This is a genomic window from Anabaena sp. UHCC 0451 (genome assembly GCF_034931405.1).
Taxonomy (GTDB): Bacteria; Cyanobacteriota; Cyanobacteriia; order Cyanobacteriales; family Nostocaceae; genus RDYJ01.
This window is the reverse complement of the sequence record NZ_JAYGHA010000014.1, coordinates 87855-144784: the sequence shown is the minus strand read 5'-3', so window position 1 is coordinate 144784 and position 56930 is coordinate 87855. Positions and strand designations below refer to the sequence as shown.

Annotated in this window: 63 protein-coding genes, 1 pseudogene and 2 riboswitches (1 of these 66 only partly in view); of the genes and pseudogenes, 19 read left to right on the top strand and 45 right to left on the bottom strand. The window is 38.2% G+C overall.

From position 1 onward, the window contains the following. Positions 1 to 619: the 5' portion of a hypothetical protein gene (locus VB694_RS11980; RefSeq protein ID WP_323360540.1), read on the bottom strand. The gene continues 155 nt to the left of window position 1, outside the view; 619 of the gene's 774 nt are visible here — the first part of the coding sequence; its start codon is at positions 617 to 619; the stop codon falls past the left edge of the window. Positions 620 to 1070: 451 nt separating this feature from the next. Here VB694_RS11980 and VB694_RS11975 point away from each other — a divergent pair, with 451 nt between their 5' ends. Both VB694_RS11975 and VB694_RS11970 read left to right on the top strand, forming a co-directional pair. Then, the gene (locus VB694_RS11975; RefSeq protein WP_323360539.1) at positions 1071 to 4094 is read left to right on the top strand and encodes an SMC family ATPase; all 3024 of its coding nucleotides are present in this window, start codon (positions 1071 to 1073) and stop codon (positions 4092 to 4094) included. Between the two features lie 288 nt (positions 4095 to 4382). Further along, positions 4383 to 6323, top strand: coding sequence for a putative bifunctional diguanylate cyclase/phosphodiesterase (locus VB694_RS11970; protein ID WP_323360538.1), 1941 nt, complete (start codon positions 4383 to 4385; stop codon positions 6321 to 6323). Positions 6324 to 6517: 194 nt separating this feature from the next. Here the strand turns inward: VB694_RS11970 and VB694_RS11965 are convergent, their stop codons facing one another. After that, entirely contained in the window at positions 6518 to 6985 is a 468-nt protein-coding gene (locus VB694_RS11965; protein WP_323360537.1) for an SH3 domain-containing protein, read from the bottom strand. Positions 6986 to 7220: 235 nt separating this feature from the next. Continuing rightward, positions 7221 to 8732 carry an AAA family ATPase gene (locus tag VB694_RS11960; protein WP_323360536.1) on the bottom strand — a complete coding sequence of 504 codons (1512 nt, stop codon included), beginning with the start codon at positions 8730 to 8732 and terminating at the stop codon, positions 7221 to 7223. 171 nt (positions 8733 to 8903) lie between these two features. On the opposite strand from VB694_RS11960, the gene VB694_RS11955 reads away from it, so the two are divergent. Next, positions 8904 to 9821: a hypothetical protein gene (locus VB694_RS11955; RefSeq protein ID WP_323360535.1), complete on the top strand. Its 918-nt coding sequence runs from the start codon at positions 8904 to 8906 to the stop codon at positions 9819 to 9821. On the opposite strand, the gene VB694_RS11950 is transcribed toward VB694_RS11955, so the two are convergent. Next, entirely contained in the window at positions 9796 to 11109 is a 1314-nt protein-coding gene (locus VB694_RS11950; protein ID WP_323360534.1) for a site-specific DNA-methyltransferase, read from the bottom strand. The genes VB694_RS11955 and VB694_RS11950 overlap by 26 nt on opposite strands. Before the next feature lie 136 nt (positions 11110 to 11245). On the opposite strand from VB694_RS11950, the gene VB694_RS11945 reads away from it, so the two are divergent. Then, positions 11246 to 11455 (top strand): glycosyl hydrolase family 31, encoded by a 210-nt coding sequence (locus VB694_RS11945; RefSeq protein WP_323360533.1) that lies wholly within the window; start codon positions 11246 to 11248, stop codon positions 11453 to 11455. A 119-nt stretch (positions 11456 to 11574) separates the two neighbouring features. Here the strand turns inward: VB694_RS11945 and VB694_RS11940 are convergent, their stop codons facing one another. From VB694_RS11940 to VB694_RS11910, 7 genes are all read right to left on the bottom strand, one after another. Continuing rightward, entirely contained in the window at positions 11575 to 12081 is a 507-nt protein-coding gene (locus VB694_RS11940; protein ID WP_323360532.1) for a YceD family protein, read from the bottom strand. Between the two features lie 80 nt (positions 12082 to 12161). Next, positions 12162 to 12695 (bottom strand): protein jag, encoded by a 534-nt coding sequence (locus VB694_RS11935; RefSeq protein WP_323360531.1) that lies wholly within the window; start codon positions 12693 to 12695, stop codon positions 12162 to 12164. A gap of 2 nt (positions 12696 to 12697) precedes the next feature. Continuing rightward, a complete protein-coding gene (gene yidC / locus VB694_RS11930) occupies positions 12698 to 13849 on the bottom strand; it encodes a membrane protein insertase YidC (protein ID WP_323360530.1) in 1152 nt (383 codons plus the stop codon). Between the two features lie 393 nt (positions 13850 to 14242). After that, positions 14243 to 14632 carry a PH domain-containing protein gene (locus tag VB694_RS11925; protein ID WP_323360529.1) on the bottom strand — a complete coding sequence of 130 codons (390 nt, stop codon included), beginning with the start codon at positions 14630 to 14632 and terminating at the stop codon, positions 14243 to 14245. Next, positions 14619 to 15038, bottom strand: coding sequence for a ribonuclease P protein component (gene rnpA / locus VB694_RS11920; RefSeq protein WP_323360528.1), 420 nt, complete (start codon positions 15036 to 15038; stop codon positions 14619 to 14621). The genes VB694_RS11925 and rnpA overlap by 14 nt, the downstream gene beginning before the upstream one ends. Before the next feature lie 25 nt (positions 15039 to 15063). Then, positions 15064 to 15198 (bottom strand): 50S ribosomal protein L34, encoded by a 135-nt coding sequence (gene rpmH, locus VB694_RS11915; protein ID WP_088242947.1) that lies wholly within the window; start codon positions 15196 to 15198, stop codon positions 15064 to 15066. A 215-nt stretch (positions 15199 to 15413) separates the two neighbouring features. Next, a complete protein-coding gene (locus VB694_RS11910; RefSeq protein WP_323360527.1) occupies positions 15414 to 15923 on the bottom strand; it encodes a DUF2808 domain-containing protein in 510 nt (169 codons plus the stop codon). A 955-nt stretch (positions 15924 to 16878) separates the two neighbouring features. Between VB694_RS11910 and VB694_RS11905 the strand changes: the two genes are divergently transcribed. The 3 genes from VB694_RS11905 to VB694_RS11895 all read left to right on the top strand — a co-directional run bounded on the left by VB694_RS11905 (position 16879) and on the right by VB694_RS11895 (position 19870). After that, positions 16879 to 18033 carry a Re/Si-specific NAD(P)(+) transhydrogenase subunit alpha gene (locus VB694_RS11905; protein ID WP_323360526.1) on the top strand — a complete coding sequence of 385 codons (1155 nt, stop codon included), beginning with the start codon at positions 16879 to 16881 and terminating at the stop codon, positions 18031 to 18033. A gap of 143 nt (positions 18034 to 18176) precedes the next feature. Then, positions 18177 to 18470 (top strand): NAD(P) transhydrogenase subunit alpha, encoded by a 294-nt coding sequence (locus VB694_RS11900; RefSeq protein WP_027401330.1) that lies wholly within the window; start codon positions 18177 to 18179, stop codon positions 18468 to 18470. Then, on the top strand, positions 18467 to 19870 hold the full coding sequence (locus VB694_RS11895) for an NAD(P)(+) transhydrogenase (Re/Si-specific) subunit beta (protein ID WP_323360525.1): 1404 nt from the start codon (positions 18467 to 18469) through the stop codon (positions 19868 to 19870). The genes VB694_RS11900 and VB694_RS11895 overlap by 4 nt, the downstream gene beginning before the upstream one ends. Positions 19871 to 19942: 72 nt before the next feature. Here VB694_RS11895 and VB694_RS11890 read toward each other — a convergent pair whose 3' ends face one another. The 9 genes from VB694_RS11890 to VB694_RS11850 all read right to left on the bottom strand — a co-directional run bounded on the left by VB694_RS11890 (position 19943) and on the right by VB694_RS11850 (position 24348). Next, complete coding sequence (locus VB694_RS11890; protein WP_323360524.1) at positions 19943 to 20746, bottom strand: hypothetical protein; 804 nt, start codon at positions 20744 to 20746, stop codon at positions 19943 to 19945. Between the two features lie 22 nt (positions 20747 to 20768). After that, a complete protein-coding gene (locus VB694_RS11885; protein WP_323360523.1) occupies positions 20769 to 21647 on the bottom strand; it encodes a GIY-YIG nuclease family protein in 879 nt (292 codons plus the stop codon). A gap of 145 nt (positions 21648 to 21792) precedes the next feature. Next, entirely contained in the window at positions 21793 to 22194 is a 402-nt protein-coding gene (locus VB694_RS11880; protein WP_323360522.1) for a hypothetical protein, read from the bottom strand. 153 nt (positions 22195 to 22347) lie between these two features. Then, positions 22348 to 22641 (bottom strand): hypothetical protein, encoded by a 294-nt coding sequence (locus VB694_RS11875; protein ID WP_323360521.1) that lies wholly within the window; start codon positions 22639 to 22641, stop codon positions 22348 to 22350. Further along, complete coding sequence (locus VB694_RS11870; RefSeq protein WP_323360520.1) at positions 22638 to 22988, bottom strand: type II toxin-antitoxin system PemK/MazF family toxin; 351 nt, start codon at positions 22986 to 22988, stop codon at positions 22638 to 22640. The genes VB694_RS11875 and VB694_RS11870 overlap by 4 nt, the downstream gene beginning before the upstream one ends. A gap of 17 nt (positions 22989 to 23005) precedes the next feature. Then, positions 23006 to 23248 (bottom strand): hypothetical protein, encoded by a 243-nt coding sequence (locus tag VB694_RS11865; RefSeq protein ID WP_323360519.1) that lies wholly within the window; start codon positions 23246 to 23248, stop codon positions 23006 to 23008. 64 nt (positions 23249 to 23312) lie between these two features. Further along, positions 23313 to 23696: a hypothetical protein gene (locus VB694_RS11860; protein ID WP_323360518.1), complete on the bottom strand. Its 384-nt coding sequence runs from the start codon at positions 23694 to 23696 to the stop codon at positions 23313 to 23315. Beyond that, positions 23674 to 24129 (bottom strand): DUF29 domain-containing protein, encoded by a 456-nt coding sequence (locus tag VB694_RS11855; RefSeq protein ID WP_323360517.1) that lies wholly within the window; start codon positions 24127 to 24129, stop codon positions 23674 to 23676. Before VB694_RS11855 ends, VB694_RS11860 begins: the two co-directional genes overlap by 23 nt. Positions 24130 to 24180: 51 nt before the next feature. Then, complete coding sequence (locus VB694_RS11850) at positions 24181 to 24348, bottom strand: type II toxin-antitoxin system HicB family antitoxin (RefSeq protein WP_323360516.1); 168 nt, start codon at positions 24346 to 24348, stop codon at positions 24181 to 24183. A gap of 64 nt (positions 24349 to 24412) precedes the next feature. On the opposite strand from VB694_RS11850, the gene VB694_RS11845 reads away from it, so the two are divergent. Then, a complete protein-coding gene (locus tag VB694_RS11845) occupies positions 24413 to 24553 on the top strand; it encodes a hypothetical protein (RefSeq protein ID WP_323360515.1) in 141 nt (46 codons plus the stop codon). Between the two features lie 141 nt (positions 24554 to 24694). On the opposite strand, the gene VB694_RS11840 is transcribed toward VB694_RS11845, so the two are convergent. The 12 genes from VB694_RS11840 to VB694_RS11785 form a co-directional block, all read right to left on the bottom strand. Continuing rightward, positions 24695 to 25144, bottom strand: a complete 450-nt coding sequence (locus tag VB694_RS11840; RefSeq protein ID WP_323360514.1) for a nucleic acid-binding protein — start codon at positions 25142 to 25144, stop codon at positions 24695 to 24697. A gap of 6 nt (positions 25145 to 25150) precedes the next feature. After that, positions 25151 to 25480 carry a hypothetical protein gene (locus VB694_RS11835; RefSeq protein ID WP_323360513.1) on the bottom strand — a complete coding sequence of 110 codons (330 nt, stop codon included), beginning with the start codon at positions 25478 to 25480 and terminating at the stop codon, positions 25151 to 25153. Positions 25481 to 25900: 420 nt separating this feature from the next. Beyond that, on the bottom strand, positions 25901 to 26251 hold the full coding sequence (locus VB694_RS11830; protein WP_323360512.1) for a type II toxin-antitoxin system PemK/MazF family toxin: 351 nt from the start codon (positions 26249 to 26251) through the stop codon (positions 25901 to 25903). A 17-nt stretch (positions 26252 to 26268) separates the two neighbouring features. Further along, positions 26269 to 26511 (bottom strand): hypothetical protein, encoded by a 243-nt coding sequence (locus VB694_RS11825; protein ID WP_323360511.1) that lies wholly within the window; start codon positions 26509 to 26511, stop codon positions 26269 to 26271. Positions 26512 to 26707: 196 nt separating this feature from the next. Beyond that, positions 26708 to 27109, bottom strand: a complete 402-nt coding sequence (gene vapC, locus VB694_RS11820) for a type II toxin-antitoxin system tRNA(fMet)-specific endonuclease VapC (protein WP_323360510.1) — start codon at positions 27107 to 27109, stop codon at positions 26708 to 26710. 12 nt (positions 27110 to 27121) lie between these two features. Next, positions 27122 to 27424: a hypothetical protein gene (locus VB694_RS11815; protein ID WP_323360509.1), complete on the bottom strand. Its 303-nt coding sequence runs from the start codon at positions 27422 to 27424 to the stop codon at positions 27122 to 27124. A 40-nt stretch (positions 27425 to 27464) separates the two neighbouring features. Continuing rightward, complete coding sequence (locus VB694_RS11810; protein ID WP_323360508.1) at positions 27465 to 27767, bottom strand: DUF5615 family PIN-like protein; 303 nt, start codon at positions 27765 to 27767, stop codon at positions 27465 to 27467. Beyond that, positions 27764 to 28096 (bottom strand): DUF433 domain-containing protein, encoded by a 333-nt coding sequence (locus VB694_RS11805; protein ID WP_323360507.1) that lies wholly within the window; start codon positions 28094 to 28096, stop codon positions 27764 to 27766. Before VB694_RS11805 ends, VB694_RS11810 begins: the two co-directional genes overlap by 4 nt. Positions 28097 to 28310: 214 nt before the next feature. Beyond that, entirely contained in the window at positions 28311 to 28751 is a 441-nt protein-coding gene (locus tag VB694_RS11800; protein ID WP_323360506.1) for a type II toxin-antitoxin system VapC family toxin, read from the bottom strand. Then, a complete protein-coding gene (locus VB694_RS11795; RefSeq protein WP_323360505.1) occupies positions 28748 to 29038 on the bottom strand; it encodes a hypothetical protein in 291 nt (96 codons plus the stop codon). The genes VB694_RS11800 and VB694_RS11795 overlap by 4 nt, the downstream gene beginning before the upstream one ends. Positions 29039 to 29235: 197 nt before the next feature. Further along, positions 29236 to 29598 carry a DUF5615 family PIN-like protein gene (locus VB694_RS11790; protein WP_323360504.1) on the bottom strand — a complete coding sequence of 121 codons (363 nt, stop codon included), beginning with the start codon at positions 29596 to 29598 and terminating at the stop codon, positions 29236 to 29238. A 39-nt stretch (positions 29599 to 29637) separates the two neighbouring features. Beyond that, positions 29638 to 29868 carry a DUF433 domain-containing protein gene (locus VB694_RS11785; RefSeq protein ID WP_323360503.1) on the bottom strand — a complete coding sequence of 77 codons (231 nt, stop codon included), beginning with the start codon at positions 29866 to 29868 and terminating at the stop codon, positions 29638 to 29640. 417 nt (positions 29869 to 30285) lie between these two features. On the opposite strand from VB694_RS11785, the gene VB694_RS11780 reads away from it, so the two are divergent. Beyond that, positions 30286 to 32127 (top strand): tetratricopeptide repeat protein, encoded by a 1842-nt coding sequence (locus VB694_RS11780; protein ID WP_323360502.1) that lies wholly within the window; start codon positions 30286 to 30288, stop codon positions 32125 to 32127. Positions 32128 to 32352: 225 nt separating this feature from the next. Here the strand turns inward: VB694_RS11780 and VB694_RS11775 are convergent. Continuing rightward, positions 32353 to 32448, bottom strand: a pseudogene (locus VB694_RS11775) (element excision factor XisH family protein); the annotation flags it as partial. Between the two features lie 550 nt (positions 32449 to 32998). Here VB694_RS11775 and VB694_RS11770 point away from each other — a divergent pair. The 7 genes from VB694_RS11770 (at position 32999) to VB694_RS11740 (ending at position 40667) form a co-directional block, all read left to right on the top strand. Beyond that, a complete protein-coding gene (locus VB694_RS11770) occupies positions 32999 to 33235 on the top strand; it encodes an HNH endonuclease (RefSeq protein WP_137668799.1) in 237 nt (78 codons plus the stop codon). A gap of 82 nt (positions 33236 to 33317) precedes the next feature. Then, positions 33318 to 34001: a ribonuclease III gene (gene rnc / locus VB694_RS11765; protein ID WP_323360501.1), complete on the top strand. Its 684-nt coding sequence runs from the start codon at positions 33318 to 33320 to the stop codon at positions 33999 to 34001. A 283-nt stretch (positions 34002 to 34284) separates the two neighbouring features. Next, a riboswitch (cyclic di-AMP (ydaO/yuaA leader) is annotated at positions 34285 to 34481 on the top strand. Between the two features lie 99 nt (positions 34482 to 34580). Continuing rightward, entirely contained in the window at positions 34581 to 35432 is an 852-nt protein-coding gene (gene ntrB / locus VB694_RS11760; RefSeq protein ID WP_323360500.1) for a nitrate ABC transporter permease, read from the top strand. 222 nt (positions 35433 to 35654) lie between these two features. Next, complete coding sequence (locus VB694_RS11755) at positions 35655 to 37097, top strand: ABC transporter substrate-binding protein (protein ID WP_323360499.1); 1443 nt, start codon at positions 35655 to 35657, stop codon at positions 37095 to 37097. A 78-nt stretch (positions 37098 to 37175) separates the two neighbouring features. Beyond that, on the top strand, positions 37176 to 38012 hold the full coding sequence (locus VB694_RS11750) for a nitrate ABC transporter ATP-binding protein (protein ID WP_323360498.1): 837 nt from the start codon (positions 37176 to 37178) through the stop codon (positions 38010 to 38012). 247 nt (positions 38013 to 38259) lie between these two features. Then, positions 38260 to 38395: riboswitch (cyclic di-AMP (ydaO/yuaA leader) on the top strand. A gap of 171 nt (positions 38396 to 38566) precedes the next feature. Next, positions 38567 to 39202 carry a universal stress protein gene (locus tag VB694_RS11745; RefSeq protein ID WP_323360497.1) on the top strand — a complete coding sequence of 212 codons (636 nt, stop codon included), beginning with the start codon at positions 38567 to 38569 and terminating at the stop codon, positions 39200 to 39202. Positions 39203 to 39329: 127 nt separating this feature from the next. After that, positions 39330 to 40667: an SLC13 family permease gene (locus VB694_RS11740; RefSeq protein ID WP_323360496.1), complete on the top strand. Its 1338-nt coding sequence runs from the start codon at positions 39330 to 39332 to the stop codon at positions 40665 to 40667. A 275-nt stretch (positions 40668 to 40942) separates the two neighbouring features. On the opposite strand, the gene VB694_RS11735 is transcribed toward VB694_RS11740, so the two are convergent. The 3 genes from VB694_RS11735 to map form a co-directional block, all read right to left on the bottom strand. Next, entirely contained in the window at positions 40943 to 42343 is a 1401-nt protein-coding gene (locus VB694_RS11735) for an amidase (RefSeq protein ID WP_323360495.1), read from the bottom strand. Positions 42344 to 42611: 268 nt separating this feature from the next. Next, positions 42612 to 43496, bottom strand: a complete 885-nt coding sequence (locus tag VB694_RS11730) for a PEP-CTERM sorting domain-containing protein (protein WP_323360494.1) — start codon at positions 43494 to 43496, stop codon at positions 42612 to 42614. Between the two features lie 188 nt (positions 43497 to 43684). Then, positions 43685 to 44512, bottom strand: coding sequence for a type I methionyl aminopeptidase (map, locus tag VB694_RS11725; RefSeq protein WP_323360546.1), 828 nt, complete (start codon positions 44510 to 44512; stop codon positions 43685 to 43687). 230 nt (positions 44513 to 44742) lie between these two features. Between map and VB694_RS11720 the strand changes: the two genes are divergently transcribed. Together VB694_RS11720 and VB694_RS11715 are read left to right on the top strand one after the other, a co-directional pair. After that, a complete protein-coding gene (locus VB694_RS11720) occupies positions 44743 to 45315 on the top strand; it encodes an L-threonylcarbamoyladenylate synthase (protein WP_323360493.1) in 573 nt (190 codons plus the stop codon). A gap of 12 nt (positions 45316 to 45327) precedes the next feature. Then, positions 45328 to 46263 (top strand): HAMP domain-containing sensor histidine kinase, encoded by a 936-nt coding sequence (locus VB694_RS11715; protein WP_323360492.1) that lies wholly within the window; start codon positions 45328 to 45330, stop codon positions 46261 to 46263. On the opposite strand, the gene VB694_RS11710 is transcribed toward VB694_RS11715, so the two are convergent. The 6 genes from VB694_RS11710 to VB694_RS11685 all read right to left on the bottom strand — a co-directional run bounded on the left by VB694_RS11710 (position 46205) and on the right by VB694_RS11685 (position 52450). Next, positions 46205 to 46672, bottom strand: a complete 468-nt coding sequence (locus tag VB694_RS11710; protein WP_323360491.1) for a GNAT family N-acetyltransferase — start codon at positions 46670 to 46672, stop codon at positions 46205 to 46207. The genes VB694_RS11715 and VB694_RS11710 overlap by 59 nt on opposite strands. A 557-nt stretch (positions 46673 to 47229) precedes the next feature. Beyond that, positions 47230 to 48075, bottom strand: a complete 846-nt coding sequence (locus VB694_RS11705; RefSeq protein WP_323360490.1) for a formylglycine-generating enzyme family protein — start codon at positions 48073 to 48075, stop codon at positions 47230 to 47232. Between the two features lie 364 nt (positions 48076 to 48439). Beyond that, positions 48440 to 48856 (bottom strand): hypothetical protein, encoded by a 417-nt coding sequence (locus tag VB694_RS11700; protein WP_323360489.1) that lies wholly within the window; start codon positions 48854 to 48856, stop codon positions 48440 to 48442. 55 nt (positions 48857 to 48911) lie between these two features. Beyond that, positions 48912 to 49889, bottom strand: coding sequence for a protein translocase subunit SecF (secF, locus tag VB694_RS11695; protein WP_323360488.1), 978 nt, complete (start codon positions 49887 to 49889; stop codon positions 48912 to 48914). After that, entirely contained in the window at positions 49886 to 51298 is a 1413-nt protein-coding gene (secD, locus tag VB694_RS11690; protein WP_323360545.1) for a protein translocase subunit SecD, read from the bottom strand. The genes secF and secD overlap by 4 nt, the downstream gene beginning before the upstream one ends. A gap of 168 nt (positions 51299 to 51466) precedes the next feature. After that, positions 51467 to 52450: an alpha-ketoacid dehydrogenase subunit beta gene (locus tag VB694_RS11685; RefSeq protein ID WP_323360487.1), complete on the bottom strand. Its 984-nt coding sequence runs from the start codon at positions 52448 to 52450 to the stop codon at positions 51467 to 51469. 406 nt (positions 52451 to 52856) lie between these two features. Here VB694_RS11685 and trxA point away from each other — a divergent pair, with 406 nt between their 5' ends. Beyond that, entirely contained in the window at positions 52857 to 53174 is a 318-nt protein-coding gene (gene trxA, locus VB694_RS11680) for a thioredoxin (protein WP_323360486.1), read from the top strand. Between the two features lie 105 nt (positions 53175 to 53279). Here trxA and prmA read toward each other — a convergent pair whose 3' ends face one another. From prmA to panB, 3 genes are all read right to left on the bottom strand, one after another. Further along, positions 53280 to 54200 (bottom strand): 50S ribosomal protein L11 methyltransferase, encoded by a 921-nt coding sequence (gene prmA / locus VB694_RS11675; RefSeq protein ID WP_323360485.1) that lies wholly within the window; start codon positions 54198 to 54200, stop codon positions 53280 to 53282. A gap of 145 nt (positions 54201 to 54345) precedes the next feature. Next, positions 54346 to 55926, bottom strand: a complete 1581-nt coding sequence (serA, locus tag VB694_RS11670) for a phosphoglycerate dehydrogenase (protein WP_323360484.1) — start codon at positions 55924 to 55926, stop codon at positions 54346 to 54348. A 79-nt stretch (positions 55927 to 56005) separates the two neighbouring features. Next, positions 56006 to 56785, bottom strand: coding sequence for a 3-methyl-2-oxobutanoate hydroxymethyltransferase (gene panB, locus VB694_RS11665; RefSeq protein ID WP_323360483.1), 780 nt, complete (start codon positions 56783 to 56785; stop codon positions 56006 to 56008). Between the last annotated feature and the right edge of the window lie 145 nt (positions 56786 to 56930).

The window sequence follows — 56930 nt, the reverse complement described above, 5'->3', positions numbered from 1 at the left end:
CTGTTTGAATAGCTGCACCGACTCCCACATAGGGAGCAATGGGTAAGCGTTCAGTAAATGGATCTCCTACCTGCTGAAAAGAGAAATCATAGGTAAGGGGAATGAGAAATGTCGTATTATCCCCTAATATTATTGATGGTCTGACAGATAAGGACCTGGTGAAACCAATTTTGCTGATGACTGTGAAGTTACCATCAGCTAAAGATGAATCTCCACCACTTAAACCGATGTTTCCACCAGCACCAATATAGCTGCTACCGCCACGGGTAGGTCTACCAAGATCAATATCGGATTGTGCTATTTGATTGGGCTGTGATATTTGAGCCGCAGATGGTTGGGAAGGAGATTTTGTATTTTCATCAGAAGTTAGGCTTGTTGATGAGGTAGCCACTGTCCCTGGAAAGGGTGTGATTGTCCGATTACGGGTTGTTTGGGTGGCGATGTTAGGAAACTGTGGGACTTCAGCTACAGTTGTGGTGCTGATTTCTGTGCTTTCCTGGTTTTCAGGCGTAACAGCGGTATCAGACTGGGTTGTCTGAGCAGTTGCAGACAGGCTGCTACCTAAAATTGTCAGGGCTGCTAGACTTGGTAAACAAAAAAGATTTTTACTTAGAGACATAATATTCACGTTCACTCCTACATTAATCTATTAATGACAGCGGATAATTTTTGCTGTGGCTATAATTTAACAAATTTCAGCAATACTCAACATTTAACACCAAAAAATCGTTTTTACATCTTTAATTTGACGTATACATTTAGGATTTAGCGATTAAGTATTCAGTGGTAGATGCTGAATGTAATATGTAACTCAGCTTTTTCCCTATTCCCTGTTCTCTTTTCCATAGGATCATCCCAATTGGGTCAAAAAAGCCCAAGACTTAGACAGCAAGCGATATAGAGCGGGTAATAGGGATGCCAAGGGGCTGTTATTTCCATGACTTAATTGTAAATTTTTGTAAAATTGATGTCTTCAAGACTAGAAAGCTGATATCTAGATAGCTAAACTAACAATAAAGTGCATCTGTACTGTTAATTATAAAAATTCTAGATATGGCGCTATAGCCTGAATGATCCCATTTCAACTTATCCTCAAAAATTTTCTTAGTTACCGTGATGCAACTTTAGATTTTGGCGGTTTGCATACGGCGTGTATTTGTGGTTCTAATGGTGCTGGTAAATCTTCTCTTTTGGAAGCTATCACTTGGGCTATTTGGGGTGAAAGCCGGGCGACAATTGAAGATGATGTCATTTATTCTGGCGCGAAGGAAGTCAGGGTTGATTTTACTTTCTACAATAATCAACAAAAATATCGGGTGATTCGTACTCGTGTCCGGGGTGCAACTAGTGTCCTGGAATTTCAAATTGAAACTCCTGCTGGCTTTCGTCCTCTGACTGGTAAAGGGATACGCGCAACTCAGGATGTGATTTTACAACATATCAAACTGGATTATGAGACTTTTATTAATTCTGCTTACCTGCGTCAAGGTCGAGCGGATGAATTTATGCTTAAGCGTCCCACGGAACGCAAGGAAATTTTAGCGGAGTTGTTAAAACTCAATCAATATGATCAATTAGAAGAACGAGCTAAGGACAATTCTAAACAGTATAAAGGACGGGCAGAAGAGTTAGAACGTTCTTTGGATAATATCAAATCTCAACTCCAACAACGGGAAGCAACTAAAGCTGAACGCGCAGGTTTAGAAGTGCAATTAAATCAACTCCAACAGCAGCAAGCTGTTGATAATGTTCAATTACAAAGTTTGCAAGTTGTTCGGCATCAACGCCAAAATTTAGAAGAAAAATTGCATTTTGTCAAACAACAATATCAAAATCTGGGTCAAGATTGCGATCGCCTACATCAAGAACAGTTAGCTGTCAAATCCCAATTAACTGATTTAGAAGCTATTTTAAATCAAGAAACACAAATTACAGATGGATACGCTCAATATCAAAGTCTGCAATCTCAAGAAGAAGCTTTTGCTGTTAAATTTGAACAACATACCCGCGCGATTAGCTTACGCCAACAACAGCAACAACAGCTAACTAAACAAATTCAATCACTTGAACGTCAACTCCAACAAGCAGAAGCTCAATTAGAAGCTTTAGAACAACAAGAACGGGAACTCCAGCAAATTCTCGCTAAATCTGCGGAGGTAGAACCCGCTTTAGCTCAATTAGCTACGGCTCGCAATCATCTCAATCATTTGGATCAGTTGCAAATGCAAGTGAATCCTTTATTACAACAACGGGCAAATTTACAAAGTCAATTAGATCGCACTCATGCCAGTTTAGTAGCAAGGCTGGAACAGTTACAAGCTACAGAAAATCAACTCCAAAGCCAAAATCGTCGCCAACCTCAATTACAACAAGCTGTGATCGATGTGGGTATTCAGATTGAAGAATTGGATAAAAAACGTGTTTATTTGCAACGGGTACAGGAAAAAGGACAGGAAAGAAGGCACTTTATAGAACGTTTACAAACGCAGCAAAAAGAATATGAGAAATTGCTGGGAGAACTAGAGCAAAAAATCCAAATGCTCCAAAATCCCGATGCTTTGTGTCCCTTGTGTGAACGTCCTCTAGATGAGCATCATTGGAGTCGAGTTATCCAAAAAACCCAGCTTGAATATGAAGATACTCAAGGACAATTTTGGGTAGTGCGGGAACAAATGGCGGTTTCAGATCGAGAAATTCAGGTACTTAGGCAAGAATACCGAGAAATAAACCAACAATTATCTGGTTATGATACTTTACGGGAAAAAAGGGGAGAATTAGCTGCTCAGTTACAAGCAACTACAGATACTCAAACCCAACTCCAACAAATTGCAGCAGAAAAACATAATTTAGAGCTTTCTTTGCAAGGTGAATATGCACCTAAACAACAAGCTGAACTCCAGCAGTTAGACCAATATTTAAAAGAACTCAATTATAATGAAGAAGATCATGCTTTAACTAGAAGTGAAGTAGAACGTTGGCGTTGGGCAGAAATTAAACAAGCACAGATTAAAGATGCTCATAAAAAACAAGCTCAACTAGCAGTGAGAAAACCAGAATTACAAGCTAGTATTACCGAATTTAAAGCCAAAATTCAATCAGAACAAGTAGATTCAGACATAGCTCAACAAATAATCTCTCTGGAACAGCAAATCAAGGAAATTGCTTACAGTTCTGAACAACACAATAATATTCGCCAGGGTGTCAGAGAGTTTCAATCTTGGCATTTACGTTATCAACAATTGTTATCTGCTCAACAGCAATATCCCCAACTTCAGAAAAGATTAGAAGATTTAACAATCTCTTATAATGGCAGATTAGCAGATCAGCAAAAACTGACTAGTCAAATTGATAGCATTGTAGAGCAGTTAAAATCTGCTGCTAATCCAATTGAGCAAATTAATACTTTAGAGCAGCAAATAGCAAATCGTAGACGAGAACTTGATGAAAAAATAGCTCATTTGGGGCGTTTGGAACAACGAGTACATCAGTTAGAAATGCTGCAAAAACAGTATGAACAAGAACAAGAACAATTAAAATATTGTCACCAGCAACAGCGTGTTTATCAGGAATTAACGCAAGCTTTTGGTAAAAATGGTATCCAAGCTTTGATGATTGAAAATGTGTTACCCCAACTAGAAGCTGAGACAAATTTACTACTTTCACGGTTGAGTGCAAATCAATTACACGTACAATTCGTTACTCAAAAAGCAGGAAGGAGTGGGAGGTCAGCTAGGAAAAATACTAAATTAATTGATACTTTAGAGATTTTAATTGCTGACGCACGGGGGACGCGAGCTTATGAAACTTATTCTGGGGGAGAAGCTTTTAGGATTAACTTTGCGATTCGGTTAGCGTTGGCGAAATTGTTAGCGCAACGTGCTGGTGCTGCATTGCAGTTGTTAATTATTGATGAAGGCTTTGGTACACAAGATACAGAAGGATGCGATCGCTTGATTGCAGCCATTAATGCGATCGCGGCTGATTTTGCTTGTATCCTCACTGTCACCCATATCCCCCACCTAAAAGAAGCATTTCAAGCGCGGATAGAAGTGAATAAAAGTCAACACGGTTCGCAGATATCTTTGTCAATTTAATACTGGCTTTGACTTTTGAAAATTCATTGTTTGTGATCTATGTCATTAGTTGCCGTCACGCCATGTAGTATGATTAATTGCTAAATTTACTTAGCCAGTCAGTATATAGTCTGCTTGGCAATTTAATTATGAAATTTTTGTGAAGTATATAGTCTTATTGATCAAAAATTACGCTAATATGCAAATTTAGGTCTCGATCTACTGTAATAAAATTTACCAATTTTTTTAATCACAATATATGAATAATCAAAAAAATAACAAAAGCACTCTACTAAAACAAAAACTAATATGAAAATTTTAATATTCGGGATATTCATCGGCTTAGAAATTCAATTAATTGCCTGGTTGATTTTTAATTTCCTAGTACCGAATTTAAGTAATAAAATTTCAAAAAATCATTTCAAAAATCGTAACTTGGGCAATGAATATGAAGATTGTTTAGAAAATCAATTACAAATAGAAAGGTCTAACCGCCAACAGATAGAAACAGAATTAGAGAAATTATTATTTTTACAAAAAGCAACTCTAGAATCTACTAAAGACGCTATTTTAATATTGGATAGTCTAGATGAGATTGTCGATTTTAATCAAAACTTTCTCCAGATGTGGGGGATTAATGAATTATTATTGACATCAGAAAATTACAGAAAAGTTCTGATAAGTGCCATCAAAAAACTAGAAAATCCTCGCTATTATTTATCAATATTTAGGACATTAAATCAGAATAGAGATATTCCAATTAATGAAATCAATGAAACCATATTTTTTAAAGATGGCAGGGTGTTTAATGCTTATTTTCAACGCCAACAAATTGGCGAAAAATTTTTCGGTATAGTTTGGAGTTTTCGGGATATTACTACTGAAAATTTAGCATTAACTAAAATTAAGTATCAAGCCTTACATGACATTTTGACTAATTTACCCAATAGGGTATTGTTCAATAATTTACTGATTGCATCTTTAGAAAAATCCCGTCCTAGTCTAGCAGTATGTTTTTTAGATTTAGACCGATTCAGAAAAATTAATGACAGTCTAGGCCATAGTATTGGTGATCAATTATTAAAAATGGTTGCTCAAAGGATTAGGCAATGTCTACGTCCTGGTGATATAATTGCGCGTTGGGGAGGAGATGAGTTCACAATTATCTTAACGGAAATTAGTGATAGCGAGGATGTGAATCTGATCCAGGAAAGTCTATTTGCCGCCTTTAAAAAAGGGTTTATAATAGATAATAACCACTTAAATATTAGCCCTAGTATTGGTATTGCTTTGTATCCTCAACATGGAAAAGATGCTGTAACTTTGATTAGAAATGCTGAGGCCGCATTATCGCAGGTAAAATTACAGGGACGTAATAACTACCAAATATATCACCCAGCTATTAATTCCCAAACTACAGAATTGTTTACTTTAGAAAATAGCTTACATAATGCTTTAGAACGACAAGAATTTAAAGTTTATTATCAACCACAAGTAAATAGTTTTACTGGTGAAATCACTAAAATGGAAGCTCTGCTGCGCTGGCAACATCCAGAACTAGGTATAATTCCACCAGCAACTTTTATTCCTATTGCTGAAGAAACTGGATTAATTTTACCAATTTCTGAATGGGTTTTAAAAACTGCCTGTTTACAAAACAAACTTTGGCAAGAAACTTTAAATTTACCATCTTTATCAGTAGCAGTAAATCTATCAAGTAGACAGTTCCAGCACCTCGACGTAGTGAGTATGGTAAAACAGGTACTATCAGAAACTAAATTAGAACCCAAATATTTAGAATTAGAAATTACTGAAACTGTCGCTATGCAAGATGTGGAATTGACTAGCAGGATTTTAAAAGACTTAGGTAAGATAGGAGTCACTATATCAATAGACGACTTTGGAACAGGATATTCTTCTCTAAGTTATTTAAAAGACTTTCCCATTCATTCCTTAAAAATTGATCAGTCTTTTGTGCGTGATATTGCTAATGATGATAATCATACAGCTATTACAACAGCAATAATTGCCTTAGCACATGGATTGAATTTAACAGTAGTTGCAGAAGGAGTAGAAACTGAAGAACAATTTAATTTATTGCGAATTCTCAAATGTGAAGTTATGCAAGGGTATCTTTTTAGTCATCCACTTTCAACAGAAGAAGCTACGAGGATGCTGATGGTATATCAACCTTATAACTCTTATTTAGTTGCTTATAATAATTATGGTGACACCATTTCTTTATCATAGCTTGAGGATATTTGTCCAGTAAGAATTCAGGTGAGGCGATAAGAGCCCCGACTTCTTTTGTTTATTGTGTCCATAAATGATAAATTGATCTTAGAAGTCGGGGATCTAGGAATGAACGATTGCTGTATAAAGGTTATCCATAACGTCAAGTTCAGCTAATTGCTGACAATCCTCAACTTCTTAAAAAAGTCTATTTATTGTTCAACTTTTTTAGTATTACCTGCTTTTACCCAACCCTCTTGATCGCTACCTTCAACACGGATCTTTTGCCAGTTTTTATCTTGGCTTTCTTCTAAAATAATTACTTTTTGATTAGCAGCAACCCCACTAACACTTTTAGCATCCAAACTTGGTCGATCTCGCACACTTAAGCCTTGAGGCCAAGTTACTGTAGCTTGGTAAGCACCTGGTGGTAATGACTGAGGTGATTCAGTGGGAGTAGGTTTTGGTGTGGATGAAGCTTTAGGGTTTGATGTGGCTTTAGCTTGAGTGACTTTTGGTTTGTCAGGTTTGGGTTTGGGATTATCATTAGCATAAGTGGGTTTTGCTGGAGGTACAGCAGTACGATTGACAAAATAAAGAGCTATTGTCACTCCGCTACCTAATAAAACTGCGATCGCTAATAAAAAACCAAGTATAAGTTTAAGCAAGCCAGAAAGCATATTTATATCCTTTAGTTAGTGGTAATTGGTGATTGGTGATTGGTAATTGGTGATTGGTAATTGGTGATTGGTAATTGGTGATTGGTGATTGGTAAAAGTAAATTGATTACCCAGTCCCCAGTCCCCAGTCCCCAGTCCCCAATCCCCAATCCCTAGTCCCTGTTTTATCAATAGTCCATAGTAATTGATCATTCAACTATGAACTATTGATTAAATAATTTTGACTAAATTATTATTACATTTGGCGTTGAATGCGTTCACTCAAAGAACTATGCTTAGAAGCCAAACGCGCCCTACCCGCAGCAGCCCATTCTTGCAGTTTTTGAATCTGTTCTACCGCAGTTCGCGCCAAAGGTATGATTTGACTAGCGGCTTCTAAAATATCATCAGTGGTAAAATCACGGTTTTGGCTAAAACCAATGTGCATCGCTTCAATTAAGGTTTGTTCAATCTCTGCGCCAGAAAAATCAGGGGTTTCATAAGCTAATCTCTCGATTTCATAGCTTTTCAAATTGTGGGGACGCAATCTGGATAAATGGACGTTAAAAATGGCTTTTCTCTCTTCTTGGCTAGGTAAACCGACAAAGAAAATTTCATCAAATCGACCTTTACGCAACATTTCCGGCGGTAAGGCTTGGATATCGTTAGCGGTAGAAACAACAAACACAGGGGAAGTTTTTTCCGCTAACCAGGTGATAAATGTCCCAAATACCCGGCTAGTTGTTCCCGCATCACCTTTACTACCCAACCCAGAAAAAGCTTTATCAATTTCATCAATCCACAATATACACGGTGCAAGGGCTTCAGCAACTTGAATCATTTGCCGGGTGCGGGATTCCGATTCGCCGACTAAACCCCCAAATAACCGCCCTACATCTAAGCGTAATAGGGGTAAATGCCAATGATGGGCGATCGCTTTTGCTGTTAAAGATTTACCAGTTCCCTGAATACCCACCAACATTAAACCACGAGGGTGCGGTAATCCGTACTGTCGCGCTCGTTCTGTGAATGAACCACCCCGACGGATTAACCAATCTTTGAGGTTATCAAGTCCTCCTATATCAGAAATTTGCTCAGTGGCGGGATAAAAGTCCAGGATTTGCGTTTGGCGGATAGTTTGGCGTTTTTCCTCCAAAACTAAATCCACATCCTCTGGTTGCAATTCTCCGTGGGATGCGATCGCCCTGGCCAAAACTCGGCGTATCCTTTCCATAGATAAACCTTGACAAGAACGCACCAAGTCATCGAGAAATTTACCAGATGGAGAATTACCTGTGGCTTGTAATAACCGTTCTACCTCGGTTTTAATTTCTGGTGCTGCGGGTAAAGGAAATTCCACCACCGTCAACACTTCCATTAAGTCGTCGGGAATAGCGATGCGTGGTGATAATAAAACAATATTTTTGGGTTGGGATTTGAGGAGTCGGGCTAAGTTGCGGAGTTTGCGAGAAATTGCCACATCATCTAAAAAGCGGTGATAATCCCGGAGAATTAAGACTGCTGGGGCTGAAGCGGGTAATTTTTCGATAAATTCCAATGCTTGTAAGGGGTTGCGTTTTCCAAACCCGACATCATTGGGGTTTCCTTGATAACCATCGACAAAATCCCAGGTATAAACGGGGCGGTTTCCTTGGTTTGTGGCTTCTTCGCGGATAGCGGCTTCTACCCGTTCTTCTTCGTAGGTGGGGATATAAATCAGCGGGTAGCGGGCGCGGAGGAGGAGTTTAAATTCGTCTCGGAAGTTCATAAGGTAGTTGTTTGGTGGTTTTTGTTATTTTCCTATTTTTAAGGTAATGAACCACGAAGGGACGAAGGAAGCGAAGAAAGAGGGGCTTTCTCTCACGCAAAGACGCAAAGACGCAAAGGAGGAGGAGAGCGATCGCTGGATATCTGGCTTTTAATCAACATCTAGACAAGAATGGGAGAACTGGTTATATTAATCACTTGTGTCATTCATCAAAACAAGGAAATTATTTTGACTACCTTTGCTAGTTACAAAGCAACAGCATCTCAGTGGATTACTATATTTGATTCTCCTTTCTATCCAGATTCTTTGGATGAAGCAAAAATTCTCTATGAGAATGTGTTATTGCGTTTTATAGAAGTTGTGGAACAAGCTCAAAGTTCTGAAAATTTACTGGAGATTATTACAAAAGAGCCTGATCCTTTGCGAATTCAACTACTTAGAGTTTTTCGCAGATACGTTTCTCCAGATACATCTGTAGAAATGACCAAGAGGAAAAGCAAAATACCTGATATTATTAGAGATTTTGGTTATAGATTTCGTCCCCTAGAACAAGTTAAACAAAATTTAAATAGTCGTCCTATACCTGATGAAACTCTCATGGCAATACTTTTGGAACAAAGTACACGAGGACAAAAAGGTTATGATTTAACAGAGAGTTTTTTCTTATGGTTTAACAAAACATTTAGTCAGGATTATTTAATTCGTGGTCCTGTTCGCGCTGGTAGAGATGTGATGCTAAATGAAGTATTAGATAACTGGCAAAATAAAACACCTGCGGATATTTTGATATCTCGCTTAGATGGTACTCCTTTAGTAGTTGGATTTGCTCGTTATGACTCCGATAGGGGAGGTTCTCAGGAAGATGATAGAACTGGTGGAAATCGAGATAAAATTATCCAAATCCTTAATTATGCTCAAACTTACAATTTACCATTAAAAGTCTTGATGCTCAATGATGGACCTGGTTTACTTCTCGGTTCTATGTGGGATGATTACGCTAACCTGGAACAATATGGACAAGGTAAAGTCATGGTTTGTACTTTGAAAATGTTAGATGATAGATTTACAAAAGATTGGTTAGAGAGTTAAGTTTTCTATTCCAATCTTTGATGGTTTGTTCAGAAATTAATTCTAAATTTGGTGCTTCTTCAATATATAAATCTAAGCCTGTTTTCAAAATTCTATTGACTTCAATTAAGCTAATTTGTTTATATTGATTATTACCATTTTTACCATTAACAAAGTCACCCATTGCTTCACTACCATTAACTAAACGTTTAATGATTGTATCAATAGATAATGGAGAATTATCAATACCTATCCATTTTCTCCCTAATTCTTCAGCTACAGCTAAAGTAGTTCCGCTTCCTGCAAAAGCATCTAAAACTACATCTTCAGGATTTGACGAAGCCATAATTATTCGTTTCATCAAAGCTGCATTTTTTTCTGTTGGATAACCAGTAATTTTAATATTTTGATTGTGTGCATCTTTAAAATCCAGCCAAATATCTTGAATAGAAATACCTTGACTATTATCTAAATATACTTTTCTTCTAGGATTACCATTTGCAGACCAATATATATCACCTCTTGCATCCATTTCATCTAAGGTTTCTGGTGTATATTGCCAATGTTTACCAGGCGGTGGTAACATACCCTTCCAAGGTTGACCTGTCGCTCCTTTTCTCACTCCTGGAGCATGAATAGGAACTTTTTTATATAGTCTTCCTGTCTCTTCTTCTACATATTGATATTCTTTTTTAATAGCTTCTTCTGTCCAATTTTCAAAAGGTTGATTCCAAACACAATTATCTGTTTTCGTATAGAAAAGAATATAATCGGAAATATTGCCATATTGTTTGCGGGTGTAGTTTTTAGGGTTGCATTTTTTTCTAGTAATCCAATTACGAAAGTTTTTCACGCCAAAAATTTCATCCATGATAATTTTCACAGCAAAAGCCATGTTTTCATCTAGATGTACATAAATAGAACCTGTTTCTGATAAAAGTTCTCTGATTAAAATTAGACGTTGCCGCAAAAATTCTAAATATTCTGCACCTCCCATGTGATCGTGATAAGCATGATTTCTACTACGAGATTCAAAACTACTACCTGTTGCATAAGGTGGATCAATATAAGCTAGGTTAACTTTTCTGTTAACATTCTCATCATTTAATAATGTGATTAGGACGTTTAAGTTATCACCATATATTAATTTATTTCTAGGTTCTCTATCAACACTAATTACATGATTTAATTTGGCTGGCTGAATTTTAAATATATCTTCTATAGGTGTTTTACCTTCATACTCAATGCGGAATGATGTTATATTTTGTTTCTGATTACGTCCGTTTTTGGTAGGTATTCCTGTTGCCATTTTGTTTGATTGATAAGTTTATTCTGTTATAATTATACTACTATAGTATAGTGAAAGTAATAGTACAATTACAATATTTGCGTATGTTACAGACAAGTAATAATGCTAAAATACAGAAAAACAAGGAGCTAACATAATGACATCAGGACATTTAGCAATTGTTAAAGACGGGAAAATAGAATTAGTAAATCCCGTATCTATCCCAGAAGGAACAAAAGTATTTATTATTCCTATTGTTTTAGAATCTGATATAGAAGAAAGAGAAGATTGGGAAAATTTTTATTTAAATAACTTAAATCAATGTTATGCAGAAAATGAACCAGAATATACTCTAGAATCAATATAAGAATATAATCCTAATTATGAAATCAGATAATATTTTAATCAAGAGAATAATCTATAAAAAAACTGAATACATAGGTTAGAAATGAGGAATAATCCAGCATTTCAAACCCTTTAAAAATACTATTCAGGAAGTTGCTTTTTCAAACTTTGCAAAGCAGACCAACGACTATCAACAATCTCCTCAGAACTACCAGCAACAGCATCCAAAATACCAGGACAATTGCGATCGCACAATTGCCGCTGAGGAATAGCTAAACACATCTGCTCATACAGCCATTCACTAGGATAAAAATAACCATCAGGAGGCACAGTTTCTACCAAATCTTCTACAGCCACTTCCCTTTCCAAAGGCAAGTCATCAGCCTGATTAGCCTTTGCATCTAACCAAATAACTTCTTTAGTATTAACAGCCAAACGTTGATTATATTGTTGCAAACAGCGGTTACAGGTACAAGTAATAATTGTTTCTGCCTGACCGTAAACTTCTAAATAATTACCCTGATGCTGGACACGGATAGTTCCACGCACTGGGGTTAAAGTTTCCAGACCAGGCAGAGACTCATTAACTTGAATTTCCTCTATTCGCTCCGGGGCTTTAGTTAGCTGCGGAATAAAAATAGCGTCCATTATGATTTGTGAGACATCCTCACGCAAAATTATGGTTGATGACCAGCAAAAATGCTGATACTACGTTTTTGTTTTTATCTCTAATAACCAGGATCTGTTGGTGGTTCAGTAGCAGGACGAACCACCAAATTACGATGGGGTTCTTTCCCACGGCTAAAGGTTTCTAAATCAGGAAAATCCTGCAAAAAGCTGTGAACTTGTCGCCGTTCAGCCGAACTCAGAGATCTAATTTCCACCTCTCGTCCAGAAAAACGCACTTCTTGAGCCGCTGTTTTTGCTAAAGCATTAATTTCTGCTTGTCGTCTAACGCGGTAGCCATTCAACTCAATGGTATAAGATGTCTGCTCATGCTCTGGTTGATGCACATTCAGTACCGAATTTGCTAAATACTGCATCGCATCTAGCACAGAACCACCAGCACCAATCAAAACCTTGATTTGTTCTGGCATCAAATTCGTTTCATCAATTATCAACCAATAGCTATCTGGTTCTTGAGAGTCTGCCCCAATTGCTGGAGCAGCCCCTAAATTACCCTTAACACCAGTGGAAACACCAGTGAGTTGCAGCAATTGTGTTAACCATTCTTCACCACGCTGCATCAAAATGTCACTCATAATCAGCCTGTAGCCTTTTTCTTAGAACTTTTTGGCTCAAAGGGCAAAGTCTTTACTTCTGCCGTTGCTGCCTCTTTTTCCTGCTCCTGAATAGCTACCAACTTTTGCAATTCCTCCGATAGAGGTTCGCGGGAAAGAATGTAGGTTTGCAGGGTTTGGAAAACGTTACCAATTACCATGTACATCAGTACACCAGCTGGTAGAGGGAAAAACAAAAACATCCCCGAAAAGATTACTGGGGTAATTTTGTTAACTGTATCCTGTTGGGGATTGCCACCGCTGGAATTTTGACCAGACAGCAATTGGCTCACATAAAGACTGATCCCAAAGAAGACAATCATGGCCACAATATCCCAGTGGATTGTGCCATCAGGATCTTGTGCGCCTACCCTACCTAAAGCATCAATAAACAGAAATCCTTTATCTGCTGCCAGTCCAGGAATTGAGCCTTGAATTGTCACATCTCCAGGCTGTAAGGCTTCTATATTGCCATCAGCATCAATTTTGACCCGTTCTTCCCCTTTGGTAATTTTCCATTCTGGGGTTAACTTCGTTTCTGGATGTGCTGCTAAGAGCGAATCAAAGGGTTTACCTTCTACTGTTTGATATTGAATCTTAGTTTTTTCTCCCACAGCCAATTTGTTACCACTGGGAAGAATAGCAGTAATTTTTGTGTGTTCCCCATCAGCAATATAAATATTTTGCGGGGGAGTTGCAAAGGCTTGGGGCTGAATTTGTTCGATTTGTTCGGAGGGGAAGATTTGCAAGTTAACGGAATAGTTAACTCCCGCAAATGGTGAACCCCGCAAAGTTGCAAATAGTGCTAGTAAGACTGGCATTTGTAACAGCAGCGGCAAACATCCTGCCAAGGGGTTGCCAAATTCTTTTTGGACATTGACCATTTCCTCTTGCTGCTTTTGAGCATCATCCTTATAACGCTCCTTGACTTCCGCCATTCGCTTTTGCATCAATGGCTGTACAATCCGCATTCGTCGCATACTGCGAATCGAACCAGCACTCAGAGGATAGAGCGCAAAGCGGATTATCAATGTCAAGGCAACGATCGCCAATCCATAGCTAGGAAAAAAACCATAGAAAAAGTCTATGATTGGCAACATTACGTTGTTCGAGAGAAACCCGATACCAAAATCCATTATTCTAAATCCAACCCAAGGTACTTTGACATACTCCCTGCCCTAAAAGGGCAAGGATTTTGGGTTCAAAAAATAGTTGCGGATCAAGTCCGTCTGACACTATCTCGCCCAACAGACAATGCCCTGCCTGTTTCCAGTATTGTATCAAAAAGCCGTCCTGGAAGGACGGACAACCTCAAACCCAGGTTTTCGGTAAACTGAACTAAATCTAATTTATCTAAATCGTGATTTATTAGCGACTGTCATTGACTACGGATAGCCGCACAATGGGGACTGGTGACTGGTGACTGGTGACTGGTGACTGGGAATAAATATGTTTCTTTCTTCTTTATCCTGACTCCTGACTACTGACTACTGACTTCTGACTACTGACTCCTGACTCCTGACTCCTGCCTACTTTTGAGCAGCAGTATATTGGGGATTTTTAGCAGCGACTTTTTCATTAATGTAGTCATAAACTTCCCGAAAATTGGGAACAGCCCTCATTTCTAAACGAGTACCGTTTTTGAGGGTAACTACCATATCTCCCCATAAGCCAAAAGCACGGGGAATTTTCACGACTTTGACGATTTCTGAATAAATTACGTCATTGCGATCGCGTCCCATCCATCCACCCGTTACACCAAGTCGTCGATCAGTAATGCGGAAGCGTAACCATAACGCTCTCACAATTGCCCCAACAGTTAATGGTAAACCAACCAATGTGAACCCAATCAATACATTGAGAATCAAATCCCCAATGTGTGGACCACCTTCATAATAAATTTCTTCACGAATGCCCATTTATGACCTCAGCTTTTACCAACAACTGCTCTAATTCTTGCAGAAATTGTTGGCTGACGCACTCAGATTCTGTTGTCTTTGGCTTCACAATCACTACCAACCGCCATCCTGTCGATAAGTGAGGCAAGAATTGATACAATGCGGCGGCAATTTTCCTTTTAATCCGGTTGCGAACTACTGCTCTTTTACTAACTTTGGTACTGATGGAAATGCCAATTTTTGTGCTGGCTAAATTTTCACAGTCGCTTGGTTGTGTAGTCACAGCAGCATCCAAAAAAGGTTTTTTTGCGGGTGACGGTTTTAAAGCTCTCAAAATGAAATGAGAGCTATGACACCGAATTCCTTCCCGGAAAACCGCCTGGAAATCCTTGCGGGATTTTAATCTATATGCTTTGGGCAAAGGCACAGCTACTCTATTTGCTGGATATACCCTAAACGCTCAAACGATGACGGCCTTTTTTTCTTCTGGCTCTGATCACGTTTCTGCCGTCTGGTGTCCGCATTCTGGCACGAAATCCAGAGGTTCTCTTTCTCTTACGGCAAGTGCCGCCCAGTGTCCTTTGCATACCGTTCTCCTCTTAGGCGATTTTTATAAAAAGTCACAATCTCTTATCTTACCACTTTACAGGCGATAGGAACATATTTCTGGATAGAGTTTCTGGGGACTGGGGATTGGGGACTGGGGATTGGGGATTGGGGATTGGGGAGAATATTATTTATATTTCTTCTGCCTTTTGCCTTTTGCCTTTTGCCTCTTTCTTACCTGTTCCCTGTTCCCTTGTTAAGAAATACTGATAATCCAAGACCCTAAATAACGCAGCATTGGTAAATCTCCAGGGGAGAGAACTTGGCAGTTGAAGTAGAAAATTCCTCCAAAGGGGGGATTCTGCACGTTAGATAGCACTAACTCAACCCCAGTACCAGCAGGTACTGGTTCTTGGGGAAATATCTCAATCACTCGTCCTTCTTTATCCCATTTAACTTCAGATAGGGGAACGCTTTTACCATTGACTCTGACTTCCACATTTTTGGGATCAAAAGTGCCTTTGTAATAATTAGGGTAAGTAATGGCAAATTGGGCAACTGCCAAGGTCATTTTTTTAGCGGGTAGTCTGAGTCTATATCTATCAGTACCCAGTCTTTGCCCCTCAAAATCTAACCGGAAGGGCAACTGGTTTTCTGACTTAACACCGCTAAATAATGTAAAACCCTGTGATTGCGCCCAACTGATAGCTGGAAAGCTAGTCAATAAGCAACCAGTTACAGCTAAAGCAGAAAATAAACGTCTCATAGTTAGACTTCCTCTGGAAAATATGATGTTGGTAATCTTAAGTAACAGTCTTGTTAGTATTATTAACTAAACTTTACTACTCTATGACTAAATAATGGACGATAAATAACAGCAAAAGTGCCTTTTTATCCTGACTGGGTGAAAATGAGGCATAGTGTGGGTTTGTTGAGCTAACAAAGACTGAAATAAATGGATTTTTAGTTTGTTTGTGTTTCAGATTATATACAAATATTGAGAAATCTAACATTTTTTTGATAAAAATTGAAATAAGTTTTGAGCGATCGCTAGTTAAATTACGATAAATTGCGATAAATTAGTTAGACTCAAACTTTACCATCTGCCTTGCGGTAGCCGCCAAGAAATGCTGTAAACAAACTTTTGTGTCCCATATCCACCATCTCAAATCCGAATATGTTGCGTTGAAGGCGATTAATCGTCAATATTTTCAGAATTGATGCTATTTTTTAGCAACAGGAATAAACGGATAAATAACTAAGAATTAATGGGGAAAATATCAAGCTGGCAAAATTTGATGAATACTTCAAGATTGCAGAAAGCAAGACCAAAACTTCTCAATCCCGAAAAGAATCTGAAGACATAGATATATATCAGGAAATCAACATAAGATGTGCAGGAAGTAAAATAGTTTGCAACCATCTGAAATTATGACTGCAAGCCGAAAAGACTATCTTGGTAAGGACAAAGAAGAATGAAAAAGACAAAATTCCAAGTTTAATCTACCTTTGGGGGTTAAAGTCCTCTGCTTCTACAAGCAGCGGGTTTTGCGTCGGGGTAAAATCCCCGTTGCAAAATGTAATTCTAAATTCTAAATTCTGCATTCTGCATTCTTTTAATCTATTATCAAAATTCATGGATAATCTTGCTTATTTCGGGGTTAATAAGTAACGTGCATCCATAGTTAGCAGATATTAGGTATTTATTTCTAGGAGATTTCATGAAAATAGCCGTAGCTAAAGAAATTGAAGTGTGTGAACGTAGGGTGTCATTAATTCCTGACATCGTAGCCAAGTTAGTCAAACAAGGTTTAGAGATTTTAGTAGAAACTGGTGCAGGAGAAAAAGCATATTTCACTGATGCTGACTATGAAGCAGCAGGGGCAAAAATTATCAGCGATACAGCGACATTATGGAGTGAAGCGGATATATTACTCAAAGTAAGTCCTCCCCAAGAAAGAGAAGATGGACGTTCAGAAATTGATTTGCTAAAAACGGGATCGGTTTTAATTAGCTTCCTCAATCCCTTGGGTAATCCTGAAATAGCGCAAAAACTGGCACATCGGCAAGTTACAGCTTTAAGTATGGAATTAATTCCCCGTACTACCAGAGCGCAAAGTATGGATGCTTTATCTTCCCAAGCATCTTTGGCAGGGTATAAAACCGTACTTTTAGCGGCGGCGGCATTACCAAAATATTTCCCAATGTTGACTACTGCGGCGGGTACAATTGCCCCAGCTAAGATATTTATTATGGGAGCAGGTGTAGCGGGTTTACAGGCGATCGCTACAGCCCGTAGACTAGGAGCAGTAGTAGAAGCCTTTGATATTCGTCCAGCCGTCAAAGAAGAAGTGCAAAGCTTAGGGGCGAAATTTGTCGAAGTCAAACTCGAAGAAGAAACAGTTGCTGCTGGTGGTTACGCCAAAGAAATATCAGAAGACAGTAAAAAGCGTACCCAAGAATTAGTAGCTGAACACGTTAAAAACTCTGATGTAGTAATTACCACAGCCCAAGTACCAGGGAGAAAAGCGCCCATCCTGGTGACAGAAGACATGGTAAAAGCGATGAAACCCGGTTCTGTAATTGTAGACTTAGCCGCAGAACAAGGTGGTAATTGTGCTTGTACCGAACCTGGTAAAGACATAGTGTGGAACGGTGTAACCATTATTGGACCAATTAATTTACCCTCATCTATGCCTGTACACGCCAGCCAATTGTATGCGAAGAATGTAACTTCATTAATGCAACTGTTGATTAAAGATAAGGCGTTACAAATCAATTTTGGTGACGATATCGTTGATGCTGCTTGTGTTACTCATGGTGGAGAAATTAGAAACCAACGAGTAAAAGACGCTTTGCAAGCGGTAGCGGTTTAGTTGACATGAATAAATTTCCCGGAATAACGAACCGCAGAGGCGCAGAGTTCGCAGAGAAATGCGAGTTTGAGGGAGATTTTACCTAATTCTTGTAAATCTTTTATTTGCGTCTCTGCGCGAAACCTCTTAAATCCAAAAATCACATGACACAAGCATTACTTCCGGCTTTATTTGTACTCGTCTTAGCCTCTTTTATCGGCTTTGAAGTCATCAACAAAATTCCCCCCACGTTACACACCCCGTTAATGTCTGGTTCAAACGCCATTTCCGGTATTTCGGTAATTGGTGCAATCCTGGCTGCGGGGGAGAGAAACACGAATTTATCGGTAATTCTCGGTTTAATTGCCGTAATTTTGGCAATGGTGAATGTTGTCGGCGGTTTTTTAGTAACAGACAGAATGTTGCAAATGTTTAAGAAAAAGGAAATAAAAGCATGAGCGACTTTTTACCAACTGGGATTCAGCTAACTTACTTAGTCGCTGCATCATTATTTATCCTGGGTTTGAAAAAACTGGGTTCTCCTGCAACTGCTAGAAACGGTAATCTTGTGGCTGCGGTGGGGATGTTGTTAGCGGTTGTTGCCACATTACTAGATCAGCACGTATTAAATTACGAGATGATTTTGATCGGCTTGGCCATTGGTTCGGTAATTGGCGCTGTTATCGCTTACAAAGTGCAAATGACGGAAATGCCCCAAATGGTGGGTTTACTCAATGGTTTGGGTGGTGCTTCTTCCGCACTTATCGCTGTGGCTGAATTTTGGCGGTTATTAGATAGTTCTCAACCTATCCCCCTCGATGTCAACATTTCCATGTTATTGGATGTGTTAATTGGTGGCGTGACTTTAACGGGTAGTTTTCTCGCTTTTGCCAAATTGCAAGGTTTAATTAGCGGTACTCCCATTACCTTTCCTTTGCAACAACCTTTTAACCTGTTGCTTTTGGGTTCTTATTTAGCTGGAAGTGCCTATTTAATCAGGACACCAGATAGCCTCCCCGTATTTTTGGGAGTGGTGGCTGTTTCTTTGGTGTTGGGTGTGATGTTCGTCCTCCCCATTGGTGGGGGAGATATGCCGGTTGTTATCTCCCTGTTAAACTCTCTCTCCGGTGTGGCTGCGGCTGCGGCTGGGTTTGTGGTGATGAACAATATGTTAATCATCGCCGGTGCTTTGGTGGGGGCTTCTGGTCTTATCCTGACGGAAATTATGTGTAAGGCGATGAACCGTTCTTTGTTCAGTGTCTTATTTAGTGCTTTTGGTTCTGTCTCTACTTCTAGTGGTGGTGCGGCTGCTGGTGCTAGTAATCAACCTGTTCGCAGTATTGATGCTGAGGAAGGGGCGATGATGTTGGGTTATGCCCGTTCTGTGGTGATTGTCCCAGGTTACGGTATGGCGGTTGCTCAAGCCCAGCATAGCGTCCGGGAGTTGGCTGATCAACTTGAACGCATGGGTGTGGATGTGAAATATGCGATACATCCGGTGGCGGGGAGAATGCCGGGTCACATGAATGTATTATTGGCGGAAGCTAATGTGGCTTATACGCAGTTGTATGATATGGAGGATATTAATCCCCAGTTTGAACAGGCTGATGTGGCGTTGGTGATTGGTGCTAATGATGTGGTCAATCCGGCGGCGCGTAGTGATAAGAATAGTCCTATTTATGGGATGCCGATTTTGGAGGTTGATCGCGCAAAGCAAACTATTGTGATTAAGCGCGGTATGAGTGCCGGTTTTGCTGGTGTTGATAATGAGTTGTTTTATAAGGCTAAAACGACTATGTTGTTTGGTAGTGCTAAGGATATGGTGGCTAAGTTGGTTAGTGAGGTGAAGCAACTGTAGGTTAAATATTTGAATTTATCGGGGTATGTTTTCCATACCCTTTTTTATTTTGAATTACAGAATTACAATTTCTTATTCTGGAATAAGTATTTTTGAAGTATGATAAAAAACTTGTTTAAGCTTAAATAGTTCATAAATCGTAATTTCTACTCTGTCGCCTACTTTAAAGTCTTTCTCTTTACAGTCAGCACCAATTAGTTTTATATTATTACTGCCTAATTCTTTTGTATCTTGCTCTCGGATAATACCTTGACTATGTTCGAGTAAATTTCTGGTAATAATTGCTTTTTTTATTTGCTGTTTTAATTCGTTATCTATGTTCTGTTCAAGACATTTTTCAATTAATCCAGTTTTTTCTATATTCTTCTTAAACTCAAATCTTTCTTTTATTAAGCTAGGAAGTTGTTGTAACAAATTGTCTTGAGTAAAATCGACTTTTATTTCAACTTTAGGGATGTTGATATAACTTTTAATACCTGTAATATGGTATTTAACAATTTGCTCAATTATTTGATTAAGAAAGTCATACCATCGCTGTATAATTCGTTCATAGATTAACTCTGCAATTACACCTTTATGGTCTTTATAAATTCTAAACATTTCTCCATAACTTAATTTATTCAAACTAACAAGAGTTGGTGATCCATTTATAGAAATGGGAACAGGAAAACTATAACCTGCTTCAGGATTAGATAGCAAATGTTCTTTTGATATTTCATCTACTCCAGTCGAAGTTATTGCAATGAGACTATGTGCAATATCAAACCAGTCTCTTAAATCATTTTGAAAATCATCACGAATTTTTTTAAGCTCAATTAAGTCGCTCATAATTATGCAAAAGTCATTTTTAGCATAGTCTTGTAATATAATTTCCATTATACCAGTAAGTATATACGAATTACCTTTCAGGACTCCAGTTTCTAGGTATACCTAATCTTTTTATTTTCATAAAAGCCTGACGCATCAGTTCAGATGGTTGATTTTCTAATGAATCAATATATCCGAATGGTAATGGTAGGCCGCCGAATGGTAATGGTAGTCCGTCAATCAACCTGACTGTACTAGGGGCTGAAAATCCTGCAAAATGACCATTATCATGGCAATCTAAAATACAGATAATTGAGTATTCTTCTGATTGTTTACATCTTTCTCTAGGTCTACCTAGCCAAGCAATTTTATCACCTGCAAAAATATTAAATATATGGTGAAGCGACCCATTTATAGATTGATCAATATCTAAACTAATGAACTCATCATCACTTAAATAAACTTCTTTTCCTGGTCTATTACTTATTAATATCTGATCGCCTTCTTTACATTTCAATATATCAATAATACTAGGAGTCATTTCTAGGCTATCTATGAATGTTTTATAACGCACAATGAAAATAAAATCTCCTGGATAGCAGAACCATCTTAATGTCATACTTCCATTAAAAATCATGACATCTTTTTCTGTAATTGTAGTGTATATTTCCCTTTGAGTTACCGACTGGATTTTTGATATTGCTTCTTGTATAGGTAACTTAAAAAACTCCCTTCGTGAATTATAGCGAAATTCCTTAAGTTTATTGTGTATCATATCCTCAGCCATTTCATAATTAGGAACATCTTCCTTATAAACAACTTGAAATTCACCAGGTACACCTGTTTTTCCTTGATATAGTTCTTTTGCTCTTAATTTAGGATCTTTTGTGGTATAACCAATTTTTAGTAAGTTATCCTTAAAGGCAGGATTTTCTAAAATGTAGATATAGCCTAAATCTGTATTATTCATATTCTCACAATTACCTCAATTGACGAAATTTATGCACGTTGGCTTGGTTGGCTTGAAAATGAAAAGTAATACAATATAAACACAACAGATATTTGCTATTTGTTATATTTCACTTTTTTCAATCCAACCTATCAACATATCAACTTTACATAGTTTCAGGAATATAAACTTTATCTGGATATATTTTCTCAAAATATGTAATAGTAGCTTCACCAAATGCCTTGGTTGTAGCTGCACCAATAGCAGGTTTTGCTAACCATCCAACTACAGGTATAAAACTTGCTGCTTCCCCTGCCAATGTACCCAGTGTACTACCTATACCTAAAGCCATAACAGCAGTGACAACAGCCTTTACACCCCCTGGCAGTTCTTCAACATTAACTCCATATATTTCCGCTATACGCTTTACCACATAAAGTTGTACAGCAGTTGTTCCTACAGTAAAAGCACCTGGAACTGGTACAGCACTAGAAGCCGCACCTGTACCTATCATTCCCGGCAATTCTTCTCTTGCCTTATCTCTACAGTATTTAGGGTAGTTTGACATAAAAAAGACTAAATAACACTATGTTATTTATTATAGCTATGTTGTGTAATTTATAAACCTTGCATGAGGTAAAAAAAGTGATAGCTGGGGTAAGGTGTGCGATAGCTCTTTTATTATTTCTTACCTTCGCGCTCTTCGTGTCTTCGTGGTTCGTTAAAAAAGGATGTTGGGAAGTTGAAGGGGTGCGATCGCTGTTTGGGGGGTTGAGGGAGTGCGATCGCTTTTGGGAAGTTGGAGGGGTGCGATCGCTCTTTCTCTGTGTTCTCTGTGTCTCTGTGGTTCGTTAAAAAAAGAATGTTTGGGAAGTTGAGGGGAGGGGTGCGATCGCTTTTTGGGAGTTGAGGGGATGCGATCACTGTTTGGGGGGGTTGAAGGGTGCGATCGCTGTTTGGGAAGTTGGAGGGGTGCGATCGCTATTTGGGGAGTTGAGGGGGGGTGCGATCTCACGTTGACAGAGAAAGACTTAACACCACAGCTAATGCTTGAGAAATAAGCTGCATTTCTGATTCAGAAAGTTGACCTAATTTTCTAATTAATCGTGTTTCTGAAACAGAACGGATTTGAAAAGTATCAACACTAGAAACTTTTGCCAAACTATTCTCTGTAGTTGGTTCTAATTTTACCATCCAAGGTCTAATAGAATATCGTTCTTTCCAATCTGTAATCGGAACAATCACCTTTAAAGGTAAAATACCAATTCCATTATCATTAACTATAATACAAGGACGTTTTTTACTAATTTCTGTGCCTACAGTTGGATCTAAATTAACTAACCAGACTTCACCTCTATACATAAGTTTCACAAATTCTGTTAATCTTCATCTGGATAGTCATAAAAATCTTCTCCATCTAAATCGGAGAAAACATTTAATTCACTATCATTTGCATAATCTTCAATAGCTGTAATAGCTGCTAATGCTAATTGATGTTTTTGCTGTTCTTTTGTTAAAAATTCTTGTTGTTCATTAACCAATTGTAAAGCAAATTCAGCTATTTTCAAGCGTTCATTGATACTGAGTTTTGGCAAAGATTGAAGAATTTCTTGCGTTTCCATATTAACTCGACCTCTCAATTTATTAAGTATATCACAGTTTAAGTAAGATATGTGTTAGCGTAACTCATCTTATCGCTTTTCTATTTGGGGAGTTGAGGGGGTGCGATAGCGAAGCGCTCCGTAGGAATCGCTGTTTGGGAGGTTGAGGGGATGCGATAGCGAAGCGCTCCGTAGGAATCGCTGTTTGGGAGGTTGAAGGGTGCGATCGCTGTTTGGGGAGTTGAAGGGTGCGATCGCTGTTTGGGGAGTTTAGGGGTGCGATCGCTTTTGGGAGGTTGAGGGGGTGCGATCCTCTGCGTTCTCTCCGTCTCTGCGTGAGTAAAAAAGAGCTTTTGGGGAGTTCATGGGTGCGATCGCTTTTGGGAAGTTGGAGGGGTGCGATCGCGTAGGTTATTGTAGGCGATCGCACAGAACAACAAATATAATTAAACTGGAAAAAAGTCAGCATCTAAAATTTCATCAGAGGAAAAAGGATTATCTTGAGGAAAAATAGATAAAGGAAGTCCAGTTTCAATAGATGCTTCTTTACGAGCGTGTTGATAACAATTATCCAAAACTTCTAGATAATAGCCTTTTAAACTAGGACTATCTAAAAACGTTTCTTGTAATCTTTGACGATGTTCATATATTGTATACAACCAACTATTTGACCTGTTTTGAGGTTGAAACTTGTATTTAAGCAAGTGCATAATTAAAACTCGTAAATTACTTTTTAAAGCATTTTTTTCACTTCTTCCCATACTTTCGATTTCTTCAATTAAATTTTCTAATTCTAATTCTAAAAACTGCTTATTCTTTAATAAAGAAGCGGTTTTTTCAATCCATAAATTATAATCTTCTGCATAAAGATTATTAGTTAATATCATAGATTGATGTGTCATAGTTTTCTCCTTGGTAAAATACCAATTCCATCATCATTAACTATATAAAATTTAATCCAATTCTTGTTGACTAGCAAGTTCTAACCAACCTTGAACAGCATCTTTCAACATTTCTAACAAATGTTCGTAACTTTCACCCCAGGTATGACATCCTGGTAAAGCTGGTACAGAACCACACCATACACCGTCTTCTTCCCAAATAATTGCTTTTATTTTCATAGCCAATTCCTTGAACTAAGGATATTTTACCGTAGGGGGAGTCAGACGTACCAGTTTAATAAAGATGAATAATTGCTTTTGGGAAGTTGAGGGAGTGCGATCGCTGTTTGGGAAGTTGAGGGAGTGCGATCGCTCTTACGCTGTGTTCTCTGTGTCTCTGTGGTTCGTTAAAAAAGGGTATTGGGAGGTTGAGGGGATGCGATAGCGTAAGCGCTGCTGCAAGCAGTTCGCTGTTTGGGAGGTTGAGGGGGTGCGATAGCGAAGCGCTCCGTAGGAATCGCTGTTTGGGGAGTGAGGGAGTGCGATAGCTGTTTGGGGAGTGAGGGAGTGCGATCGCTCTCACCGTTTAAATTTCTTGCCATTCTCTAGCATCAATAAAAAGAGAAAGATGCTTTTTATTACTCGTTGCAATAATTACCTCATTTCCATAATTAGCGACTAAAATAGATTGAGCAGCTAAAATAACATCACCATCTAAAGCTTTATTATCTGCTGTAGATTTACCTTTGTTTCTCACTTCAGCCCATAATTCTGCGGCTTTTAACATTACTTCTGTGGTAATAGGAAGATAAATAATTTCTGATTTAAGTTGATTCAGTTTTCTAATTCCTGATAACTTATTTGCTCTTAATAATTCCCGTCTAATTTCATAATCTATAATTTCTGGTAAAATTACTTCATAACCTCTTTCAAAAAGACTATAAAACCATTCTTGACATTGCACAGCTAGAGGATTCGCTTTAGGATTAGTAATTAATCCCACAGGTGCAGAATTTAAAACAATAACCTTACTCATTTTATTTTAAATTGAAATACCATTCATGGATTCAATAATTTCCAAAGTTTCTTGTTGTTCTTGTTGTTCATCTGATTCATTCCATGACTCGAACAATCTTTTAATATTAGTTTTTCTGTGTTCTTTTTTAATTGCATCACTTTCATTAATTTCATTAATAACATTTTCCCAGTTTTTCAAAGATGTCTGTTTCATCGTGACACTTTGACGAAATAACCGGACAATTTGTAGTAATTCAGGTATATATTCTTCTGGAGTATGTTCAATTTCTAGTAATAGATCATTGCGGGTTTTTGCTGATGATTTAGTTGTAATGGATTGGTGATTGTTAATCATAAAATTATAGATTTGATTATTTTTACATATTACCAGTATATCGGATCAGAATAAGCAATGTCTGAAATTTATAAAATGTGATAACTACGATGATCTAAGTGATTCCTGCGGAGTGCTATCTCTTCGAGACGCTACCGCGAACGCTATCGCTGTTTGGCGAGGTTGAGGGGATGCGATAGCGTAAGCGCTGCTGCAAGCAGTTCGCTGTTTGGGAGTTGAGGGAGTGCGATAGCGAAGCGCTCCGTAGGAATCGCTCTTTCTCTGTGTCCTCTGTGTCTCTGTGGTTCGTTAAAAAAAGATGTTTGGGGAGTTGAGGGAGTGCGATAGCGAAGCGCTCCGTAGGAATCGCTCTTTCTCTGTGTCCTCTGTGTCTCTGCGGTTCGTTAAAAAAGGATGTTTGGGGAGTTAAGGGGTGCGATCTCACGTTGACAGAGAAAGACTTAACACCACAGCTAATGCTTGAGAAATAAGCTGCATTTCTGATTCAGAAAGTTGACCTAATTTTCTAATTAATCGTGTTTCTGAAACAGAACGGATTTGAAAAGTATCAACACTAGAAACTTTTGCCAAACTATTCTCTATATTTGGTTCTAATTTTACCATCCAAGGTCTGATAGAATATCGTTCTTTCCAATCTGTAATCGGAACAATCACCTTTAAAGGTAAAATACCAATGGCATTATTATTAACTATAATACAAGGACGTTTTTTACTAATTTCTGTGCCTACAGTTGGATCTAAATTAACTAACCAGACTTCACCTCTATACATAAATTTAACAAATTCTGTTAATCTTCATCTGGATATTCATAAAAATCTTCTCCATCTAAATCGGAGAAAACATTTAATTCACCATCATTTGCATAATCTTCAATAGCTGTAATAGCTGCTAATGCTAATTGATGTTTTTGCTGTTCTTTTGTTAAAAATTCTTGTTGTTGATTAACCAATTGTAAGGCAAATTCAGCTATTTTCAAGCGTTCATTGATACTGAGTTTTGGCAAAGATTGAAGAATTTCTTGCGTTTCCATTATTAACTCAACCTCTCAATTTATCGAGTATATCACAATTTAAGGAAGATATGTGTTAGCGTAACTCACCTGTCACTCTCCTATGTAAGTTAGAAGTGATATTTGGGGAGTGCGATAGCGAAGCGCTCGGTAGGAATCGCTGTTTGGGGGGTTGACGGGGTGCGATAGCGAAGCACTCCGTAGGAATCGCTGTTTACTAAATCTCCCAATCTTCTAATTTTAAATTATCAATCCTACTAAATTCTCTAGTATTGTGAGTAATTAAAGTTAAATTATTAGCTATAGCAATAGCAGCAATATGTAAATCATTATTTCCTATAGGAGTACCTTTAGCAGCCAATTTACTACGAATTTCACCATAAATTACGGCACATTCATCATCAAACTTCAAAGAAATAAAACGATTTAAAAATTCCTGCTGCTTTTGCAGAGTTTTCGCAGGATTATTTGTTCTCATTGCACCATAAAATAACTCAGCCTTCACAATAGAACAAACTACTATATCTATATCAGACAAATCTTGAAGACGCTGAATAATTTTTTCTGATCTTTGATTAAGATATTGAATACAAACATTACTATCTAATAAATATTTCATCAGTTTGTATTCCTAGCAATTAATCATTTCTTCTAAACTGTCATCTAAGCTATCATCAATACCTAAATCATCCAGAATAATTGGATCATCAGCACAACTTCCTGCTGTTTGATTAATAAATTCTTGCCAGTTTAATTTGTGTTTTTCTGTGTTTATCAAAGTTGTTGGTTTATTGATCAAATTTTGACGAAATAAACGGACAATTTCCAATATTTCTGGTATATATTCTTCTGGAGTTTGGGCAATTTCTAATAATAAATCATTCCAGGGTGTAGTTGAGGATGTTTCTGTGATGAGTTGGTTATTATTAATCATAAAATACTAGATTTGATTATTTTTACATATTATCAGTATATCAGATCAGAATCAGCAAGTGTAACTTACCCATTGGTGTTCGGGGACGCAACCAAAATAAACCCCAAATATGGCCACCTTCTCCCCAATGTGCTTCCAAATGTCCTGGCATACTAGCACGATTATCTGTTACTAAAACTCTTTGAGATAATTGTAAATAACGCAAAATCTCAGGATCTAAAGTACCTGTTGGTGGTGCATTATCTTCACCCACACGCAAAATATCTATTTCGGAATTTAATCTTAAAATAGCTAACTTCAGACGAGGTGGCAAATTTTCATCCAGTAAAAAACGTACCTTCACAAAATACTTACCTGCTGTTGAGATTTTGTACTTTTTAAGTTTCTCAATCTTTGTAACAAAGCTGAAGGACGAGTAATTGATTCTTGATAACGTTGTTCTCGATATTTTGCCAAATTAGAAAGATAAGAATCAACTTGAGGACGATTATGTAAATAATAAGTAATGGTCGCGTAAATTTGCTCTAAACTCAAATCAGGAAAATTAGCACCGATTTCTTCTGGTGTATATCCTTCTAAATAATGATCAAGTACATTATCAATACCAATACGGTGTCCTTTCAGTCGAATATCTGCTTCTGAGATAAAGTCAAAATAACCTTCTAATTGCATTACTGTAACCCTACAAATTTTATTTCCATATTAATTTATTATAAGTCATTATATGCTTTTTGGGAAGTTGAAGGGGGTGCGATAGCGAAGCGCTCCGTAGGAATCGCTGTTTAGGAGGTTGAGGGGGTGCGTTAGCGTTCGCGTAGCGTCTCGAAGAGATAGCTTACCGAAGGTATCGCTTTTGGGAAGGTTGAGGAGGTGCGATCTCTTGTAATTAAACAACACTACGTGGATCAACAACTACAATATCCGAAAACCGTTTAAAATCATCAGCATTAAATGTCAATAAATGTGTAATATTATGAGCTAACATAGCCCCTACTAAACGAGCATCATGTACCTGTTTTCCCATCACTTGATATTGAATAACCAGAGATTCCCACTCAGTAAAAATTTGTGGTATATCCAATTCCAATATAAATATCTTTTTCAGTTTTGCGCTTTCTTCTTCAGCTTGAGTGATAGATAAACCTAACCCATTTTTATCTAGAGGTCTTGTAGCAACAGCCCAAAATTCAATTATATTTTGTGGAATAATACATAAAAATTCACCTTGTTTTTTGAGCGTTAAAATTGCCCTTTGAGTATCAAGGTGCATGGGACTATTTTTTTGTACCAAACGCAGTAAAATATTAGTATCTACCAGATATTTCATAACATTTCATCTTCTCTGGTATAAATACTATCCCGACTAATAGCTGCATCTAAAAGTGGTGGTGCTACAGCAAAAGCAGGACTATTGATTAAACTCATAAGTTCTGTTTCCCAATCTTCATCAGTTGTTACTGGAGAAAAAGATTTTTCCTCGTGATTTTTCAAACTATTTTCAATCAAAGATTCAAGATAAAATTCAATTGATAAACCTTGCTTAGTAGCTTGGTTAATCAGACGAGCTTCTATTTCTGGTTTCAATTGTAGCTGTATAGTTTTATATTGTTTCATGTTCTTAGATTCTAGTTAATTAATATCAAGTAAAACTTATGATTAACTTGATCTATTAAAAGTATATCAGATTTAAACACCGAAGGTATCGCTTTTAGGAGAGTGAGGGAATGCGATAGCGAAGCGCTCCGTAGGTATCGCTGTTTGGGAGGTTGAAGGGAGTGCGATCGCGTAGCTTATTTTGGGCGATCGCTTTTCTATATAGGTAATCTTCTAACTCTAAAAGTTTCATTATTTACAGAAATAATTGCTCCTGCTTCTAAATCTTCCTGACATTGACTCAAAATTTCGGTTAAACATTGATTAATGAGATGATAATTTTCATTACCCAAACGAAATAAAATCACACTAGGTAAACTATCCCCACTGACAGCTAAAAGTTGAGCAAAATCTAAATCTATAGTTAATATAATTCGCTCTTCTGCACAAGCCTTAATTAAAATCTCAGGATCTGGTAATTTTTGCAAACCTTGTTCACGTAAATGCACCACATCATAACCACCACTACGCAACCAAGATACAGTACGTAGTGAAATGCCCATATCAGCTAAAAACTTCATTTTAATTGTGATTAATTATGATTAATTATGATTTAATTGTTAAGCAGTTTTAATAGAATAAACTTTGTCTTGAGTCAACCAAGCTGCATAAAGTAAAGATTGACGAATATCCTCAGCTTCTAAATCAGGATATTCTTCTAAAATCTCCTCTATCGCTTTACCATTAGCTACCAGATTTACCACTAAAGAAACAGGTATTCGCATTCCTCGAATACAAGCCTGTCCTGCCATAATTTGCCGATCAAATGTAATTCTTTCTAAATTTAACATAAAAAATATTTGTTCTTGACTATGTTTTATTTTATCATAAATTTATCCATAACATCACATTGCGATAGCGTTCGCGGTAGCGTCTCGTAGAGATAGCTGACCGTTCGTGCAGCGTGTCGAAGACATAGGTATCGCTGTTTGGGGAGTTGGGGGGATGCGATAGCGAAGCGCTCCGTAGGAATCGCTCTTACTCTGTGTTCTCTGTGTTCTCTGTGTCTCTGTGGTTCGTTAAAAAATAGATGTTGGGAAGTTGAAGGGGTGCGATAGCGAAGCGCTCCGTAGGAATCGCTATTTGTCTGTATTTATTAAATTTCCCAATCTTCTAATTTTAAATTATCAATTCCACTAAATTCTCTAGTATTGTGAGTAATTAATGCAATAAAATGAGAATTGTTGTGAAGTTCTCTATTAGCTAAAGTGTCAGAATCCCTACCTTTACAAGATAAATACCTCGCATTAATTGATGAAATAGTCGAAACCACCCTCAAGGGTAAAATTAGCTCTGTAGAGCAGGTATATCAAATGCTACTCAAAGGCATCACTTCTGGTACAGGAGAAGTGTTTGAGTTAGCATTGAGCGATCGCTTGACAACCCTACAAACCCAAGTAGAAAGCGAAAAAGACGAACTCAAAAAAGCCAAAGACACCCGCAGTTTAAGAGCCATTAAAACCATACAAACACAATGGCAACGTTGGCAAGAGCAAAACAAAACCATAGAAGCCATAGCTTTAGCAGTACGGGAAATTACCATTGCCAGCGATGAAGAACGTTTATCCGTATTGCTGCGCTACACCGATCCTAATCAAAAACAGCCCTTAAATTTATCGCAACTACAACAATTAGCCAAATCCCTACAACAATTTGGTGCAGCTAACACAGATTTAACGCAGATATCCACAGGTATTACTCAGGGTATTGCTTCTTGGCAACGTATCCAAGAAAACCTCCTCAGTTGGATGTATGAACAAAAAGGTTCTCTCGGTTTTGGTGGAGTACCCGGTGAAAGAGGACCTTGGGCAAGTTGGGCAAAATTAGTTAAAAGCGAAATACCACAATCATTTTTTCACACCTTAGCAATAGAACAATCTGCAATTGAATTTACCCAAAAACAACAAAACATTAACCTCAGCAATTGGGTAGAATTAGCAATAGTTTTACAATTCCTACAACGGGGTTTAGTTACCTGGTTTGATCAACAAGCTTATGATATTCAAGCAGGTCCTAAATTATCCATTTCCACATTTTTAACCTTTGCAGTAATTTGGAGTCAATTAGCAAATGGTTTTCAACCCCAAGCAGTAATATATAGTAATGGAGCTTCACAAATAATGCTCCAAATTCTGCGAACTTTTGCCCAGCGTCCTTATTTTCCCCTTTATGGTGGGATTTTTGCTTCCTTTTCTGGTAGTTCTTTGCGGGATGCTCTTGATTATTTAGATGCACCTCTACGTTCTGCGGACGGAACACAAGAAAAAGCCAGAATCTTAACATTATTGGGTTATTCTCAACGAGCTTTAGGCAGATATCCTCGCTCAATTAATTTTCATCAACAAGCTTTAGAAATAGCGAGAAATGCTAGAGATACAGCTTGTGAAATTGCTAATCTTAATCACCTCAGTCGTACCTACGTTCAAGAAAAAAATTATGCTGAAGCAATTAACAATAGTCAAAGAGCATTAATATTAAGTAGACAAGCAGGTGACAAAACTGGAGAAACTAATGCGTTGGTAAATTTAGGTTACAGCGAAGTGATGCAAGCACAGCAATTAGAAAACATTGAACCTGAAGTTTATGAATCAGCAATTAATTATTTAGAACAAGGTTTAAAATTAGCCGAAAAATTAGGTGACATTCAAACTCAATCTTTATGTTTTAGCAGCTTAGGTATTGCTTATTTAGTCACCGCACAATACGAAAATGCCATTAAATATCTAGAAGTCGGTTTTAAAACCGCCCAAGTTTCGGGAGATTTATATACCCAAGGTCGAAATTTAGCTTATTTAGCAGAAGCATATTACAACCTATTAAATTTTGAAAAATCCATTTATACTGGTGCTTTAGGAATGTATCTATTAGAGCAAATTTCCTCTCAAGAGTGGCGACAACCCGCAGGTTTATTGACAATCTTAAAAGGACAAGTTGGTGATGATCAATTCCAAGTTTTACTGCAACAAAATCGCCCAAAAATGATTTCGGTTATTGGTGTAGATGGCTATGATTATATTCCCCAATTATTGACAACATATCGCAATTCATAATTATTTTTTCCTATCTTCCCCTACTCGATGGGCAATATGGAGAGCTATCAAGTACACAATGTAGGGGTAATTCATGAATTACCCTACGGAAAATCAAGTCTTTCACAATACTTGTCGGTTAAGCTCAAAACAATGAAATTATGTAGGTTGGGTTGAGGAACGAAACCCAACATTTACAACGGTTTGTTGGGTTTCACTTTGTACCCTACGGGAAGCAAGCTACAACCCAACCTTGTATCTTAGAGGATCACCTGTGATCACCCAACCCTCTTTTTCTAATCCTTTTCTTACAGCATCATGGAAAATATCTTTAGCTGATATTTAGCTGATATTGGTTGATAATTTAGTATTTTGATATATTATAATAATAACTTTATTCTCACCTTACTGAAATCAATAAGAATATATTAATAGTATAAATTATTTCTTCTTTTTAACTTAAAATTCAGTATTGACATTCCAGATTCACTATGTAAGTGTATAAAAAAGACAGCCAAATATCTGACATCTCAAGCGAAATTCTATCGCATAAGCGTCGGTGGTTGTCTCAGCATCAGGATTCCTTTCTGACTGATCCTGCCTTACTCCTTCGTTTGAACATTTAGTCTAGTGTCTTAATTTTATCGTTGACTAGGCTATAACTGCGAAGAAAGAAAGGCATTTGGCTAAATGTTCAAGCTAAGGAATAAAGCAAGACCAGTCAGGGAGGAATGCTGTTGCTGAGACTGAAACTGAGTTAACACTGAAATTGGTTAGCATAGAAAAGCTACTTGAGGAAAAGCTGATAGTTTTTTCCTTGATGTGGTTTTATTGCGATAGATGTGTGGGTTTCTGATGCTGTTGATAAAAAAATCAACGGAAAATAATTCACATGAATACCAAACAAAAACACAGCAAGAAGCAAAAACTGTCTGATGTATATGGTTCTTGTTGTTGGTGGTGTCGTAAGTCAATGTCAATAGATAAACTAACTATTGAACATCTTCTCCCAAAAAGTCGTGGTGGTTCTAATTCTTTAGAGAACTTACGACTAGCTTGTTTAACTTGTAACCGTTCTCGTGGAAATAGTCTGTTTCCACCAGGTGTAAAACTACCTGTTTCTCAGTAATACCTGAAGTTTTCAGGCTGTAATTTTGTGGGGTGGGTATCTTGCCCGCCCTTCTATTAAATGCCCAAAATAAAACATCAAAATGCACAAACTTCTTACATTCAACAACGAAAAACTCCTGCGTCAAGCACTCACCCATCGTTCCTATGTCAATGAAAACCCAGGAGAAGGAGAACACAACGAACGCTTAGAATTTCTCGGAGATGCAATTTTAAACTTCATCAGTGGACAATATTTATATAGTCGTCATCCCGAAAAAGGAGAAGATGAATTAACCCGTCGTCGTTCTGCATTAGTGGAAGAAAAACAACTGGCAAAATTTGCCTTAGAAGTTGGTTTAGACTTCAGGATGCGATTAGGAAAAGGAACAATTAGAGATGGAGGTTTTCAAAATCCAAACTTACTCAGTAGCACATTTGAAGCCGTAGTCGGTGCATATTATTTAGATAATGGTTATAATGTTGAACCACTCAAAGTCATTCTTGAACCATTATTTGATTCTGTATCAGAACATATTGTAGAACCTCGTTCAAATGTAGATTCCAAAAATCGCTTTCAGGAATGGGTACAACGAGAAATTGGTGCAAATCCTCCGAAATACGTAACAGAACAAATAGGCGGACCCTCTCATGCACCAGAATTTATCGCTAAAGTATTAGTAGAGGGTAAAGAACGCGGTGAAGGTAGAGGAAAAAATAAAAAAGAAGCAGAAAAGGCTGCGGCTGAGGATGCGATCGCTAAATTGAAAAAACAAGGTTTATTGTAAGAATTCAGGAGTCAGGAGTCAGGAGTCAGAATATTTCTGGGTAAAAGGAATATAGAAAAGTTAGTTTCTCAAAAAATTAGCAATAATCACTCTAAAAATCAGATTTTTACTCGATTTTGAATACTGTATTTTGAATTATTACTAACCTGATGAAATATGTTGATAGTACAGCATAAAATCAGTTAAACCGCTTGATGTAAGTAGTAAAGTAACTAATTTTTGTTCTAACTACTGATGTTATTACTATTCATCAATGTTAGATTTTCGCTGTTACTATTAATTGTGAGTAAGTCAGCCTAATTTAACGCGTTAGAGTCAACAGCGTTGGAACGGAGGAACCAAATTATGGGGCGTATTTTTGTTTTGATGGGTGAATAAATTTCCAACTTAATGTTAGAAAATAAGCCAAAATCGAGCAAAAAGGGGTATCTCTCAACCCTAGTCCGTCAGCTAACTTCGTAGGCATTGAGAGGAGACTGAAGAGACAGCATTTTGATTAATGTTTTGATCTCATCAGTGTCCAAGGCTGGTACTGCTCAGATTCAGTGTATCTGTACTGAACTCTGTTGAGGTTACAAGATGATTTTACAACTTAATTTAGCTGCAATCTTTGCGGTTGCTGGACAGTTTGCTTGGAAAAAAGCAAAACCTGTTATTTTTCGAGATGAGTTCTTATTCCCAGCATTAGGCTGTTTAGGAATAATTATCCTGTGGTGGATAGTAGCACTTGCTAATCGTGAATTAATGCCTACACCACCAGAAGCTTTAATTGCCAATCTTGACTACATCTTAAATCCCTTTTATGAACGAGGTCCGGGTAATTTAGGAATTGGTTGGTTATTATTAGCCAGTTTACGCCGGGTAATATTAGGTTTTGGTTTGGGTGCATTAGTAGCAATTCCCTTGGGCTTTTTAATTGGGATGTCTAGACCGGCAATGCTGGCTTTTAATCCCATTATTCAGATATTTAAACCAGTTTCACCCCTAGCTTGGTTGCCTATCTCCTTAGCTATTTTCAATTTGGCAGAGCCTTCAGCTATTTTTGTCATTTTCATTACTTCCCTTTGGCCAACTATTATTAATACAGCCTTGGGAGTTGCTAGTGTTTCCAAAGATTATTTAGATGTGGCACAAGTGTTAGAAATGCCACGTTGGCGGCAGATGATCAAAATTATTTGGCCTGCTAGTTTGCCATATATTTTTACAGGTTTGCGAATTAGTTTAGGTATTGCTTGGTTGGTAATTGTGGCTGTAGAAATGTTAACTGGTGGTGTGGGAATTGGGTTTTTTGTTTGGGATGAATGGAGTCGTTTAAATCTTAGTTCTGTATTTTTGGCTGTGTTTGTAATTGGCTTAACTGGCTTGGTTTTAGATTACGCTGTGGGTAAGCTTCAAGAATTTGTTACTCACCGTCCAGGAAGTGTGAAGTAAAAGGGAACAGGGAACAGGGAACAGGGAACAGGGCAAAAATTTAGTTACAGCTATGACAGGCAAGATGCCTGTCTCACATTGAGAGAGAAAACTGATACTAATTTGCAAAATGATTTCAAAATATGGAAGCTTACAAAGCTTATCCATTAAATTTTGCATCATCCAAAATCCAAAATCCAAAATCCAAAATCCAAAATCCAAAATCCAAAATTGTAGACAATTATGAATGAAAATAATTGGACTCGCAGAGATTTTATTAAGGGAATAGGTTTAACAACTGCGGGAATAGCGTTATCATCCTGTAGGACATCTGGAGATAAGTCTGTTAAGGGACTGACAGAAGCCGCTTTAGCTGTAGAACCTGTAGTTAGACCCCAAGATTTAGAAAAACCGGATATTACTGTTGGTTATGTTCCTGTTAATGATTGTGCGCCATTTGCGATCGCTTGGAAAAAAGGTTTTTTCCGCAAATATGGTTTAAATGTCAAACTCAACCGCGAAGCTAGTTGGGGAAACTCCCGCGATGGTTTAATTTTTGGTCGTCTCGATGCTGCACCGGTGGTTTCCGGTGCTGTCACTAATGCGAGAATAGGTGCAGAAGGTGCGCGTCATGCCCCCTTATGTGCAGCAATGACCATACACCGTCATGGTAACGCCATGACCATGAACAAAGAGATGTGGGACTTTGGCATACGTCCCTGGTACGAATATCAACAAAAATATGGTGATGGTGCTTTAGAAGCCTTTGGCAAAGATTTTCGCGGCTATTTTAACCAACAACCCCCAGAAAAGAAAATTTGGGCGGTAGTTTTGAGTTCGGCTATTTATGAATACTTTGTTCGTTATATATCTGCTGCTGCTGGTGTAGACCCCTTCAAAGAATTTCGGGTCATCATTGTTTCCCCACCGCAAATGGTGACAAACATGAGAATTGGTTCTATGCAAGCTTATATGGTAGCTGAACCTTGGAACAGTAGAGCAATTACAGGTAACGAAGGTATTGGTTTTACATTCGCTCAAGGTAAAGAAATTTGGCAGGGACACCCAGATAGACTGCTGGGAGTAATGGAATCTTTCATTAACAATTATCCCAAAACCTATCGTTCTTTGGTGAAAGCGATGATTGAAGCTTGTCAATATTGCAGCAAACCCGAAAATCGCCAAGAAGTAGCACAATTATTAACAGAAATATCCTTTACTGGGGCAAAACCAAAACAGAAAAATCAGCCTTTAACTAAGTTAACTTCTCCGGGAATTGTTGGTAATTATAACTATGGTGGTTTTGATGGCAAAGACCGCACTATCAAAGCAGATGATACGACCATTTTCTATGATATTCCTGACAGTATTCCCCACGAAACAGGAGAACATTCGACATTTTTATGGCGTTCCCAAAGCATCTGGTTAATGACTCAAGCTGCCCGTTGGGGACAAATTAAAGAAGTTCCCAAAAATGCCAATCAAGTAGCCGAAAAAGGGTGGCGAACAGATTTATATCGAGATATAGCGGCGGAAATGGGAATTCAATGCCCCAAGGATGATTATAAAGTTGAACCGCCAGAAGTCTTTATAGATAAAAAAGGATTTGATCCTAGTGATCCTGTAGGTTATCTAAACAGTTTTGCCATCAAAGCAAAGGCTCCCACTCGCATTTTTATGTCCTAATGTATGGGCGTATTGCAATACGCCACTGCTGGGATTTTTAGGTACAAAAAAATTTAACTAATTCAGGAGTAGTTAATCATGCAATATACCTCCTTCTCAAACGAGTCTTATCAAGAAGTTAAGCCCCATCATGGATTTCTGGAAGTTGAAAATTTAGTCAAGTCTTATCCGACAGCAGACAAAGGAGATGCTGTTGTTTTAGATGGTGTTAATCTGACAATTGGTGAAGATGAGTATATTTCTGTAATCGGTCATTCTGGTTGTGGAAAATCAACATTACTGAAGATTATTGGTGGATTTCAAAAAGCCACATCTGGCTCAGTCCGTTTAGATGGTAAAGAAATCCGTAAACCAGGCGCTGATAGAATGATGGTGTTTCAAAATTATTCGTTGTTACCTTGGTTAACTGTACGCGAAAATATCCGTCTAGCTGTAGATGAAGTGATAAAAAATGCTAATCGTGCCGAAAGAATTAGCATTGTCAATGAGCATTTGTCCATGGTAAACTTAATGGCGGCTGCCGATAAGTATCCCGATGAAATTTCTGGAGGTATGAAACAAAGAGTAGGAATTGCTAGAGCTTTGGCAATTCGTCCTAAAATGTTATTAATGGATGAACCTTTTGGGGCTTTGGATGCTTTAACTCGCGGAAAATTGCAGCGTCAGGTATTAGATATCTGGGAAAATCATCGTCAAGCAGTAATGATGATTACCCATGATGTTGATGAAGCAATTTATATGTCCGATCGCATTGTCTTAATGACCAATGGACCATGCGCTAATATTGGAGAAATCCTGAAAGTTCCGTTTAAGCGTCCACGCGATCGCAGTGCAATTCGCAACTCTAAAGAATACTTTGAACTCCGTAATCACGCTCTAAATTTCCTAGACCGCTACTTTACTTCAGAAGAGTGACATAAATTTAGGACCCACGCATAGAGAATACGATAAATCAATAGTTTGCTCTGGGAATAGGGCATGGGGCAAGAAAAAATCACCTATGCGCTATGCCCTATTCTCGCTTTCAATTAATCATCCATTTGCGTAAGTCCTGAAATGATGATTTGATGGGTATACAATTTTGGAAATATAAGCTACAATTCAAAAAGTGAAAGGTTGAGATTTTGAACATCTTAACTTTTCACTTTTAAATTTCGCAAAACTCTGTGGGTAGCCTAATTCAAATTCATGAAAGCTGGATTTGGAGCGGAGGAACCAAATAATTGGGGCTAATCTTAATTGAGAGACACCTTCCAGTCTTAGCCCGTCAGCTAACTCCGTCGGCAATGGAAGGAACCCCCAAAAACTTGGCTGTAATAGCAGTTATTATTGGGGCTTCCTTAATCAATTGGAGATTTTTGATTAATGGTTTTAGATTGCAGATAAATCTAAAATCTAAAATCTAAAATCCAAAATTGGTATCCCTGCTTCTCATTGATCATTCGTTTCAAGGGAGAGAAGTTAAAGCTGTGAAAGTTAAGCCATTGTTAGCAAGATTACAAACTGCCATTGGTCGCTATGACCTCATGGAGCAAATGGTATTACTACCAGATACTCAAAAATGCGTTAGTGAAAAAGATTCACAAACAAAATCACTCACTTTAATGGTTGGCTATGATGCTTCACCTAATAGTCATACAGCCTTAGATATCGCTTTTTGTATTGCTCATCAAACCCATTTAGCTACTAACATTCAAGTCAATGTACAGGCTGTTTATGTAATAGAAGAAAAGGCAATTAGTTATTCTCATTATAACTTAAATTTGCCCCAAAAGCAGCTTGCTTTAGAATATCCAGATTGTGAAAAACAGCAATCAAATACACTGGTATTAACTAAACCAAAACCAGATTTAATCAGCAATTCATGGACAGATAAAGCAGATAAAATTCTTTGGCAAGCCAAAAGTTTAGGTCATGAATGGCAGAGTCATTTTAAATCTCATCTGCGGTTTGGCAACTTAGCCACTGAGTTGAAAAAAGTTGTTGAATTAGAAGCTGCTGATGTTTTGGTTTTAGGTTGTCAATCTGTCCATCATCCTTTGATTGATAGATTATATCCTAATTTTCCTTGTGCTGTATTGGGTATTCCCAGTTGTCTTGATTAATCACAAGATAATTGCAGATATAGATTTTTAACACCCATACACCAATCATAAATTCCTAAGTCGCCTATAGTAAATATAGGTGGCTTTTGGCTGATTTTCAATCAATAATATTATCAGGGATAATCCTATGGAAAACTGGCAAGCTATCTTGAGTGTCATCATATTTATTACTGTCATTGTTGTCATCATGACAGAATGGGTTCATTTAACTGTTACTGCTTTATTGGGGGCATTATTATTAGTTTTTACTAATATTATGACTTTACCAGAAGCAGTTGGTTATATTGGCAAAAGTCATGGAACTTTGGGTTTATTTTTTGGGGTAATGGTATTAGTTAGGGCATTTGAGCCGACTAATATCTTTAGTTATATAGCGACACAAATGGTTATTCTTGCTCAAGGAAGTGGCAAGAAATTACTATTAGGTATAGTGGCATTAGTTACGCCAATTTGTGCTGTTTTACCCAACGCAACTACAGTAATGTTATTAGCCCCGTTAATTCCCCCAATGGCACAGGAAATAGGAGTTAATTTTGTACCTTTATTAATTTTGATGGTGTTTGTTGCTAATAGTGCAGGATTATTAACTTTAGTGGGAGACCCAGCCACATTTATTGTTGGTGATGCTGTAAATATTAGCTTTATAGATTATTTAGCAAAATTGAGTTTAGGGGGGGTACTTGCTGTTCTTACTGTGGTGCTGACACTCCCTATTTTATTTAGAAAAATTTGGAATACAAACCTCGATAATCTCGCAGAATTACCACATCCACAAATCAATCATCCACGAGTTTTAATAGCGGGTGCATTTATTGTAGTTTTTGTGTTGATTTTTTTTGTAATTGGCGACTCTTTACCAATACCTATTTCCCCTGCTGCGGTGGCTTTGTTAGGTGCGGCTTTAGCTTTATTGCTATCTCACCAAAGCAGAATTGATTCAGTTAATAACATCTTGCGAGATGTAGATTGGAGTACCTTAATATTTTTTATGAGTATTTTGGTGTTAATTGGAGGATTAGAGCAAACAGGAGTAATTAAAGGTTTATCAGGTGTTTTAGGGCTTATTTTGGGTAAAAATATTTTGCTAGGTTCTCTACTTTTGTTATTTGTAGTGGGGATATTATCGAGTGTTGTTCCTAATATTCCTCTAGTGGTGGCAATGGTTCCTTTAATTAAACAGTATCTTGTGAATGTGGGATTAGCACCAGCAGAAATTTTAGCAGCAGATTTTCAAGGAGAGTTGCCAGCAGAAGTTTTACCACTGTTTTATGCAATGATGTTTGGCGCAACTTTAGGAGGAAATGGTACTTTGGTTGGAGCAGCTTCTAATATTATTGCTGCTGGTATTGCTGAACAACATGGAAAAAGAATTTCTTTTAAAACTTTTCTACATTATGGGATTCCCATTACTTTATTACAGCTTGTAACTGCGGCATTGTATGTTTTGGTACGTTTTTTAATTTAAGGGGCAATGGTTAAATTAAGCAATAGCGCCGACCAATACAGTTTGGATTATGCTGAGTTTCCTAATGTTGGGTTTTCTTTGAGTCAACCGACGCTACAATTTTGATTACCTTAACATAAATTTTTGGACAGGTTTAATGATTAAGGGTTTAGCAATGCTAAACTCCTACCTGATTATGATTAATCTATATATATTTTAAAATAGTTCTTCCTTGTCAAGGTAATGATAACAAATTTCTTACCTCTTGTCAATCGCAAAAATCCAAAATCCAAAATCTAAAATCCAAAATTGGATGGACGATGTTGAATCCAAGGATTAGCTGCTTCTAACTGCGTTGCTAAACTGATTAAAGTAGATTCAGCTGCTGGTTTCCCAACTAACTGCACACTCAGGGGTAAGCCGTTACTATCAAAACCGACGGGAATAGCTATAGCAGGTAATCCTGTGGCATTTGCTACTGGACAAGGGGCAACCCAGTGAATAATATGTTGGAATGTTTCTTCTGGACTCAAATTTGCCCATTCACCCACGCGAATCGGTGAATGCAAATAAACAGGTAAAACTAAAACATCTATATCATCGAAAAACGCGACAATTTGCCGAGAAACTATTTGCATTTGTGCTAAGGCTTGCAAATATTCAGATGCAGAACCAGTTCTAGCTAATAACCACCGATTCAAAGGTTGTAAAGCTTCTGGAGGGATTCCTGCGGCAGCTACGCCAGTTTGCCAGACTATTTGAAATGGTTCTACTAAACCGCTAAAATCAGGACATTTTTCTGCTATTTGATGTCCAAATTGTTCTAGTAATTGCACGGTTTGTAATACGCCTTGTTGACAATTTGCGTCTGCTGTTCCCAAAGGCGCAACACTGGTACTAAAAGCTATTTTCAAATTAGTTGTTTTTACTTGGGTGGCGGCGAGAAAAGAAGGTTGTGGATCTGGTAACCAATAAGGATCACCTGTAAAATAGCCAGATATGACATCTAACATTGCAGCTGCATCTGCTACAGTTCGAGCAATGGGTCCATTAACAGCTATGCCTCCCAATCTATCGCCAACTGGTGCTTTTGTGACTCTTCCCCGTGCTGGTTTGATGCCTACTACACCACAACAAGCCGCAGGACCACGAATTGAACCCCCACCATCTGAACCTTGAGCGATCGCACTTAATCCCGCTGCTACCGATGCAGCTGCACCACCACTAGAACCACCGGGGGTATATTCTAAATTCCAAGGGTTTCTAGCTGGGGGAAATCCCGCAGGTTCACTGTAAGGATAAGAACCTAATTCAGAAGTGGCAGTTTTGCCAAGAATCGTAAAACCAGCTTGTTTAATCCTGATAACTACACCATCATCGTAGTTAGAGATATTTTTAACTAAAGCCGGATTTCCGTAAGTGCAGGTAACACCAGCGACGGAGTTTAAGTCTTTAATAGAAATCGGTACACCAAAAAATAGTGGTAGTTCTGAAGTGGTGGTGAGTAATTCTGTTTTGGCTTTAGCATCAGCCAGGGCTAAATCTGCTGTGACAGTAAAATAACTGCCTAGTTGGGGATTGAAGCGGGAAATTCTGTCTAAATATATTTCTACCAACTCTAAGGGTGACACTTCCCGCAGCCGGATTAATTGTGCTAACTCTAAAGCCGGGGTAAAAGCTAAATCAGTTTCATTCATTGTTATTTTTTGCAACTTTAATTTTCATACATCTATCAGGAGTTAGAGATTTTTCATATTTCACAAACAAATATTATATTAATGGAGAAGTTTGATCTTGCTTCTACTTTTTAGCAACTTATCATGTTGAGAGGCGTATGTCTAGAGATACAAACTTGATCAGGTTTTTGGCTATGATCCCAGGGGAGCATCCTCAAAAAATATAGATCAAAATTATAGATCAAAAGGCGATCGCTTTGTTAAATAAATGCGATTGCCTCTGGTTAAATTAGTGACGATATTGCTGACGAGATGCCACAAAGAACAAAGCCATCACACCAAGGGGTAAAAGTGTGGAAGGTTCTGGCACTGATTGAGGCGGTTGATAATAAGGTTTGAGATTGCCTGCCATAGCAATTAAATCATTATCACATTCTGGCGATAGATGAGCAACAAAACTACCATCAGGTAATAAATGTCTTTCCACACTAAAAGCCAAAGTTTGAGTACCTGTAGCGCCAAAATGAGCAAAATCTAGACCCAAATTGCTAATATCACTTAATACATTCACAGCACCAATTTTTGTTCCTGTTGCTATCACATTTTGAACATGATGATTTTCATTGAAATAATTATTATTAACTCCTAAATCACCATGAGAAGGGTTTCCTCCTTTACTAATTACCCTGTTGTTATAACCCCGTAAACTGGCATCTTGTAAAATTAAACCATTCTCTTGGGCTATGGCTTTGGCTGTGACATTTTGATAAACGCCTAATTCCTGTACACCTGATTCATGGACTGCCCAATGTACACCGAATAATTGACTAGCAGCATTAGCATCATCTAGAGATTTTCCCGTGAAATTTAGTAACAAATCTCCCCAATCGACATGAAAATCCTGGGCATAAATATTGCCAATTCCTTGGGCGGGTAAATTAGTATTAATCGCAAAAGTGATCTCATTAGCAGTTTCTTTCATTGCTAACCCATAGATTTCATAAGGTGAGATACCAATATTTACATCTGGTGATAAACCGTCATTAAAAGAATCAATGGTGTAATACCATTCACCTAACAAATTACTAGCTTGAGCAGGTTGATAAGTAGATATTAAGCCTAAACTAGTAGTCAGTAAGCTTAACAGTAAATAAGTCGTTTTTTGGCACAACATGGAATTTTTTATCCCCTGTTAATGGGTAAATTTATTAACAGAACAAGATAACTTTCTAGTTATATTTTTGTGGTGATTTTTACAAAACTTTAAATTACACAGCTTTAAATTTGTATAGATATAAAAAAATAAAATTCCCAACTTCAGGAAAAAGCCGGGAATTTATGCTAAATTTCTATTAATTTGAGTTAAACTTCTGATCTATCAGTTAAAATCTCATAACCGCTTTCTGTTACTAATACAGTATGCTCAAATTGAGCAGATAAAGCATTATCAACTGTTACCGCAGTCCATCTATCAGATAAAATTCGGGTATTTTTAGAACCAGCATTTAAAATTGGTTCAATGGCTAAAGTCATACCAGCACGTAATTTTACATTAGGAATATCACGGGTTCTGTAGTTAAATACTGCTGGTTCTTCATGTAGATTTCTACCTACACCATGACCTGTAAACTGTTCTACCACACTAAATTTATTAATTTTTACATGGTCTTCAATCGCACCAGCAATTTCTGCTAGGTGGACACCAGCTTTTACCTGTTCAATGCCTTTAAATAAAGCTTCTTCCGCTACACGAATCAATCTAGCAGCTTCTGGTGTAACATCGCCAACAGCGATAGTTATACAGGAATCACCATGAAAACCCTGATAATAAGCTCCTGTGTCAACTTTTAACACATCTCCTGCCCGAATTACTTTTTTAGGGCTAGGAATACCATGTACAACTTCATGATTAATACTAGAACAAATCGAAGCCGGAAAACCGTGATATCCTTTAAAGCTAGGTGTTGCACCCATTTCTCGGATACGTTTTTCTGCGTGAACATCCAAATCAGCGGTAGTCATTCCTGGTTGGACTAACTCAGAAATTTCTTTGAGAACAGTGGCGACAATCTTCGCTGATTGTCGCATAATTTCAATTTCGCGGGGAGATTTAATTTCAATACCCCGGCGTTTTCTGGGTGCGGGTTTTGGCTGTGCGGGTTGAGAAAGTAAGTTACTGAAAATGTTCATCATGTAATTTAGCAATTACCGGTGCTTTACGGCTTAGGTTTCAATCTGTTGAGATTTATTGAGAAAAATATCTATATTTACGTTAACTTATTTTGCACCGCTGGAGAAATGCAGATGATTGGTGGATGATTTTACCATCCTAGTGATTGGAAATCACTGCTACACAGACAAAACCCGTCTGCACAGGTTTCTGTCAACAATAGATAAGTAGTTTTCTGATTTTGATATTTATGAATGTTTCTCTAGAAGTCCTGATAAACGCTGCAAAAGCGGGAAAATTAATTAGCTTCCCGACAGATACCGTACCTGCACTGGCCAGCATACCCAAACAAGCAGAATTAATTTATGCTGCTAAACAACGCAGTTTAGATAAACCTTTAATTTTAATGGCTGCTAAAGCTGAAGATTTATGGGATTATGTTCAAGGTAGCGAGATTGAATATCAAATATGGCAAAAAGTTGTCAATCAATATTGGCCTGGTGCGTTGACTTTGGTGTTACCAGCTAGTGACAAAATTCCTACAGTCATGAATCCTACTAATCCAACTACTATTGGCATTAGAGTACCAAATCATCAAATTGCTCAAACTATTTTGGCACAAACTGGACCAATGGCTACGACTAGTGTCAACTTATCAGGACAACCTGCTTTAGAAAATCGCATCGAAATAGAAGTTAATTTTCCCGAAGTTCTCACTTTAGAATCTACAGAATATAAAGGTTTGGGAATACCTTCTACTGTTGTTAAATGGACAGGGAATAATTGGCAGATTTTGCGACAAGGTAATATTAAATTGAATTAGAATTAGAAAATTATGATTTTTAGTAATTGGTTATATCTAGGAACAGGATTAGGATTAGGAATAGGTTTTTGTAAGTTATTTCTACAGTCATCAAAATCTCCATATAGCCCTGCGCCAATCGTCCCACAACAGCCGGAAACCGAAATTTCGGAAATCTTAGTGGAATTAAAACAAACCCAATTAGCCTACGAAATGGCTAGGGAAATGAGTCAGTTTAAAGCTGGCTTTTTAGCTAGAATTACCCATGAATTGCGATCGCCTCTCAATGGTTTAATAGGATTACATCAATTAATTTTGAATGATTTGTGCGAAAATCCAGCAGAAGAAAGAGAATTTGTTGGACAAGCGTACGAGCGATCGCTAAAATTGTTAAAAATGATTGATGAAATTCTGAGTGTGTCCAGAATAGAACATGGAACGAACAAATTAGAAATTCAGCCTATTCAGTTAAAGCAAATTTTTCAGGAAGTCCATAAATTAACTTATATGCTGGCTGCAAATCGTAATTATCCCTTTACTATTTCATTTCCAGAATCGGAAATTTACATTTTAGCAGATATGCGCTGGTTACGGCAAATAATCGTCAATTTAATAGATACTACCATTTTACAAATGGAAGAAGGCAGTATTTATCTTTCTGCCAGTATTGCATCTACAAATGATTTTGTTCATATTTGGCTTGATGTCCCAAATCATGCTGTAATTTCTAGTGAATCAATAGATTTGATGACATCTGAAAATGTGACCAAGCAAGAAAACACTCAGCTATCTTCAGGAATGAAATTATTACTTAATCAAAGATTATTAACTGTGATGGGAGGAAAATTAGAAGTTATTTCCTCTCCTATCACCACAGAAGTCACACAGGATTGGACTAGGTTACAAATCTCTATCCCCTTAACGATTCCTGAAGTTGAATTTCTCCAGTCTCCAGAGGAGCAAAATTAGACTGATTATATAGTACCATCGTTGTTGTGCTATTAGTTTGAAACCCAATCTTTTCGTAAAATGTCTGTTGATGAGTAGTCATGAGATAAACACGTTCTACTTGCATGATTGGATGAGTTAAAACGGTTTCTACTAATTTGATTCCTAGTCCCTTTCCTTGATACTCTGGATGAATGACAACATCCCAAATTGTAGCGCGATAGATGCCATCAGAATTACCTCTAGCAAACCCAATCAGTTGCTCTCTATCCCAAACCGAAATAACTGGTTCACTATTGGCAATAGCTATGCCTAGATTCTCTATACTACGCTCTTTTGCCCAAAATGCGGCAATATTAAACAAATTCTGAAGTTGGTAAAGATCAATTTTGGCACGGCCTTCACTAAACTGAATTTGACGTTTGTTCATTTATAGACACTCAATTTTGTTAGTATCTTCGCTTCTGTTATGGCATATTTTCCTGGAAATTACGGAAACTGTATATATATATGCAACTAACAAAATATTAATTTCTTATTAAGAAGAATTTTGTCTGAATCAGGATTTTCGGTTACTGAGCGAAGTCGAAGTACGGGATTAAAAGATTTACAGGATGATGACTGTTTAATTGTTATCTATAAATACATTTTTTTTCTTAACCCTCAAATCAAAACCCTATATCTTTTGAACTATCAATCCTGACATCCTCAAAACCTCAAATTCCACAAAAATCATGAAAATCATCCCCAAAATCCCAACAAACAATCATTAAATAACATCCTGCAAATCCTGCAAATCCTGGATATCCTGATTCAGACATTGACAAAATTCTCAGTTTCGACTATGCTTATGTTATTAGTGGAAAAGTATGCGCCCATATATATAAGGTTTCCACATACAGTATTCATTCAAAAAAATTCCGCTAGGCGGCGGGGGCAGGGGACAAGGAAAAAGAGCAGAGGACAAAAGGGCAAGAGTATAAAGAGCTACAAATTCCTCGTCGCACCACTACAAACAACCCGAAAACCGATATCGTAGTCGTAGCTGAGAAGGAAGTCGTTGCCGCGACAAGCAGAATAGCAACTATCAGGATCGTCGTTCCACGAACCACCGCGCACTATCTTCATATTGCCTAGATTAATCAAAGCACTACCATTTGTAGGCGCATTTATATAATTTTTCTGCCAGTCATCTTCACACCATTCCCACACATTCCCGTGCATATCATACAAACCAAAAGCATTAGGGGGAAAAGAACCTACATCAGTGGTTTGTTGTCGATATTTACCTGTCGGTGCATCGGCGTAAGCCCGTCTACCATCATAGTTTACCAAATCTGGGGTAATACTTTCACCAAAATAAAAAGGTGTAGTTGTTCCCGCCCTACAAGCATACTCCCATTGTGCCTCACTGGGCAACTTATAGTTTTTACCTGTTTTTTGACTTAACTTTTCACAAAATCTAACTGCATCATTCCAAGTCACACATTCAACAGGACGATGGTTGGTGAGCGGAGTCGAACCACTACCTTTGAAGTAAGCAGGGTTATTTCTCGTGATAGCTTGATATTGTGCTTGAGTCAAAGGATATTTACCGATAAAGAAGCTGGGAACAGTAACTTGATGTTGGGGACTTTCACTAGCGAGTCTTCCCTCTTCATTTTCCGGTGAACCCATGTAAAATGTTCCTGCGGGTATTTCCACCATTTCCAACATCACTCCATTTCCCAAATCTTCCACAAAGTAATTTGCTGACTGGTTGCGTTTGTTGATAATGCTTCCTTTATTGTTGGTGGTGACAACTTCAAAAGTGAAAGTTTTCAGGTTAAGCATAAATATCTAAAGCCGGAGTGAAATTACTTCTATTTTCAAATTGTTCTGGTGGTGCAAAAACCGGAGTTTTGGCATTAGCATATATATATGGGCGCACTATTTTCCACCTATAACAATAAGGATAACTCAAGCTTTGAGCTTTGTCAAGTCTAAATTGTCAGAATCAGGATGTCCAGGATTTGAGGATTTTCAGGATAAAGAGGAAAATAATAATGTTGGTGGTTGCAAAGCCTATATATATGGGCGCACACTTTCCCACTCATAACATAAGGATAAAACAATCTGGGGATTTTGTCAAGTGTTGATTTGATTATTTGTCTGCATCAGGATGTCCTAATTCAGACAATAAAAATCCTGATTCAGACTAGGAATTAATTACAAACTTCCAAAGAGGATGAGTCGGTCCCTGCTGACGTATGCGACAAACTTGTTTTTCTAAACGTTGTTTTTCCGGTTGTGGTAGTCCTAGCAAAATATTGCGACTTTGCCACACCAAAACAGAAACCGTCATCCCAATACAAAAAGCTAACCCCAGGGTAGACAGGGGATGGAAAACAAGTCCATACCGCACTGCTGCCCAGGTAAAATATTGCTTCCACAATACAAATTCTGTACGTAAATTCCACAGGCAAAGAGGAGCAATCGTCAACCATAAACATCCAGCAAATATCCACCTACCCAATACTGTTAGCTGGTGTAACCTCTGTACTTGCTCAATAAAAGCAGCATCAGATTTGTCAACGCTTGAGTTATTAATTGGTGGTTCTTCCTGTAGTTCCATAGGTCGTCATTGAAGACTGGTGAGATAGGTTTTTAAAGCCTCAAGCAAGCCTGGGTTAACTGTCCTGAGATCCGATGGATGTATCAATTGTATCTATTGTATATTTTTCATTGCGCTCTCGCCACCAAGTCAGAAGCGTACTAGCAACGAAAATACTGGAATAACCACCTGCTACAAAGCCAATAATTAAAGCCAGAGAAAAATATTTCAACGTTTCCCCACCAAATAGGAAAATAGCAAATAACGACAGCATACTTGTTAAGCTAGTGTTGATTGACCTGGACAAAGTTTGATTGACAGAATCATCAACAATTTCTGCAATTGGTTTTTGGGGATTGGTTTTTATAGTTTCCCGAATCCGGTCATAAATTACAACCGTATCATTAACAGAGAAACCTGTGATAGTCAGCAAGGCGACAATAAATAGGCTATCTACTTCTACACCTGCAACCAAACCCAAAATTGAGAATATCCCTGCTGTAATGAAGACATCGTGAAATGTAGCAACGATCGCAAAAACAGCATAATCCCATTGGAAGCGGAAGCTCAAGTAGATAATAATACCTATAAAGGAAACTATTAAAGCTACAATCCCAGTCCTAAATAGTTCTTTTCCTAATGTCGGACCAACAGAGTCAATTTGATTTTTTTGCGGGTCAAAAGTACCAATTTTTTCACTTAAAGCAGTTTGTAAATTAGTACGCTGGTCGGTTTCCAGGTTTTTGGTGCGAATAGTGATGCCATTTTCTTGGCCATTTTCCGAGATTAATTGAATACTACTATCTCCTAGTTCCTGGTCTTTAGCAACTTCCCGCACAGCATTAATATCTATTGGGTTGTCACAGTTACCAGGTAGGCTACAGTCCCGAACTAACTGTAAGCGTGTCCCACCGATAAAATCTAAACCAGGACGCAGAGGTGCTTTAATGTTGGGATTTTGCCAGGATATCACCATTGAGATGATACCGCTAAGAATAACAGCGGCAGAAATAGTCCACCAAAGATTCCGCCATTTGTTAATATGTAGTGTCATCTAGCCACCTCCGCTTTATTTGCTGCTGTCAGGTTAGGACAGTAGAGTTCTGTTTTCCGCAATGAGGGAATGGAAACAGCTAAAAACATTAAAGTGCGACTACAGGTAATAGCAGTAAACATACTCACTGCTACCCCTAAAGCTAAGGTGAGGGCAAAACCTTTAACTAACCCAGAACCTAACCAAAATAGGGCAGCGCAAGCAATCCAGGTAGTAACATTACTATCTAAAATACTGGAAAATGCCCGATAAAAACCAGATTCTACAGACCGATACAAAGATTTACCTGCTCGTAATTCTTCCCTTGTGCGTTCAAAAATTAACACGTTGGCATCAACCGCCATACCAATACTGAGAATAAAACCCGCTATTCCTGGCAAAGTCAGGGTGACACCTAACAAAGCAAATGTAGCCCAAGTGAAAAGGGAGTAGATTACTAGTGAAAAATCAGCAATCAGTCCTGGCAGTCTATAATAAACCACCATAAAAATTAATACCAAAACCAGACCACCGATACCAGCATAAATGCTGCTTTTAATACTATCTTTACCCAAAGTCGCGCCCACTGTTCTTCTTTCAGCAATTTCCACAGGTACGGGTAACGCGCCACCTCGTAACTGTACACCTAAGTTATTGGCTTCTTCTGCCTGAAAACGTCCTGTAATCACCGCAGCACCACCAGTAATACCAGTCGCAGCAAATTCTGGACCGACTGTGGGAGAACTAATTAATTCATTATCCAGAAAAATACCAATAGCGCGACCTGTACCTGCTAACTTTTTAGTCAAATCTGCAAATAGTTCACCACCCTTGGGATCGAAGCGAATAGCAACATTCCAATTATTGCCTTGGGTAGGTTCTCCTTGAGCATCTTTGAGATATTTACCAGTTAATGGTGGGTTAGTGCTTGCAAATAATTCGGCGATCGCTTGCTGATTTTTCTTTAATTCTGCTTGATTTTCATCAATAGCTGCTTGATCCTGTGATTTTCTTAACTCTTCCTGCTTATTTTTGAGTTCTGTTTCTGACACTCTAAAAGCCAGTAGTTGAGTGTCTGTATCCGCCTTTTGAGTCCGAAATTCTAACTGTGCTGTACCCCCTAGTACCCGTTCTGCTTGTTCGGGATCATTCACCCCAGGTAACTGCACTAAAATTTTATCATTACCTACTGTTTGAATTACTGGTTCAGAAACACCGAGACCATTAATACGGCCTTCCACTACTTTCTTGACTGCTTCCAATTCGCGTTCGGTGATTTCCTTAATTTCTTCGGTTGTTTTCACCTGAATTGTCAGCTGTGATCCTCCCCGCAAGTCCAGCCCTAAAGGTACTGGAATTGTTGCAATCACCGTTATAGCGGCAATTACCAAAACTACAATTAATGCTAATAGCGATCGCTGTTTTTGCATACCATCACTCATAACTGACAAAGGCTATAATAACGTTCTTTTTGTCAGGTTTGAGTAGAAGATTTCACAGGAGTCAGGGAACAGGGAACAGGGAACAGGGAACAGGGAACAGTTAATTGATTCTTTCTATTACCCATTACCTATCACCCATTACCTATCACCTATCTTCTAAACTCGCAAAGCCACCATTTTCTGCACTGCTTCGACAATTTGCTCTGGTTGCACAATTGTTAACCGTTCCAAATTACCGTTGTAAGGTGTAGGAATATCTTGGGAAGAAAGCCGCAGTACAGGCGCATCTAATTCATCAAATAACCTGTCATTGATGGATGCAGTCAATTCTGCGCCAATACCACCAGTTCTCATACACTCTTCCACAATCACCACACGGTGGGTTTTCCGTATGGAAGCACCAATAGTATCAAAATCTAGAGGCTTAAGAGATATCAAATCAATAACTTCTGGATCGTATCCTTGTTTTTCCAAAGTTTTGACGGCTTGCAATACATGATACCGCATCCGAGAATAGGTAAGAATTGTCACGTCTTTACCCTTGCGGACTACTTCTGCTTTATCCAGTGGTAGTATGTATTCTGTTTCTGGCAGATTTTCTTTTAAGTTGTAAAGTAAAACGTGTTCAAAAAATAACACTGGGTTATCATCGCGGATAGCGGCTTTCAATAACCCTTTAGCGTTGTAAGGTGTGGAACAAGCCACAATCTTTAATCCTGGAACTGCTTGAAAATAAGCTTCTAGTCGTTGGGAATGTTCTGCACCTAGCTGTTTACCCACACCCCCAGGTCCACGAATTACCATCGGGATTTTAAAGTTACCGCCAGAAGTGTAGCGTAGCATACCCGCGTTATTAGAAATTTGGTTGAAAGCTAGGAGCAGAAAGCCCATGTTCATGCCTTCAATGATAGGTCTTAACCCAGTCATTGCCGCACCTACAGCCAAACCTGTAAAGCTATTTTCCGCAATGGGGGTATCTAAGACTCGCAGATCACCATACTTTTTGCATAGGTCTTTGGTAACTTTATAAGAACCGCCATAGTGTCCTACGTCTTCACCAAGAACAAATACGCTAGAGTCGCGGGACATTTCTTCATCGATGGCTTCCCGCAGAGCGTTGAAAAATAGTGTTTCTGCCATTTAGACCTTTATCACAATTTATTGTTTTCAAATTTTATCGCGCCACCGTCCCTAATAACGTCAGCGATCGCACTCTTATTGAGAACAGGTGACAGGTGACGGGTGACAGGAATTAAGATTCCTCATTTTTAAAATTGAATTATCCTACGTCCGTATCTCTTAATACAAGTATTTTGATAATTCATGATCACACATAAATACAGACTCAATATTTAATTAATTCGATTAACACAAATCAAAAAGAATTATCTGCTTTTAGTAAAAAACTTAATAATCGGATTCTGATCTGGAAAATCAACCAATATTAACCGAAATGATCATTTCTCAAGAAAACATAAAATTACGCTGATTTTATACCCTAAGAATTACCATTAAAACAAACAAATAAAAATTGGTGTGTACCATCATGACAACTAAAAGGGAATTTAATAGTTTTGAAGAAATGCTATCTGGTTCTGATATCCCAGTATTAGTAGATTTTTACGCTGACTGGTGCGGTCCGTGTCAGATGATGATTCCAATTTTAGAACAAGTTAACCTGCAATTGAGAGACCGTTTACGGATTGTCAAAATTGACACAGAAAAATACACCCAGTTAGCAAGTCAGTATGGAATTGCTGCCTTACCAACCCTAGTATTATTTAAGAACGGTCAACCAGTAGATAGAATTGAAGGTGTAGTTCAAGCACCACAGTTAGTACAACATTTGCAAACCCTAATTTAATCTGGTGATTGGTAATTGGTAATTGGTAATAGGGGAGAAGAAAAAATTACATCTTCCCTATTCCCTGTTTCCTGTTCCCTATTCCCTGTTCCCTGTTCCCTATTTTTAAGAACGTCTTGCATTTAAACAACACCATTCTTTTCTTTTCCACAAAGTAGCCACAACCCAGCCATTTTGTTCTAAAACATCAGCCACAGCTTTAGATTGTTCTAATAAAATACCGCTAAATATACCCCAGGTAGTAGGTTTAATAATAGCGCCCATTTCTGGAATTAACTCAATAATTACATCAGCCAAAATATTGCAGACAATACCATCAACTGGTTGGGCAATTAGTTTTGTTAAAATATCTACACTACCCTGGGCTGGAATCAACTGTTCTGAATTAATATCATTGAGAGCGCGATTGCTAAAAGTTGATTTTACCGCTAAGGGATCAGTATCGACAGCATAAGCTTTCTTTGCACCTAGTAGTATGGCACCGATAGAAAGAATACCTGAACCACAGCCAATATCTGCGATTACCAAAGGTTCTTTTTTTTCCTCATTATTAACGAAAGCTGTTGGTACTTCACTGAGGCGCATTTCTAGAGATTCTAAACATAACTGTGTTGTAGCATGATTACCCGTACCAAAAGCCACGCCTGGATCAAGGCGAATCACTAACCGTTCTAATGAGTCCGGTAGTGGTAGCCATGCGGGATTAATCAAGAAGCGATCGCCTATTTCTTGAGGTTGCCAATACTGTTTCCAGCTACTAGCCCAATCTTCTTCATCAATTAAATCCCAGTGTAGCAGTGGAGATGGTAATCCTATACATAAAGCATCTTGACGCAACCATAGTGACAACGCCGACAAATCCAGTAGCTGTGCTTGAAAGCTAGGCAAATAAGCCTTTAATAGTGAAGAATTCCCCTTACTTTCGCTGGCCGTACCACGACAGCCAAAACCTTCCAGTCGCCAAAAGATACAATCTTCTAGGTCTGGTTCACATAAAATTTTCAGTTCCCACCAGGTGTTTGCCATATAATTTTAGATTTTAGATTTTAGATTTTAGATTTTAGATTTTAGATTTTAGATTGGCTATAGGTGATTTATGATTGCTCATTAAACAGAACAATAAATTAACTACCTGTGTTCAATCCAAAATCCAAAATCCAAAATCCAAAATTTAGAGTGTTACTGTATACGCATCCCGAATACCGGATACTTGTTTAATTTCATCCAAAATGCCATCGGGTAAAGGATCATCAATACTCAAAGCCATTACCGCATCGCCACGGACGATTTTTCGCCCTACCTGCATACTGGCAATATTCACATTAAAACTACCAAGTAAAGAACCTAGTTTACCGATAATTCCCGGCATATCCCGGTGCAGAGTGAACAGCATATATTTGCTAGGTGGCACATTAATCGGAAAACCATCAACATCAGTTAAGTGAATTTCCTTATCACCCAATAAAGCACCTGTAACAGAATGAGTACCTAAAGTACCTGTAGCTTCCAAATGCAATGATCCTGCATAGTCTCGCGCCGAGGCATCCCTGGTTTCAATGACGCGAATTCCCCTTTCTTTGGCTTCTATAGTGGCGTTGACATAATTTACTCGTTCCCGCAAGGCTTGGTAAAGTAGTCCTTTCAGCGCCGCTATGACTAAAGGCTGACTTTTGTTAGTTGCCAGTTCTCCCTGTAGTTTGACCGTCAGTGTTTCTACCCTGCCACCGGCTAGTTGTCCTACCAAGTTACCCAAGGTTTCCGCCAACTGCATATAGGGTTTGAGTTCCTCCAGGATATCGGGTCCGAGTCCAGGAATGTTGACCGCAGAACGGGCGGGAAGTCCTAAAATAACATCACGGATTTGTTCAGCTACGTCTATGGCTACATTCACCTGGGCTTCGGTTGTGGATGCACCTAAGTGCGGAGTGAGGATCACTTCTTTACCCAGCGATCGCAAATCAGATTCTCCCAGTGGTTCAGACTCGAACACATCCAACGCTGCGCCACCGATTTTACCCTCTTTAACCGCTGCTGCCAAAGCTGCCTCATCAATGATACCACCACGGGCGCAGTTGATAATTTTAGCAGTGGGTTTCATCTTCGCTAAAGTTTTAGCGTTGATTAAATTGGCAGTTTCTGTGGTTTTGGGGATGTGTAAAGTGATATAGTCTGCTTGTTGGAACAGTAAATCTAAATCTACCAACTGACAACCAAGTTGTTCAGCCCGTTCTGTGGAAATAAAGGGATCGTAGGCTAATAATTTCATCCCCATGGCTTTAGCTACAGTAGCAACATGAGAGCCAATTTTACCTAGCCCAACAACACCGAGCGTTTTCTTATATACTTCCACACCTACAAAAGTTTTCCGATCCCACTCTCCTCTTTTTACAGAAGCATTGGCATCGGGAATATGACGGGATAAGGATAACATCATTGCCAGTGCGTGTTCAGCCGCTGCAATGGTGTTTCCTTCAGGAGAATTAACAACTACGATACCTTTGCGGGTAGCAGCCGGAACATCCACATTATCCACACCTACACCAGCACGACCAATAATTTTTAATTGTGTGCCAGCTTCAATAATTTCTTGAGTGACGCGAGTTCCAGAACGGATCATGAGCGCGTCATAATCACCAATAATTTCTATCAGTTCTGCTGGTTTTAGACCTGTTTTGACATCAACTGTCGCAACTTGGGAAAGAATATCAATACCAGCTTGATCAATCGGATCGGAAACAAGAACCTTAGACATGATTACTGCATTTAAAATTAGAGGTTTTGCTGTACAAGACTTTTAAGTTTAGTCTTTATCTGTAACAATTAAGCAAAAATTATCTGTTTTGATAGGACTGCCCATCTCGCACTTCTAAAGCATAATTCTGCACAGCCTTGGTAATTTCTTCTCGCAAATTTGTATAAACTTTAGCAAATGGCGGTTGTTTTTCTGAAAGTCCCAAGACATCAGATGTAACTAAAATCTGACCATCACATTCTGAACCTGCACCAATACCAATAGTGGGAATCCACAATTTTTGGGTAATTTCTAATGCTAAATTTGCGGGTATATGTTCTAATACTATGGAGAATACACCAGCTTGTTCGAGAGCGATCGCTTCATTTAAAATTCTCTCTCCCTCTGCCTGTGTTTTCCCTTGTTGTCTTAACCCGATTTGATGGATTGATTGCGGTGTTAAACCAACATGACCCATGACCGGAACACCAGATTGGACTAATCGGGTTACAGTCTCTATCATTGCCGGATGCCCACCTTCCAATTTTACCGCCTGTGCGCCAGTTTCTTTCAGCACCCGTCCGGCTGAGTGCATAGCTTGAGAGATACTTTCTTGATAGGTTAAAAATGGTAAATCGACCACAACCAAAGCCCGTTTGACACCACGACGTACAGCTTTAGCATGGTGAATCATTTCATCGAGAGTAATTGGCAGTGTTGTTTCATAACCAAGCATAACTGCCAAGGAATCCCCGACCAGGATTAAGTCTACATCAGCTGCGTCTAACAATTGAGCGATCGCATAATCCCAAGCAGTCAAAGCGACAATTGCCCGTCCCTGCTGTTTCCATTGTATTAATTGCTGGGTAGTAATTGCCATAAACAATTTTAGATTTTAGATTTTAGATTTTGGATGAGGAGTCAGGAGTCAGGAGTCGTAGGGGCGTATCCCTAACGGGACGGGAAGCATCAGCATTCGGTGTAAAGGTGAAGCATTCGGTGTAAGGTCGAAGCATTCGGTGTAA

Excerpts from the sequence above, each read along its gene's own strand:
- VB694_RS11975 (WP_323360539.1), top strand. The coding sequence starts at position 1,071 with ATGATCCCATTTCAACTTATCCTCAAAAATTTTCTTAGTTACCGTGAT.
- VB694_RS11970 (WP_323360538.1), top strand. The coding sequence starts at position 4,383 with ATGAAAATTTTAATATTCGGGATATTCATCGGCTTAGAAATTCAATTA.
- VB694_RS11965 (WP_323360537.1), bottom strand. The coding sequence starts at position 6,985 with ATGCTTTCTGGCTTGCTTAAACTTATACTTGGTTTTTTATTAGCGATC.
- VB694_RS11960 (WP_323360536.1), bottom strand. The coding sequence starts at position 8,732 with ATGAACTTCCGAGACGAATTTAAACTCCTCCTCCGCGCCCGCTACCCG.
- VB694_RS11955 (WP_323360535.1), top strand. The coding sequence starts at position 8,904 with ATGGGAGAACTGGTTATATTAATCACTTGTGTCATTCATCAAAACAAG.
- VB694_RS11950 (WP_323360534.1), bottom strand. The coding sequence starts at position 11,109 with ATGGCAACAGGAATACCTACCAAAAACGGACGTAATCAGAAACAAAAT.
- VB694_RS11945 (WP_323360533.1), top strand. The coding sequence starts at position 11,246 with ATGACATCAGGACATTTAGCAATTGTTAAAGACGGGAAAATAGAATTA.
- VB694_RS11940 (WP_323360532.1), bottom strand. The coding sequence starts at position 12,081 with ATGGACGCTATTTTTATTCCGCAGCTAACTAAAGCCCCGGAGCGAATA.
- VB694_RS11935 (WP_323360531.1), bottom strand. The coding sequence starts at position 12,695 with ATGAGTGACATTTTGATGCAGCGTGGTGAAGAATGGTTAACACAATTG.
- yidC (WP_323360530.1), bottom strand. The coding sequence starts at position 13,849 with ATGGATTTTGGTATCGGGTTTCTCTCGAACAACGTAATGTTGCCAATC.
- VB694_RS11925 (WP_323360529.1), bottom strand. The coding sequence starts at position 14,632 with ATGGGCATTCGTGAAGAAATTTATTATGAAGGTGGTCCACACATTGGG.
- rpmH (WP_088242947.1), bottom strand. The coding sequence starts at position 15,198 with ATGCAAAGGACACTGGGCGGCACTTGCCGTAAGAGAAAGAGAACCTCT.
- VB694_RS11910 (WP_323360527.1), bottom strand. The coding sequence starts at position 15,923 with ATGAGACGTTTATTTTCTGCTTTAGCTGTAACTGGTTGCTTATTGACT.
- VB694_RS11905 (WP_323360526.1), top strand. The coding sequence starts at position 16,879 with ATGAAAATAGCCGTAGCTAAAGAAATTGAAGTGTGTGAACGTAGGGTG.
- VB694_RS11900 (WP_027401330.1), top strand. The coding sequence starts at position 18,177 with ATGACACAAGCATTACTTCCGGCTTTATTTGTACTCGTCTTAGCCTCT.
- VB694_RS11895 (WP_323360525.1), top strand. The coding sequence starts at position 18,467 with ATGAGCGACTTTTTACCAACTGGGATTCAGCTAACTTACTTAGTCGCT.
- VB694_RS11890 (WP_323360524.1), bottom strand. The coding sequence starts at position 20,746 with ATGGAAATTATATTACAAGACTATGCTAAAAATGACTTTTGCATAATT.
- VB694_RS11885 (WP_323360523.1), bottom strand. The coding sequence starts at position 21,647 with ATGAATAATACAGATTTAGGCTATATCTACATTTTAGAAAATCCTGCC.
- VB694_RS11880 (WP_323360522.1), bottom strand. The coding sequence starts at position 22,194 with ATGTCAAACTACCCTAAATACTGTAGAGATAAGGCAAGAGAAGAATTG.
- VB694_RS11870 (WP_323360520.1), bottom strand. The coding sequence starts at position 22,988 with ATGTATAGAGGTGAAGTCTGGTTAGTTAATTTAGATCCAACTGTAGGC.
- VB694_RS11865 (WP_323360519.1), bottom strand. The coding sequence starts at position 23,248 with ATGGAAACGCAAGAAATTCTTCAATCTTTGCCAAAACTCAGTATCAAT.
- VB694_RS11860 (WP_323360518.1), bottom strand. The coding sequence starts at position 23,696 with ATGCTGACTTTTTTCCAGTTTAATTATATTTGTTGTTCTGTGCGATCG.
- VB694_RS11855 (WP_323360517.1), bottom strand. The coding sequence starts at position 24,129 with ATGACACATCAATCTATGATATTAACTAATAATCTTTATGCAGAAGAT.
- VB694_RS11850 (WP_323360516.1), bottom strand. The coding sequence starts at position 24,348 with ATGAAAATAAAAGCAATTATTTGGGAAGAAGACGGTGTATGGTGTGGT.
- VB694_RS11845 (WP_323360515.1), top strand. The coding sequence starts at position 24,413 with ATGAATAATTGCTTTTGGGAAGTTGAGGGAGTGCGATCGCTGTTTGGG.
- VB694_RS11840 (WP_323360514.1), bottom strand. The coding sequence starts at position 25,144 with ATGAGTAAGGTTATTGTTTTAAATTCTGCACCTGTGGGATTAATTACT.
- VB694_RS11835 (WP_323360513.1), bottom strand. The coding sequence starts at position 25,480 with ATGATTAACAATCACCAATCCATTACAACTAAATCATCAGCAAAAACC.
- VB694_RS11830 (WP_323360512.1), bottom strand. The coding sequence starts at position 26,251 with ATGTATAGAGGTGAAGTCTGGTTAGTTAATTTAGATCCAACTGTAGGC.
- VB694_RS11825 (WP_323360511.1), bottom strand. The coding sequence starts at position 26,511 with ATGGAAACGCAAGAAATTCTTCAATCTTTGCCAAAACTCAGTATCAAT.
- vapC (WP_323360510.1), bottom strand. The coding sequence starts at position 27,109 with ATGAAATATTTATTAGATAGTAATGTTTGTATTCAATATCTTAATCAA.
- VB694_RS11815 (WP_323360509.1), bottom strand. The coding sequence starts at position 27,424 with ATGATTAATAATAACCAACTCATCACAGAAACATCCTCAACTACACCC.
- VB694_RS11805 (WP_323360507.1), bottom strand. The coding sequence starts at position 28,096 with ATGCAATTAGAAGGTTATTTTGACTTTATCTCAGAAGCAGATATTCGA.
- VB694_RS11800 (WP_323360506.1), bottom strand. The coding sequence starts at position 28,751 with ATGAAATATCTGGTAGATACTAATATTTTACTGCGTTTGGTACAAAAA.
- VB694_RS11795 (WP_323360505.1), bottom strand. The coding sequence starts at position 29,038 with ATGAAACAATATAAAACTATACAGCTACAATTGAAACCAGAAATAGAA.
- VB694_RS11790 (WP_323360504.1), bottom strand. The coding sequence starts at position 29,598 with ATGAAGTTTTTAGCTGATATGGGCATTTCACTACGTACTGTATCTTGG.
- VB694_RS11785 (WP_323360503.1), bottom strand. The coding sequence starts at position 29,868 with ATGTTAAATTTAGAAAGAATTACATTTGATCGGCAAATTATGGCAGGA.
- VB694_RS11770 (WP_137668799.1), top strand. The coding sequence starts at position 32,999 with ATGAATACCAAACAAAAACACAGCAAGAAGCAAAAACTGTCTGATGTA.
- rnc (WP_323360501.1), top strand. The coding sequence starts at position 33,318 with ATGCACAAACTTCTTACATTCAACAACGAAAAACTCCTGCGTCAAGCA.
- ntrB (WP_323360500.1), top strand. The coding sequence starts at position 34,581 with ATGATTTTACAACTTAATTTAGCTGCAATCTTTGCGGTTGCTGGACAG.
- VB694_RS11755 (WP_323360499.1), top strand. The coding sequence starts at position 35,655 with ATGAATGAAAATAATTGGACTCGCAGAGATTTTATTAAGGGAATAGGT.
- VB694_RS11750 (WP_323360498.1), top strand. The coding sequence starts at position 37,176 with ATGCAATATACCTCCTTCTCAAACGAGTCTTATCAAGAAGTTAAGCCC.
- VB694_RS11740 (WP_323360496.1), top strand. The coding sequence starts at position 39,330 with ATGGAAAACTGGCAAGCTATCTTGAGTGTCATCATATTTATTACTGTC.
- VB694_RS11735 (WP_323360495.1), bottom strand. The coding sequence starts at position 42,343 with ATGAATGAAACTGATTTAGCTTTTACCCCGGCTTTAGAGTTAGCACAA.
- VB694_RS11730 (WP_323360494.1), bottom strand. The coding sequence starts at position 43,496 with ATGTTGTGCCAAAAAACGACTTATTTACTGTTAAGCTTACTGACTACT.
- map (WP_323360546.1), bottom strand. The coding sequence starts at position 44,512 with ATGAACATTTTCAGTAACTTACTTTCTCAACCCGCACAGCCAAAACCC.
- VB694_RS11720 (WP_323360493.1), top strand. The coding sequence starts at position 44,743 with ATGAATGTTTCTCTAGAAGTCCTGATAAACGCTGCAAAAGCGGGAAAA.
- VB694_RS11715 (WP_323360492.1), top strand. The coding sequence starts at position 45,328 with ATGATTTTTAGTAATTGGTTATATCTAGGAACAGGATTAGGATTAGGA.
- VB694_RS11710 (WP_323360491.1), bottom strand. The coding sequence starts at position 46,672 with ATGAACAAACGTCAAATTCAGTTTAGTGAAGGCCGTGCCAAAATTGAT.
- VB694_RS11705 (WP_323360490.1), bottom strand. The coding sequence starts at position 48,075 with ATGCTTAACCTGAAAACTTTCACTTTTGAAGTTGTCACCACCAACAAT.
- VB694_RS11700 (WP_323360489.1), bottom strand. The coding sequence starts at position 48,856 with ATGGAACTACAGGAAGAACCACCAATTAATAACTCAAGCGTTGACAAA.
- secF (WP_323360488.1), bottom strand. The coding sequence starts at position 49,889 with ATGACACTACATATTAACAAATGGCGGAATCTTTGGTGGACTATTTCT.
- secD (WP_323360545.1), bottom strand. The coding sequence starts at position 51,298 with ATGCAAAAACAGCGATCGCTATTAGCATTAATTGTAGTTTTGGTAATT.
- VB694_RS11685 (WP_323360487.1), bottom strand. The coding sequence starts at position 52,450 with ATGGCAGAAACACTATTTTTCAACGCTCTGCGGGAAGCCATCGATGAA.
- trxA (WP_323360486.1), top strand. The coding sequence starts at position 52,857 with ATGACAACTAAAAGGGAATTTAATAGTTTTGAAGAAATGCTATCTGGT.
- prmA (WP_323360485.1), bottom strand. The coding sequence starts at position 54,200 with ATGGCAAACACCTGGTGGGAACTGAAAATTTTATGTGAACCAGACCTA.
- serA (WP_323360484.1), bottom strand. The coding sequence starts at position 55,926 with ATGTCTAAGGTTCTTGTTTCCGATCCGATTGATCAAGCTGGTATTGAT.
- panB (WP_323360483.1), bottom strand. The coding sequence starts at position 56,785 with ATGGCAATTACTACCCAGCAATTAATACAATGGAAACAGCAGGGACGG.